The organism is Pseudoalteromonas sp. S3178 (assembly GCF_005886985.1).
Taxonomy (GTDB): Bacteria; Pseudomonadota; Gammaproteobacteria; order Enterobacterales; family Alteromonadaceae; genus Pseudoalteromonas; species Pseudoalteromonas carrageenovora.
Window position 1 is genome coordinate 1 of record NZ_PNCW01000005.1, and the last position, 57,196, is coordinate 57,196.

At 40.4% G+C, this 57,196-nt stretch carries 44 protein-coding genes; 30 read left to right on the plus strand and 14 right to left on the minus strand.

The window, feature by feature from the left end; translation table 11 throughout:
- The first annotated feature begins 662 nt into the window (after window positions 1-662).
- The 6 genes from CWC11_RS01000 to cyoE all read left to right on the plus strand — a co-directional run bounded on the left by CWC11_RS01000 (window position 663) and on the right by cyoE (window position 6,230).
- A complete protein-coding gene (locus CWC11_RS01000; protein WP_138681260.1) occupies window positions 663-1,082 on the plus strand; it encodes a hypothetical protein in 420 nt (139 codons plus the stop codon).
- Between the two features lie 315 nt (window positions 1,083-1,397).
- Complete coding sequence (gene cyoA / locus CWC11_RS01005) at window positions 1,398-2,351, plus strand: ubiquinol oxidase subunit II (RefSeq protein ID WP_138681223.1); 954 nt, start codon at window positions 1,398-1,400, stop codon at window positions 2,349-2,351.
- Window positions 2,352-2,353: 2 nt separating this feature from the next.
- On the plus strand, window positions 2,354-4,342 hold the full coding sequence (cyoB, locus tag CWC11_RS01010) for a cytochrome o ubiquinol oxidase subunit I (RefSeq protein WP_138681224.1): 1,989 nt from the start codon (window positions 2,354-2,356) through the stop codon (window positions 4,340-4,342).
- Entirely contained in the window at window positions 4,339-4,980 is a 642-nt protein-coding gene (gene cyoC / locus CWC11_RS01015; RefSeq protein WP_089346998.1) for a cytochrome o ubiquinol oxidase subunit III, read from the plus strand. Before cyoB ends, cyoC begins: the two co-directional genes overlap by 4 nt.
- A complete protein-coding gene (gene cyoD, locus CWC11_RS01020) occupies window positions 4,980-5,336 on the plus strand; it encodes a cytochrome o ubiquinol oxidase subunit IV (RefSeq protein WP_138681225.1) in 357 nt (118 codons plus the stop codon). The genes cyoC and cyoD overlap by 1 nt, the downstream gene beginning before the upstream one ends.
- Window positions 5,337-5,345: 9 nt before the next feature.
- Complete coding sequence (cyoE, locus tag CWC11_RS01025; protein WP_138681226.1) at window positions 5,346-6,230, plus strand: heme o synthase; 885 nt, start codon at window positions 5,346-5,348, stop codon at window positions 6,228-6,230.
- Window positions 6,231-6,289: 59 nt separating this feature from the next.
- Here cyoE and CWC11_RS01030 read toward each other — a convergent pair whose 3' ends face one another.
- Together CWC11_RS01030 and CWC11_RS01035 are read right to left on the minus strand one after the other, a co-directional pair.
- Window positions 6,290-6,877 carry an FMN-binding negative transcriptional regulator gene (locus CWC11_RS01030; RefSeq protein WP_138681227.1) on the minus strand — a complete coding sequence of 196 codons (588 nt, stop codon included), beginning with the start codon at window positions 6,875-6,877 and terminating at the stop codon, window positions 6,290-6,292.
- Entirely contained in the window at window positions 6,877-7,452 is a 576-nt protein-coding gene (locus tag CWC11_RS01035; protein ID WP_138681228.1) for a GNAT family N-acetyltransferase, read from the minus strand. Before CWC11_RS01035 ends, CWC11_RS01030 begins: the two co-directional genes overlap by 1 nt.
- Before the next feature lie 104 nt (window positions 7,453-7,556).
- Here CWC11_RS01035 and pdxR point away from each other — a divergent pair, with 104 nt between their 5' ends.
- Window positions 7,557-9,017, plus strand: coding sequence for a MocR-like pyridoxine biosynthesis transcription factor PdxR (gene pdxR, locus CWC11_RS01040; RefSeq protein WP_138681229.1), 1,461 nt, complete (start codon window positions 7,557-7,559; stop codon window positions 9,015-9,017).
- Between the two features lies 1 nt (window position 9,018).
- On the opposite strand, the gene CWC11_RS01045 is transcribed toward pdxR, so the two are convergent.
- From CWC11_RS01045 to CWC11_RS01060, 4 genes are all read right to left on the minus strand, one after another.
- Entirely contained in the window at window positions 9,019-9,684 is a 666-nt protein-coding gene (locus CWC11_RS01045) for a hypothetical protein (protein WP_138681230.1), read from the minus strand.
- Window positions 9,685-9,817: 133 nt separating this feature from the next.
- Complete coding sequence (locus tag CWC11_RS01050; protein WP_138681231.1) at window positions 9,818-11,773, minus strand: phytase; 1,956 nt, start codon at window positions 11,771-11,773, stop codon at window positions 9,818-9,820.
- 11 nt (window positions 11,774-11,784) lie between these two features.
- The gene (locus CWC11_RS01055; RefSeq protein WP_138681232.1) at window positions 11,785-12,759 is read right to left on the minus strand and encodes a metallophosphoesterase; all 975 of its coding nucleotides are present in this window, start codon (window positions 12,757-12,759) and stop codon (window positions 11,785-11,787) included.
- A 52-nt stretch (window positions 12,760-12,811) separates the two neighbouring features.
- Window positions 12,812-15,118, minus strand: coding sequence for a TonB-dependent receptor plug domain-containing protein (locus CWC11_RS01060; RefSeq protein WP_138681233.1), 2,307 nt, complete (start codon window positions 15,116-15,118; stop codon window positions 12,812-12,814).
- Between the two features lie 287 nt (window positions 15,119-15,405).
- On the opposite strand from CWC11_RS01060, the gene CWC11_RS01065 reads away from it, so the two are divergent.
- Window positions 15,406-16,314 (plus strand): GGDEF domain-containing protein, encoded by a 909-nt coding sequence (locus CWC11_RS01065; protein ID WP_138681234.1) that lies wholly within the window; start codon window positions 15,406-15,408, stop codon window positions 16,312-16,314.
- On the plus strand, window positions 16,298-17,296 hold the full coding sequence (locus tag CWC11_RS01070; RefSeq protein ID WP_138681235.1) for an AraC family transcriptional regulator: 999 nt from the start codon (window positions 16,298-16,300) through the stop codon (window positions 17,294-17,296). Before CWC11_RS01065 ends, CWC11_RS01070 begins: the two co-directional genes overlap by 17 nt.
- Here CWC11_RS01070 and CWC11_RS01075 read toward each other — a convergent pair whose 3' ends face one another.
- The 3 genes from CWC11_RS01075 to ettA form a co-directional block, all read right to left on the minus strand.
- Window positions 17,297-18,205, minus strand: coding sequence for a histone deacetylase family protein (locus tag CWC11_RS01075; protein WP_138681236.1), 909 nt, complete (start codon window positions 18,203-18,205; stop codon window positions 17,297-17,299).
- Window positions 18,206-18,258: 53 nt separating this feature from the next.
- The gene (locus CWC11_RS01080) at window positions 18,259-18,624 is read right to left on the minus strand and encodes a PilZ domain-containing protein (protein WP_138681237.1); all 366 of its coding nucleotides are present in this window, start codon (window positions 18,622-18,624) and stop codon (window positions 18,259-18,261) included.
- A gap of 119 nt (window positions 18,625-18,743) precedes the next feature.
- On the minus strand, window positions 18,744-20,417 hold the full coding sequence (gene ettA / locus CWC11_RS01085; RefSeq protein WP_104642190.1) for an energy-dependent translational throttle protein EttA: 1,674 nt from the start codon (window positions 20,415-20,417) through the stop codon (window positions 18,744-18,746).
- A 331-nt stretch (window positions 20,418-20,748) separates the two neighbouring features.
- Between ettA and CWC11_RS01090 the strand changes: the two genes are divergently transcribed.
- From CWC11_RS01090 to CWC11_RS01125, 8 genes are all read left to right on the plus strand, one after another.
- The gene (locus CWC11_RS01090) at window positions 20,749-21,396 is read left to right on the plus strand and encodes a porin family protein (RefSeq protein WP_138681238.1); all 648 of its coding nucleotides are present in this window, start codon (window positions 20,749-20,751) and stop codon (window positions 21,394-21,396) included.
- Between the two features lie 214 nt (window positions 21,397-21,610).
- Window positions 21,611-22,558: a homoserine O-succinyltransferase gene (locus CWC11_RS01095; protein WP_138681239.1), complete on the plus strand. Its 948-nt coding sequence runs from the start codon at window positions 21,611-21,613 to the stop codon at window positions 22,556-22,558.
- Window positions 22,548-23,621, plus strand: a complete 1,074-nt coding sequence (locus tag CWC11_RS01100) for a homocysteine S-methyltransferase family protein (RefSeq protein WP_138681240.1) — start codon at window positions 22,548-22,550, stop codon at window positions 23,619-23,621. Before CWC11_RS01095 ends, CWC11_RS01100 begins: the two co-directional genes overlap by 11 nt.
- Before the next feature lie 8 nt (window positions 23,622-23,629).
- Window positions 23,630-26,260, plus strand: coding sequence for a methionine synthase (gene metH, locus CWC11_RS01105; protein WP_138681241.1), 2,631 nt, complete (start codon window positions 23,630-23,632; stop codon window positions 26,258-26,260).
- A gap of 221 nt (window positions 26,261-26,481) precedes the next feature.
- A complete protein-coding gene (locus CWC11_RS01110) occupies window positions 26,482-27,144 on the plus strand; it encodes an AbiV family abortive infection protein (protein WP_089347008.1) in 663 nt (220 codons plus the stop codon).
- A gap of 10 nt (window positions 27,145-27,154) precedes the next feature.
- Entirely contained in the window at window positions 27,155-27,910 is a 756-nt protein-coding gene (locus CWC11_RS01115; protein ID WP_138681242.1) for a hypothetical protein, read from the plus strand.
- A 174-nt stretch (window positions 27,911-28,084) separates the two neighbouring features.
- Entirely contained in the window at window positions 28,085-28,582 is a 498-nt protein-coding gene (locus CWC11_RS01120; RefSeq protein WP_138681243.1) for a (2Fe-2S)-binding protein, read from the plus strand.
- The gene (locus CWC11_RS01125; protein ID WP_138681244.1) at window positions 28,579-30,840 is read left to right on the plus strand and encodes a xanthine dehydrogenase family protein molybdopterin-binding subunit; all 2,262 of its coding nucleotides are present in this window, start codon (window positions 28,579-28,581) and stop codon (window positions 30,838-30,840) included. The genes CWC11_RS01120 and CWC11_RS01125 overlap by 4 nt, the downstream gene beginning before the upstream one ends.
- Window positions 30,841-30,906: 66 nt before the next feature.
- Here the strand turns inward: CWC11_RS01125 and CWC11_RS01130 are convergent, their stop codons facing one another.
- On the minus strand, window positions 30,907-31,104 hold the full coding sequence (locus CWC11_RS01130; protein WP_002958133.1) for a CsbD family protein: 198 nt from the start codon (window positions 31,102-31,104) through the stop codon (window positions 30,907-30,909).
- Between the two features lie 273 nt (window positions 31,105-31,377).
- On the opposite strand from CWC11_RS01130, the gene hrpB reads away from it, so the two are divergent.
- The 3 genes from hrpB (at window position 31,378) to CWC11_RS01145 (ending at window position 34,717) form a co-directional block, all read left to right on the plus strand.
- Window positions 31,378-33,804, plus strand: a complete 2,427-nt coding sequence (hrpB, locus tag CWC11_RS01135; RefSeq protein WP_138681245.1) for an ATP-dependent helicase HrpB — start codon at window positions 31,378-31,380, stop codon at window positions 33,802-33,804.
- Window positions 33,805-33,892: 88 nt separating this feature from the next.
- Window positions 33,893-34,357 carry a nuclear transport factor 2 family protein gene (locus CWC11_RS01140; protein WP_138681246.1) on the plus strand — a complete coding sequence of 155 codons (465 nt, stop codon included), beginning with the start codon at window positions 33,893-33,895 and terminating at the stop codon, window positions 34,355-34,357.
- Between the two features lie 15 nt (window positions 34,358-34,372).
- Window positions 34,373-34,717 carry a hypothetical protein gene (locus tag CWC11_RS01145; RefSeq protein WP_138681247.1) on the plus strand — a complete coding sequence of 115 codons (345 nt, stop codon included), beginning with the start codon at window positions 34,373-34,375 and terminating at the stop codon, window positions 34,715-34,717.
- 72 nt (window positions 34,718-34,789) lie between these two features.
- On the opposite strand, the gene CWC11_RS01150 is transcribed toward CWC11_RS01145, so the two are convergent.
- Window positions 34,790-35,005: a hypothetical protein gene (locus tag CWC11_RS01150; RefSeq protein ID WP_058547298.1), complete on the minus strand. Its 216-nt coding sequence runs from the start codon at window positions 35,003-35,005 to the stop codon at window positions 34,790-34,792.
- Window positions 35,006-35,174: 169 nt separating this feature from the next.
- Here CWC11_RS01150 and CWC11_RS01155 point away from each other — a divergent pair, with 169 nt between their 5' ends.
- The 4 genes from CWC11_RS01155 (at window position 35,175) to CWC11_RS01170 (ending at window position 40,411) form a co-directional block, all read left to right on the plus strand.
- Window positions 35,175-37,082 (plus strand): DUF1800 domain-containing protein, encoded by a 1,908-nt coding sequence (locus CWC11_RS01155; RefSeq protein ID WP_138681248.1) that lies wholly within the window; start codon window positions 35,175-35,177, stop codon window positions 37,080-37,082.
- Window positions 37,083-37,091: 9 nt separating this feature from the next.
- Entirely contained in the window at window positions 37,092-38,432 is a 1,341-nt protein-coding gene (locus CWC11_RS01160) for a DUF1501 domain-containing protein (protein ID WP_138681249.1), read from the plus strand.
- Window positions 38,433-38,529: 97 nt separating this feature from the next.
- Window positions 38,530-39,243 (plus strand): DUF1499 domain-containing protein, encoded by a 714-nt coding sequence (locus CWC11_RS01165; protein WP_138681250.1) that lies wholly within the window; start codon window positions 38,530-38,532, stop codon window positions 39,241-39,243.
- Window positions 39,244-39,364: 121 nt separating this feature from the next.
- The gene (locus tag CWC11_RS01170) at window positions 39,365-40,411 is read left to right on the plus strand and encodes an NAD(P)-dependent alcohol dehydrogenase (RefSeq protein ID WP_138681251.1); all 1,047 of its coding nucleotides are present in this window, start codon (window positions 39,365-39,367) and stop codon (window positions 40,409-40,411) included.
- 71 nt (window positions 40,412-40,482) lie between these two features.
- On the opposite strand, the gene CWC11_RS01175 is transcribed toward CWC11_RS01170, so the two are convergent.
- Window positions 40,483-41,685: an MFS transporter gene (locus CWC11_RS01175; protein WP_138681252.1), complete on the minus strand. Its 1,203-nt coding sequence runs from the start codon at window positions 41,683-41,685 to the stop codon at window positions 40,483-40,485.
- 351 nt (window positions 41,686-42,036) lie between these two features.
- Between CWC11_RS01175 and CWC11_RS23505 the strand changes: the two genes are divergently transcribed.
- Both CWC11_RS23505 and CWC11_RS01185 read left to right on the plus strand, forming a co-directional pair.
- The gene (locus tag CWC11_RS23505) at window positions 42,037-43,335 is read left to right on the plus strand and encodes a methyl-accepting chemotaxis protein (RefSeq protein WP_138681253.1); all 1,299 of its coding nucleotides are present in this window, start codon (window positions 42,037-42,039) and stop codon (window positions 43,333-43,335) included.
- A gap of 101 nt (window positions 43,336-43,436) precedes the next feature.
- Complete coding sequence (locus CWC11_RS01185; RefSeq protein WP_138681254.1) at window positions 43,437-45,572, plus strand: TonB-dependent receptor; 2,136 nt, start codon at window positions 43,437-43,439, stop codon at window positions 45,570-45,572.
- A 60-nt stretch (window positions 45,573-45,632) separates the two neighbouring features.
- Here the strand turns inward: CWC11_RS01185 and CWC11_RS01190 are convergent, their stop codons facing one another.
- Window positions 45,633-45,806, minus strand: a complete 174-nt coding sequence (locus CWC11_RS01190; RefSeq protein WP_138681261.1) for a DUF2986 domain-containing protein — start codon at window positions 45,804-45,806, stop codon at window positions 45,633-45,635.
- Between the two features lie 176 nt (window positions 45,807-45,982).
- On the opposite strand from CWC11_RS01190, the gene CWC11_RS01195 reads away from it, so the two are divergent.
- On the plus strand, window positions 45,983-47,470 hold the full coding sequence (locus CWC11_RS01195; RefSeq protein ID WP_138681255.1) for a dipeptidase: 1,488 nt from the start codon (window positions 45,983-45,985) through the stop codon (window positions 47,468-47,470).
- Between the two features lie 76 nt (window positions 47,471-47,546).
- Here CWC11_RS01195 and CWC11_RS01200 read toward each other — a convergent pair whose 3' ends face one another.
- Entirely contained in the window at window positions 47,547-48,332 is a 786-nt protein-coding gene (locus CWC11_RS01200) for a putative porin (RefSeq protein WP_138681256.1), read from the minus strand.
- Window positions 48,333-48,588: 256 nt separating this feature from the next.
- Here CWC11_RS01200 and CWC11_RS01205 point away from each other — a divergent pair, with 256 nt between their 5' ends.
- From CWC11_RS01205 to CWC11_RS01215, 3 genes are all read left to right on the plus strand, one after another.
- Window positions 48,589-49,209: a DUF1449 domain-containing protein gene (locus tag CWC11_RS01205; RefSeq protein WP_138681257.1), complete on the plus strand. Its 621-nt coding sequence runs from the start codon at window positions 48,589-48,591 to the stop codon at window positions 49,207-49,209.
- Window positions 49,210-49,270: 61 nt separating this feature from the next.
- Entirely contained in the window at window positions 49,271-51,373 is a 2,103-nt protein-coding gene (locus tag CWC11_RS01210) for a flotillin family protein (RefSeq protein ID WP_138681258.1), read from the plus strand.
- Between the two features lie 84 nt (window positions 51,374-51,457).
- On the plus strand, window positions 51,458-56,785 hold the full coding sequence (locus CWC11_RS01215; protein ID WP_138681259.1) for a DNA repair ATPase: 5,328 nt from the start codon (window positions 51,458-51,460) through the stop codon (window positions 56,783-56,785).
- The last annotated feature ends 411 nt before the right edge of the window (window positions 56,786-57,196 follow it).

Consider the following 57,196-nt stretch of genomic DNA (forward strand, 5'->3'; position numbering starts at 1 on the left):
GTGTCCGGGGGAAAGGCAACTCACGGTCGGTGGTGACTTAGATTGAGTTGTTTTTATTCCCTACAATTGCCACGTAGTGTAAACCAAGAATCTTTATATTGTGTGTGAAGATGTTGTCAGTGTAAAAGGCAACTCAAGTTCGGTGGTGACTTAGCTTGAGTTGTTTTTATTCCCTACAATTGCCACGTAGTGTAAACCAAGAATCTTTATATTGTGTGTGAAGATGTTGTCAGTGTGAAAGGCGGCTCAATTTCGGTGGTGACTGATTTTGGGCTGTTTTTATTTATACCACTTTATTTTTAACTCCATTAATTTCTTATCTCTACTCCTAAAACCTCTTAAATATTAAATATCATCAAGTTAAGTCTTTATTTTTATTGTGTTATTTTTTATTAACAAAATAGCTTCTAAAGCTTAACTCAAAAATTATGTTTTTTAGTTGAACAGAATATTCTCTTTGTTATACTCACATTCGAACTTTCAGTAAGTTTTGAAAGTTTGATTGATACGGATCAATTTTCACTAGGTCAATTTGTGCTAGGCGGATTTGATTGTATTTAGCACCCGGTTTTAGGGCTTACAACTGCAATGTCTTTTAAGTTTTTCCATTGCAAACTGTACAACCCTAATTTCGTTATAGTCATTTTAGTAGGTTAATGTCTTTGAACACACTTTCTTTGCAACATACAAATACGGAACTTGCCTCTGGCGAGCCGCAGACGTATGTGCGCTTGAATAAAGCAGGCAAGGGCGTGTGTGTAGCTATAACGTTATTAGTGTTCAATACTGTAATGTTGCTAAGCGGTGCACTAGAGGATGCCTTCAAGCTTGAAGCGCTATTAAGTGATGGGTTTATTGTAGAGCCACTGTTACTTAGTGTTGCGCAATTTTTAGCTCATCCGATCATATTAAGTCAGTTACTAATCGGCCTTTGTTGGTTATTGTTCCATATTTTTCCAGCGCGTCGTGCTGGAATAATCCTCCGTAAAGCAGCCTTTGCTTTTGGCGAGGCTAAAGTTCAGCAACCTGTGATCTCTTCACATGGTTGTCGTGCTCCACCTAGCTTTACAGGTTGTCTGTAAGGCTGCATCTTGTTGCTGGTTTTAATTATTTGTTCTTGCTGTAAATAATTAAAGTTAGCGTATACAAAGTAGCTCTGTGTTTTTAAACACATTCAGCCAACCAACACTCACCCAAGTTAACTTTTATTACGTTATATAAATGCGTTTAGAAAGCTGGGTTTGTTGCTAGGTCATAATTGGCATGAGCTTTAACTTTTGAATAGCCCCCTTATTTTTATAATTTAATTCTAGTTAACTTGGGTTTTTATTGAAAAATCGTTGCTTTGGTTTTCATTTAAGCAGCAAATTAAAACTCTAGGTTTGTAGGATACTCCCTTGTTAATTCGTAACCTTTGTAATATTGCTTTAGCTAGTACAGTGCTGGCGTTGTCAGGCTGTAAAGGCGGGATACTCGATCCAAAAGGGCAAATAGGCATTGATGAGAAAAATTTAATCATCATCGCAACCGTGCTTATGTTGCTTGTAGTCGTTCCCGTTATTGTGATGACTTTGTATTTCGCTTGGAAATACAGAGATACTCAAAACCAAGAAATTTATGCGCCAAAATGGGCTCATTCAAATAAAATTGAAGCCGCAGTTTGGGCTGTTCCTATTGTTATTGTGATTATTTTAGGTGTTATTACCTGGGAATCTACCCAAGAGTTAGACCCTTACAAACCGATTGAAGGTAAAGGTGAGCATCTAACTGTTGAAGTAGTGTCATTAAATTGGAAATGGTTATTTATTTACCCAGAGCAAGGTATTGCTACGGTAAACGAATTGGTATTCCCGGCAAATGTACCTGTTGAATATAAAATCACGTCAGAAAGTACAATGAACTCGTTTTTTATTCCTCAGCTTGGCAGCCAAATATACTCAATGGCGGGCATGGAAACCAAGCTTCACTTAATTGCAAACGAACCGGGCACATTTAAAGGGTTTTCGGCCAATTACAGTGGTGCAGGTTTTACCGGCATGAAATTTAATGCCATTGCTACGCCTACCCAAGCAGACTTTGATAAGTGGGTAACCAGCGTTAAAACTAATGCTAATAAGCTTACTCATGCAAATTATGTAGAGCTTGCAAAAGCAAGCGAAAATAACCCAGTTGCTTATTACGGTAAAGTTGATAACGGCTTATTTCATACCATTGTTATGAAGTATATGCAGGCGCATGGAGATATGAACAAAAAGCACCATGCAATGGGCGAACATGGGCAAATGAGCAAAAAGCATCATGAAATGGCTAAGCACTCAATGCCTTCATCTCACAGCCAAGGCGAGGAATAATAATGTCGTTTTTAGGTAATCTTTCACTCGACGCAATTCCGTTTCATGAGCCAATTCTTGTGTTCACGATGTCGGTTATTGCGATAGCTGGGCTTATTATTGCCGGGCTTATTACAAAGTATAAAAAATGGGGCGTGCTTTGGCGCGACTGGATCACCTCTGTTGATCACAAACGCTTAGGCGTGATGTATATTCTTTTAGCGTTAATAATGCTGTTTCGTGGTTTTTCTGATGCCATAATGATGCGTGCGCAGTTAGCACTTGCTACCAGTGGTGCGCCGGGCTATTTGCCTCCAGAGCATTACGACCAAATATTTACTGCTCATGGCGTAATTATGATCATATTTATGGCAATGCCATTTATGATTGGTTTAATGAACATTGTGTTGCCGCTGCAAATTGGCGCACGTGATGTTGCATTTCCCTTTTTAAATAATTTAAGTTTTTGGTTTACCGCCAGCGGCGCTATTTTAATTAACTTGTCGCTTGTATTTGGTGAGTTTGCAAAAACAGGTTGGGTGGCGTATCCGCCGCTTTCGGAGCTGACCTTTAGCCCTGGGGTGGGGGTCGATTATTATATCTGGGCGCTACAAATATCCGGGCTCGGTACACTTTTAACAGCAGTAAACTTTTTAGTGACTGTATTTAAAATGCGTGCACCAGGTATGACCCTAATGAAAATGCCAATTTTTACATGGGCATGTACGTGGGCAAATATCTTAATTGCAGCTTCTTTCCCAATTTTAACTGCTGTGCTGGCCATGCTTACGCTTGACCGTTACCTTGATTTTCACTTTTTTACCAATGCTGCGGGCGGCAACGCCATGATGTACATCAACCTGTTTTGGGCTTGGGGTCATCCTGAGGTTTATATTTTAGTACTACCTGCTTTTGGTATTTTTTCTGAAATTATTTCAACGTTTGCTGGTAAGCGTTTATTTGGTTACAAGTCGATGGTTTATGCCAGCGGCGCTATCTCAATTTTAGGTTTTATTGTTTGGCTACATCACTTTTTCACCATGGGGTCTAGTGCAAACGTTAATGCGTTCTTTGGGGTAATGACCATGGTTATTGCCGTACCAACTGGGGTTAAGTTATTTAACTGGTTATTTACCATTTACCGAGGCCGTTTACGTATTAGCGTTCCAGTGCTTTGGACGCTTGGTTTTATGATTACCTTTACTGTAGGCGGTATGACCGGCGTACTCCTTGCGATTCCGGGTGCCGATTACGTATTGCATAACAGCTTATTCTTAATTGCGCATTTTCATAACACTATTATTGGTGGCGCAGTATTTGGCTACCTTGCTGGTTTTGTATTTTGGTTCCCTAAAGCAATGGGCTTTAAGCTTAACGAAAAATGGGGTAAAGCATCATTTTGGTGTTGGATTATCGGTTTCTTCGTCGCCTTTATGCCGTTGTATGTACTTGGTTTCTTAGGTATGACACGTCGTTTAAACCACACCAATAACCCAGATTGGAACATGTGGTTATACATTGCCGCAGGCGGTGCTGTAATTATTATGTTTGGTATTATCAGCCAAGCAATTCAACTATTTGTAAGCTTTAGAGACCGTGAAGCACTTGACGATACAACTGGCGATCCATGGAACGGCCATACACTAGAATGGGCAACTAGCTCACCTCCACAAGTGTATAACTTTGCAACTATTCCTCACGTTGATGACATTGATGCATGGACCGAAGCGAAAGAAAAAGGCCAAGCTTATCAAACAAAAGCAAGCTACAGCCCAATTCATATGCCTAAAAATACCTCAGCGGGTGTATTGATGGCAGCCAGCCTAACGGCATTTTGTTTTGCCATGATCTGGCACATTTGGTGGTTAGCTGTAGTAGGGCTAGTGGGCGGAATTGCCATATTTATCAAGCGTTGTTACACCAATGATGTTGATTACTACATACAGCCAGATGAAATTGCACGCACTGAAGCTGCGTATAATTCAAGTGGAAATAAGGAGCTAAACGCGTGAGTACACTTTCTGCAAATCTAGAATCTGCAAATTTAGACTCTGTATCGCACGATGATCATGCCCACGCGCATGATCATCACGACACATCGGGCGATACAATATTTGGCTTTTGGTTATACCTAATGACCGATTGCCTATTATTTGCCTCGTTTTTTGCCACCTACGCAGTGCTGTTTATGAACACTGCCGGTGGTGTATCGGGTAAAGATATTTTTGAACTCGACTTTGTTGCAGTAGAAACCGCTGCGCTACTTATTAGTAGTATTACCTTTGGCTTTGCCATGATCGCTGCTCAAGGGCAAAAAAAGGCACTAACACTTACTTGGTTATTTATTACCTTTTGTTTAGGTGCTGCGTTTATTGGTATGGAAATATACGAGTTTCATCACCTAATTGTGCATGGTAATGGCCCACAACAAAGTGCCTTTTTAACGTCGTTCTTCTCGTTAGTTGGCTTACATGGTTTACATGTAACAGCGGGTTTAATTTGGATGACAATTATGATGATAGAGGTGGCTAAACGTGGTTTAGGTAAACCAACCGTAACGCGTTTAAGCTGCCTAAGCCTATTTTGGCACTTCTTAGACATTGTTTGGATTTGTGTATTTACCGTTGTTTATTTAATGGGAGCAATGTAATGAGCCACAGCGAAAAACATGCGTTAAAGCAAATGCAAAGTGAGCACCATGATGAATCTCATGGCAGCGTTAAAACTTACTTAATAGGCTTTGTGCTATCAATAATTTTAACCGCCATACCGTTTTACATGGTAATGGAAGGCGACTTTTCTAAAGTAACTACGCTATGGAGCATTGTTACTTTAGCTATTGTACAAATTTGGGTGCATTTGAAATACTTTTTACATCTTAATTTTACGACAGAAGATGGCCGTGCAAGTACGTTCTCATTCCTATTCAGTGCCCTGATCATCGTAATGGTTGTTGGGCTATCTGTTTGGATTATTTACGAATCTAACGCAATGATGATGTACTAGGAGTTTAAAATGTTTCGTCGTTATTTATCAGTGACTAAGCCTGGCATTATTATGGGTAATCTTATTAGCGTGGGAGGTGGATTTTTACTTGCCTCACGAGGCGATGTAGATCCTTGGTTAATGATTGCTACTTTAATTGGCTTGTCGCTTGTGGTTGCATCAGGCTGTGCTATCAACAATGTTATTGATAGAGATATAGATGTAGCCATGGCACGTACTCGTACGCGGGTTACAGTAACAGGCGAAATGTCGGCCTTTGCTGCACTGAGTCACGGTGTTTTGTTGGGTGTTGTAGGTTTTGGTTTACTCATTGCTTACACCACTCAAGCCGCAGTATTTTTTGCAGCGTTTGGCTATGTAATTTATGTAGGGGTTTATAGCCTCTACATGAAACGCAACTCTGTTTATGGCACATTTGTAGGCAGCCTTTCTGGCGCTGTACCACCCGTAGTCGGTTACTGCGCTGTAACAGGGCAGTTCGATATGGGCGCATTAATACTGCTGGTTATGTTTAGCTTGTGGCAAATGCCGCACTCATATGCCATTGCTATTTTTCGCTTTAAAGATTACCAAGCAGCAGGTATTCCTGTACTACCCGTTGCACAAGGCATAGATAAAGCCAAGCGCCATATTGTACTTTATATTGCTGTGTACGCTTTAGTCGTCATGCTATTACCAATAAGTGGCTACACGGGTGCAGCGTTTATGGCAGTGGCGTGTATTACCAGCTTTTGGTGGCTGTTAATGGCACTTCGTGGTTACCGTCGTAATATTGATTTAACAGGCTGGGCTCGCCAAGTGTTTGCCTTTTCAATTGTTAATATTACAGCACTCAGTATTGCCATGGCAGTTGACTACCACAGTGCCGCGCCACAGCTATTTGCACTTATATAGCCTAATTAATTTACCTTTCCAAAGTTAATCCAAAGGCTCGAAAGAGCCTTTTTTTATGCCTAAAATAACTGTGCAATAGAGTATTTATTGGCAAGTTCTAGGCTTTGTTTTATAAGGGCTCTTACATCAGGTGATTTATTTTGGCTTAGCTTAAAGTTTCCACTCCAATGAGTGGGCGTAAACTCTATAAAGCTTAATTGTTGATACATTACTTGGCGACTGCATATGGGCACGTCATTAATATTCCACATGGGCTTAAAGGTTTGCTCAAAATGGGTTGTTAATTGACTCATTATTTTTTCTTTCTCGCTGCCGCTTTTAATAATCACTACCGTTGCAGTGACTTGTACAGATGAGTAAAGCCAGCTTGGCAATGTTTTATTATTACTATACGAGGGAGATAGGTAACAGTTGTCGCCATTAAAATGTAATTTTACAGAGCGTTTATCACATTGCGTTAACGGATTGTTTTTTGCTACGTGTGCAATAAATACATTACGTGAGGGCTCATATAATACAGGTACTTGGCATATATTATTTAAGTCACTTTGCAAGCAAGGCGTTAAAATACTCGCAAGAGGGAACTGCTCAACTAAAGCCTGCAAACGTTCACTATTATGCTCTCGAAAATGCATCGGTGGGTACATTAAAGTCTCCCCTCTAGTTGTGACTTTATATCCGGCCACTGCTCATCGACTATGCTAAATTTTGCTGTGCTTCTAAAGCTACCATCACTTAGTAATCTATCTTTATGGGCCACACCCTCAAAAAGAGCGCCTAGACGCGTTATTGCATTACGTGATTTTTTATTATTTTCGTGAGTATTAAATGAAATACGCACTAAACCTAGCTTTTCAAATGCGTAATTAAGTAATAAGTATTTAGCATGTGAATTTATGTAAGTACGCTGCCAATCATTACTAATAAATGTATGACCAATTTCAGCGCTTAAATTATGTGTATCTAAGTTAAATAACCGTGTTGTGCCCACTACTTGCTGTGTATTTTTATCAATAATGGCAAAAACAACTTGCTCGTTTTTATTAAATTGCGCCTGAGTTAAAAACCATTCGTTTAGTATTTCAGGGCTTTTAGTGTAATTGCTTAATACCCACTGCCATACATTAGGGTGCTGGCCCGCCTTATATAATCCATTTAGGTGCTTATGGTTTAATGGCTCTAAAATGACCTTGTTTGTTTTATGTGTTTGCAGATTAAACATTAATGGCTCCATTTTTGCTATTTGTGAGTAACAAATGTACGCTTATTTGGGTTGGTAAAAACAACCAGAATGCAACTTTTACCTATACCAGATTAAGGAAACATATGCAGCCGCTTAATATTGAGTTTAATGAGCAACGCAAAGCAAAGTATTTGCAGCTAGCGCAAGCACTTCGTAGCGCAATTATTAAAGGCGATATTGCGGTAGGCACTAAGCTCAGCTCAGCTAGAGAAATGGCGCAAACTTACCAGTTAAACCGTCATACAATAATGAATGCTTTACAACTATTAGTAGCTGAAGGCTGGGTTGAGTCTCATGAGCGCTCAGGATATAAGGTAACTCAAACCCTACCAATTCAAAGCAGTGCTAATACTAAGCAAGTACCTGTTGTAATGCCTAAACCCTATAAATTTGCCATGGAGTTAGCAGTGCCTGCGCCTGCTATGAACCTAAATGATTTCAAATATAACTTTGCAGGTGGACTTCCTGATCTTAATTGCTTCCCATATAAACAATTTAAACGTTCTTTAAGTTATGTCTTTAATCATGTAGATACCAGTAAGTTTCACTATGGTGATATAAGCGGAGTCAGTGAGTTAAAGCAGCAAGTAAGCAGCTATTTACACAAAGCACGTAACCTTAAAGTAACTGATTTACTAATATGCAATGGCTCTCAGGAAGCATTATTTTTAATTTCAAAAGCTTTTATAAATAAAGGTGATTTTGTCGCGGTTGAGACGTTAGGTTATCCGCCAGCTCGTAAAGCTTTTGCGGCATGCGGTGCACAATTAGTAGATATAAAACAAGATGAGCATGGTCTTTGTGTTGACGATTTAAAAGCACAACTTAGTCGCTACTCAATTAAAATGCTGTACTTAACTCCACTGCATCAATACCCGACAACCGTAACTTTATCGCCTACACGGCGTATGCAAATTTATCAGCTGTGTTATAAATATGGCGTGATGATCATAGAAGATGATTACGATCACGAGTTTCACTATAAGTGCCAGCCACTTCAGCCTATGGCAGCAGATGACCCAGCCGGTATCGTAATTTACCTTTCTACTTTCTCTAAAATTATGTTTTCTGCAGCCCGCATAGGCTACATATGTGCACCGCCAGAGGTTATTGCTCAGCTAAGTGCCTGGAAACAGTTAATGAATCATAAAAACGATGTGGTTATGCAATTAGCTGTAGCGCACTTTATGAAGGAAGGGAGTTTTGAGACGCACTTAAAACGAATGACCAAGCTCTACAAGCAAAGGTTTGAGGCAATGGACAACGAGTTAAACCTTATGCAATCAAAGGGCTTACCAATAGAATATATAAAGCCTGATGGTGGCATGGCTATGTGGGTTAATTTAAATACAAATACAGCAGGCCTAAAACCAATATTGCAAAATAAAAGTATTTATCTACAAGTAGAGCATGAATTTTATTTTTCAGGTTCAGTACGAAGTTTAAAACCTAAACGTTTTAGTTATTTACGGTTAGGTTTTGCAGGGCAATCTATAGAGACAATGCAAGCAGGGCTCTCATTAATTGCTAAACATGTTTATTAGGTTACTTTTTAAAGCTCTCAGCATCATAAAATAATGGCTTTAATGTACCGCAGTTTATAAATTTATAAGTAAGCTCATTTTGTGTAGGAATAAGCTTAAACGATCTAAATTTTTGCATGCACGCATTCACTAAATCAACAAAAATTAAGTGATTATAACTAGGGGCTTGCTCAATTTTATGAATATAAATACGTTCAGTGCTGCCTAAATCAATCATGTCGTATTCTTGCCATTGAGTTGGCTTTGGTAAGTCTTTTAATTGTCGTGCATAAAGCTGTTTACTCATTTCTATTGCAATATTAGAATAAATTAAAGAGCCATCTTTTCTGTAATCGCCTTCAAATACATCTGCGGTAATTGTTATTTCATCACCGCGCATTAAACGTTGGATATTAAAAGGTTGAGGCTTTAAGGTTATAAGCTCAGCGTTGCGCACAAACTCTAAAAAAGCAACGTTTGGATTTTTGATTCTATAAACCACTTGCACATCATGTGGCAGTTTATAGCTTGGTAAATTAAGCGCATAAATCCCCGAACCTTTGTTAACTAAAGCCATAGCGTGCTCAGCATTGTATTTCGGGTCAAGTGGTGGCAATTCTGCTGGCCCTTCCTCAGCAAAAGCGCATCCGCTTATAGTAATGATCAACAAAGTAAGTAATAAACGCATAATAACCTCAATTAATTTATAAGCTTAAATTGTAGTATATGGCTTTAATAACTCTAAATTTAATAGGTTTATTTTAAATACACATAGTAAAAAGGCTCGAAAGAGCCTTATTGCGTTTAAATGCGGTAGGTTTTTACCTAATCGCTTTTTTAACTTCACGCCAGTCAATAATCTTAAAGTTTTGTGGTTGTAGTGGCATACGGTTGTAGCCGTCTTGCACTATAAGTATGCCTTCAGGATAGCCTGGTAAAGCTTTTGCTGTAACGGTTAAGCCGTCCGTTTCACCTGCGCCGTCAATGCCTTTATCTAGGTTAGCAACTACATTAAACTTACCTGCAAAGCTGAGACTAGGCTGTGTATTATCTGATATTTTATAAAGCACGTAGCTATTGTCACCTTGGCTTGATACTACTAAATAACGAGCATCATCAGCATGATAAATTTCCATGCCCTCAACATCTGCCACAAGTTGCTCATTTATACCTTGTAGCATGACCGCTTTGTTACCAGAGGTTGGCTCTGCACCGATATACCAAATACCAGCATCTTCTTCACCTACAAATAATTGGCCTAGTTTATCATCAGCGCTACAGCCTTCAGGCTGGCTTGGTAGGGTAAACTCTCTAACCAGTACACCGCTTAGGTTATCTTGCTCACCGGTGAGTTTATATTGCTGGAATAAACCTGATTTATCATTAATAAACACGTATTGACCAGAATCAGATGAATACATACACATACCGTAAATTTCGGCTAGGTTTGTTGCTACTTCTGTTACATGGTTTACTTTGTTCTCGCTATCGACAGTAAACACGCTAATACTGTTAAGTGTGCGATTACTGGCAGTGATCCAAGTATGGGTTTGGTTGTTTATACTTTGATGCTGGCGTACATCAACATTATTTAAACGCCCTACATTAAGCGACTGTACTTTGTTACCCTCAAGGTCATAGACCATTAACCCACGGCGTTTATCTGTGCCCAATATTAAGCTGTTTTTAGCGTCTTGCTCGTTGACCCAAATAGCCGGATCATCAGCTGCATCACCAAATGCTGCAACGGGTGTTGTTTGTGCATTGGCATGAATATGCGTCATGGCAACTTTATTTATTGAAGGCGCAGGCTGTGCACTGTAGTTAACGTTTGCTTCGATATATGCGCCCGTTTCATCATCTATTAAAACAAGCTGTGCTTGATTATCATTAATCAAATTCGCTGCAACTGATTCAATAGCTAATTCGCCACTTAATGACCATTTGCTTAGTTTTTCTGTTTGGGTATTGTAGGCATAAACCATATTGCCATCAGTGGCACTGAGCCATAAAGTACCGTCTTGTGATACTGATAAAGCCCCGATTTCAGTTTTTAATTCACCGTACGGCTCAACTAATGCAACAGGCTGTTTATTGGCATTTGATTCTGCATCAGCATTAATGGCCCACACGCCGAGCTCTGCTTCACCAACATACAGAGTTTTAGTTTCATCATTTACGGCGCAGCCTGAAGCTTCCGTGACTGCTGAGAACTCACGTACTGCGATATTTTTAGCTTGGTTAGTGGCTAAATCATAAATAACAGTTTCGCTGATCAGGCCTCGAACATCCGGTACAAACGCTGATACAGTCTCGGTATTACTGTTTTTAAATAAACAGACGGCATCAGGTTGGGCTTGAGGTGGGCTAATGCGAGTGAGCTCTTCTAGCTGCCAAGATGATGCATTGTTGACTAGATTAAAAATAACGACATTGTCTTGATTGTTATCAATACTTGCGAGTATGAAATGCTGTGCCGATAGTTTTTTCAGTGAAATTGACTCGAAGTTACCAGCCAACAACACACTGCTTTGTTTTATATCGCTAAGTAATAAACCTTGGCTTTCACTTGCTACTACCCATTGATTATTACCAAGAGCAGCCGCTTGTGACCCTTGCATATTTTGTTGTGGGCCAAACGGCGTTACCTTGATAGAACCTGTTGCTAAAAGCGCTTCGTTTTGAACGGCTTCTTTATGGTTACTACACCCGTTGAGTACAGTTAAAAGAAGTGCGCTTGATAGCACTGTTGAGATTGTATTTAGTTTAAATTTCATTTTTTTATCCTTTACTTTCCAATATGCTTTTCAGTGCTAAAACGTACTTCACCCAAATGGTTGATAGCGCTAACTTTGAGTGTTTCACCATTGATTGATACACTTAAAAAGCCTGGGGTTGCTTCTGCATAGCGGGTAAACTCACGCTGTTTCACAAAGCGTGCTTCACTGCCTCCACCAGAGACAAAGTGAGCAATATTGCTATTTTCAGGTTGGTTGTATTGCAAGTCGTGCTCGTGCCCAGCGATATAAGCGTGCACGTTATGACGCTCCATTATGGGTTCTAAAATATCGCGAAGACCTTGGTTACGACCAAAGCGTTTACCACTTGAATAAAGCGGGTGATGGCCGACCACAATCTTCCATTTTGCGTCACTACCCGCAAGTTGGGTTTCAAGCCAGTTAAGCTGGGTTTTATAACCTTGCCCTTGAGTTGAACGGTATTTGTCGCGGGTTTTATATTCAGGTTGAATTGGGTTGGTATCTAAAAATACCATCAACACTTGCTCGTTGTTCTCAAGCACAAACGTTTTGCTGTAATACCTTGCTGGTAATTGCCAGCGCTGACTTTTATTTGTGTAGTCAATTTGGGCTTGAGCATTACCTAGGTAATCGTGATTACCCAAAACAACGTACCAATCTTCAAAAGTGTGCGGGCCGTGGTAAATATCTTCATAGGCTGATTGCCATAGTGGATCGTTTACACTTGCCACTCCGTTTGGGTAAAAGTTATCACCCGTTGAGATAATAAAATCTGCATCGGTTTGATACATGGCTATTTCTAGCTGGTGGGCCACTTCTTTTTGATAAAAATGGCCGTTGTGTCCCCAGTCACCAATGACCATAAAGTTAAGGCTATCGGGTAGTGTATCTAACTTGGCAATTTTTTGCTGTTGATAAAGCGCATCTTTATATATAACCGTCTCAGCTGCGAACGTGCTAGATGTGACTAGCAAGGCGGCTGTAATTAAAGATAACTTAAACATGGTGTGCTCCAAAATAAGCACGTAATGCATACCACTACGTGCTTAGCTGATTTTAGAATGCGTAACGCAACATGACTTGAATAACTGGACCTGCTTCTTCAGATTCCAGTTCGTACTCATCAAAGTCACGATTGTTTTGGTCATCAAGTGAGTCAAACTTGTTAAATACCTCATCTTTACTGGCATCAAGTAAGTTTGAACCTACTAGGCGAAGGGTTACGTCATCCCAGCGCTTTTCAACGAATAGCTCTAAGTCAGCACCATAAGAAGTCGTTACTTCTTCACCCACAAAACGTCCGTATGCATCGCCTTGGTTACGGTACGTTGCACCAAATGATGCACGCAATGTTGGTAAATCGTGGATAAAGCCTACGTTGTAAACATAATCTGATTGGTCGTTAAATTTACGTTTGCCAAAACTGTCTTCAACTTCACTGTCAAGCCAAGAGTAATTCAAGAAGATACCAGTATTAGGCATGTCCAAGGCGCTAAGTGGGGTTGATAAATCAAACTCAATACCTTGAACTGACCCATCGCCAGTATTTTGTGGTTGCAGTACAAATGTGCCTTCACCTTCTGAGCCTTCATCACCGGTACTGGCAATTTCGATTAAATCGCTTACGTCACGGTAAAATACGTTCACACCGACAACACCACTTTTCCCTAAACGGTATTCGTAGCCTAAATCGATACCCCAAGATGATTCTGGTTTAAGGTTTGGGTTACCTAAAAAATCATTATCGGCAAGCTCTTCTTCAAGCAGGGCAGGTGTCATGTAGTCAAAGTCAGGGCGACGTAAGCTACGTGCAACAGAGGCACTCACCCGACCATTATCACTTACACTGTAACGAAAGTGAGCTGATGGTAAGAAAAAGTCATAGTCGTTCTGTGCAGTTACGCCTTCATTGGTATCGGTAATACTAGAATCTGTTGACTCCCAACGTACGCCCATCTCCCATGAGAACACATCAGCTTCGTGTTTAATTAATGCAAATAAGTCAAAGCGGTCTTCTTCAAGCGTATTAACGCCTCCGTCTACTGCTTCAAATTCGTTGTTAAATTGTGCTAATGACATTGGCGTCTGGTTAAATTGATCCCAGCCAGTAAGTGTTTGCTCACTTTCATCTTCAGCTTCAAAAATTGCTGTGTCGCGCTCTTTTCCTTGAACAAAAGCACCAAACTGAACTTCTTTTGAGTCACCTAGCAGTAAGCTATGTTGCCATTGTAATGACCATTCTTTATCGTCAATATCAACAGTTTCTTCTGCTTCCTCAAAGACCATTGGGAGCTCAGATGTATCGAGCTCAACTTCTTGCTCGTAAACTGATTCTTTAAAGCTGGCATAGCCTATTTTAAATTTGCTGGTACCGCCGAGTAGTGATAATTCATAGCCAGAATTTATGTTGTAGTTGGTTTGATCAATAATCGAAACGTTTGCGTTATCCGAGAGTAAATTACCGCCTTCAACAATAGAGCCTGAGTTTGCAGTAGGATCGTCGTATTCAAAAGAGCGTTCGTCTTCGGTACGGTCTGTATCAACCCACATAGCGCTAATATCAAACTTACCACCGTTATCAAATACTTTTTCAAAGCTGGCATTTAATGATGTGTCATCGCCATCACGGGTATCAGATTGATCTTCACGGTTATCAAAATCATCAGTTGCGTAATTAGGATTATTTTCAGGGCTATCACCATAACGTATGCTTGATTTTTGTTTTGGGTTATAACGACCTTGAAAATTAGCGCCTAATAGTAAACGTCCACCTGCAAACTCAGTACCGTAAACGCCCGCAAAGCTTTCTTTTAGTTCACCATCGTCATAGCGTAAGCCTCCTGCGCGAATGTAACCGCCGTCTAAGCTGTAGCCATCGCGAAGTACAATGTTAAGTGTACCGGCAATTGCATCGGCAGAGCGGTTGGCACTTGATGAACGAATTATTTCTACACGCTCGATTAATTCTGCTGGAATACGGTCAACAAAAAATGAGCGATCAGCACCGGCGCCTGGAACTTCTTCGCCATTGATCAGTACTTTTGTGTAAGCAGGGCTCAAACCGCGCATACGTGCGCCGTCAGATTCAAGTACGTCTGATAAAAATGTAACACTAGGGACACGCTTTAGTGCATCACCTGCGGTGAGTGGCTCAAAGCGTTGAAAATATTCTTGAGAGTATTCAAGTGTTGGGGCTAGTTCTTGTGAGCGGTTGCGATAGCCAATCTCACCATATACAACAAGCTCTTCAGAGACTTTGACTTCAGGCTCTCTTGGTGATGTTTGTTCTTGTGCATTCACGCTAACGCTAAATTGGCTCAGTGCTAATGCCGCTACAACAGCATTTAATTTAAATTGTTTCATTGATTTGCTCCGATTGTCCTTGGTTTGGTGAGCAAACTAAAAAAAGTTAATGACGCTAATGTGACAGTTTTAAAGTTAATCCGCGATAAATCCTTAATTTATCGGCTTTAGACTCTTCATTTGAGCTTTTAAAACAGCACTACGAGTCACTGATAATGGCTGTTGCGAGATAATTTTTTTATAAATTTTAATCTGAATGTCATATCAATGAGCCAAAATGACCCTGACGTATAAAATGATCCCGCGCTAGCATATGGGTTAAACCCAACTTAAGAAGATTCAATATCATGCGATATAATCCATTTACCAGTCATGTAAAATTAACCAATACGATTATTTTGTTCTTGGTCATTGCCGTTACAATATGCGCTTACTTTGGCGAACTTAAGCAATGGCAAGAAATTGCGTGGCTCGATATTGTTGGTGAAGGCGGTATTGTACTGATGACCCTGAGCTGGATAATCGCTTTACTTATCTCACGCCCGCCAGGCAAAGTAACCACTTTACTAGTGCTAGGTTTAGGTTTGTTTATGTTCTCAGCCACGCTCGATTTACTCGATGAATGGTTAAAACAACCTTCACAATTATGGCTCTCCTGGTTTGAATCACTGCCAGCGCCGTTTGGTATGTCGCTTACAAGCGCTGGGCTTTATTATTGGCATCAAGAGCAGTTTGTTTTAAATCGTCAATTGCGTCGTCGTGAAGCACATTTAAGAGAGCATGAAAAAGTCTGCCCTGTAACAGGGTTATACCGGATTAATTACTTCCACTCGCTAATACAGCAACGCCAAAGTGAACAACAAGCAGCCATCTTAGGCATTATTGACATTCGAGACTTTGCAAAGTTTAACGAGCAGTTTGGCTTTAGTGAAGGCGATAGGTTACTAAGAGAAATTAGTGATTTATTAGTAATGAACTGCCGTTTGAATGATGTGTTATGCCGCTATGCAGGTGACTGCTTTATTGTGCTTATGCCGAGCACCAGCCGAAGCCAAGCAAAAGAATTATTAGCGCAAATGAAAGCGGCGCTTAATCATTGTGCGTTTAAAGTCGCAAAAAGCAAAGGTGCACAATTTCAGCATATTCTAACCGCCACAATGGCTATGGATTTAGCGCAAGATCCAGTGCAGCAAACCAGCCAATTACATCAACAACTACAACAACAAAAGGCGCTTGTAGGTGCAGCAGTATATTAGCTTAGATGATAAATACCTAAGCGCCGAGGGCATTATCACTGCGATGGTGGAGCTTGCTCAAGGGCGAGGGATCCCCTTGCATAAGTTACTGCGTGGTACGGGTATTTTTGAGCAAGACTTATATGATTTATCACAGCGTTTTAGTTTGTCGCAGCTATTAGCATTAATTTGTCAGTTTAAAACCTTAATGAAAAGTAACGACAGTGGTTTTTTACTTGGTCATCAATTTGTTAATGATGTTAGCCCTACAATGCAAAGTGTTCGCTTAAGCCCGACGCTTGGTGCTGCGTTAAAACAGTTGCAACAGATTCGCGCCACGTTAGCCCCATTATTTTTTACTCGTGGGCATATTTTCCAAAATGATTTCTATCTGTATTTGCAGCCAAGTCTTGGTATGGACGAATCGTTAAATAATTATTGTTTAGAAATATACAGCGCTGCGTTTATGAGTTTACTAAAAAGAGTCAGTAATCACTATCCGCATTGTTATTATGACTTTACCTGTAAACGCCCACGGCATATTCAAGAGTATGAACAGCATTTAGGTTTGCGGGTACGGTTTGAGCAACCCTATACTCGTTGGCATTTTGATAAACAATTGCTTAAGTGTGTAAATCCAGAGTCGAGTCCATTGCGGTGGCAGCAATGTATTGCACAAAGTGAGTTACATAAGAATGTATCGCAGTCTTTTGTTAAAGCTGTTTGCCAACGTATTTATCGGGATAAAAATAATAGCCTTGCTAATAGCGCAGAGTATTTTGCAATGAGCCCAGCTACATTTAAACGTAAATTAAAACAACATGGTGTGAGTTATTCGCAATTACAAGATGAGCAAAATAAACTTAAAGCACTGCATTTACTCGGTGTACGCCAGCAAGGCAATGAACAAGTCGCGATGCGTTTAGCATTTTATGATATTCCTAATTTTCGCCGCGCTTTTAAGCGCTGGACCGGCATTACACCGAGTCAGTTAAAAATATAACTAAAAACGGGCTGCTTGCTCAATAACAATACCGTGGCGCTGCGCTAAACGCTTATGGTTTCTGTCGTAACCACCGCCAATAACACTGGCTACGGGGGTGTTGTGTTCAAGGCAGCGCTTGAATACTAAATGATCACGCTTTTTAATACCCTCCCACGTTATATCTAGTTTACCTAAGCCGTCGTCTTGCCAAATATCTACACCTGCATCGTAAAGTACTAAATCGGGGTTTAACTCTTTTAATAAAAACTGCAGGGTGTCGTCAACAATGCCTAAGTATTCAGCGTCTTGCATATTATTAGCAAGGCCAATATCTAAATCACTGGGGGATTTTCTAAACGGGAAGTTTTTTTCGCAGTGTATAGAGCAGGTATACGCATAGGGCTGGTGCGCAAGCATTGCAGCTGTGCCATCGCCTTGGTGTACGTCTAAATCAAAAATGAGCACGTTGGTCACTTCACCGCTTTGTATTAACGTTTGTGCGGTAAAGGCTAAGTCGTTAACCATACAAAAACCTGAGCCAAAATCGCTATGAGCATGGTGAGTACCGCCTGCTAAATGGCACGCCAAACCATGCTCTAATGCTAAGCGAGCAGTACGTAAAGTACCTTGGGGGGCAGTGAATGTACGGTTCATTAGCGGTTGCGACCAAGGTAGGCCAATGCGGCGCATGGCTTTTTCATCTAGGCGGTTATGCCATAAATCGTGAATGTAGTTTTCGCAGTGTACAAGCTCTAGTGGCTCTGGGGTGCCAAGTGCAGGCGCAATTAGGTTAGGGCCAATTAAGCCTAGCTCTGCTACGTGTTTGTATAATTGCGCAAATTTACTCATAACAAAACGATGTTTAGGATCAAAGTTAAATGAGTAATTAGAATGATATACCAAAGGTAAATGTGGATTTAAGCGCATAACTACACAGTTTATAAAGTTTGCGCTATGGTAATCAACTTATGTATTTGAGTCTATTGTGGCTCATGAATAAGTAATGCAAGTTCACGATGTAGTAGTTCGTCATCAGCTAAATTTAGCTCTACTAAGCGCTTTAAATAAGTGATGCTATCTATATCAATATGGTGACACTTTAAGCCAATATGATCCTCTTCTATATGGCACATTACTACGTCCATTTTTATTTCTATATCGCTTTGTTCAAGGGTGAAACGTAGCGTTGCTTCACTATTTTTATTGTCGTTAAAGGCATCGCACTTTGTAATTAGTGCACCATGAAGCGAAACATCAAGCAACTTACACGGGTATTTATGGTTATCAAACTCAAGTAGTGCAGTGGTTGAAAACAACACACGAGAAAACTGACGACGATTTTGCATATCTTAATTTATCCTTATAGTTATTATATAAATCAAGCATAGCGGGAAATAAGCCAAACAGATAAAAAATGACATAAAAAAGCCCCGTATAAATGCAGGGCTTGTAATATCGTTATCGATTAACCAATTTTTTTGTACTTAATACGCTTAGGTTGTGCAGCTTCTGCGCCTAAGGTCTTTTTAAGCCACTCTTCGTATTCAGTGTAGTTACCATCGAAGAAGTTAATTTGGCCTTCGTCGCGGTAATCTAAAATATGCGTTGCAATACGGTCAAGGAACCAACGGTCATGCGATATACACATTACACAGCCAGGGAACTCTAAAATAGCGTTCTCAAGCGCGCGTAGTGTTTCAACGTCTAGGTCATTGGTTGGCTCATCCAGTAGCACCACGTTACCACCTGCTTTTAAAAGTTTAGCAAGGTGTAAACGGTTACGCTCACCACCCGATAAGTCTTTTACAAACTTTTGCTGGTCGTTACCTTTAAAGTTAAAACGGCTAACGTATGCACGGCTTGGGAACTCAAAATTACCAATTTTTAGTACGTCTTGACCATCAGATATCTCTTCAAATACTGTTTTGCTTTCGTCCATGTTGCCACGGAACTGATCAACCGTAGCTAATTCTACTGTTTCACCAATGCTAATATTACCGCTGTCTGGCTGCTCCTCACCGCTTAGCATTTTAAACAGTGTAGATTTACCTGCACCATTGGCACCAATAATGCCCACAATAGCGCCTTTTGGCATACTAAAGCTTAAATCGTCAATGAGTACGCGATCGCCAAAGCTCTTACGAATATTGCTAACTTCAAGCACTTGGTCGCCTAAACGCGGGCCCGGTGGAATAAACAACTCGTTAGTTTCGTTACGTTTTTGGTAATCAGATTGTTGTAGCTCACTAAATTGTGCCATACGTGCTTTAGACTTAGCTTGGCGACCTTTAGGGTTTGAACGCACCCACTCAAGCTCTTGAGCAATTGATTTTTGGCGTGCTTTTTCAGATTTTTGCTCTTGCTGTAAACGTGCATCTTTTTGTTCAAGCCAAGAAGAGTAGTTACCTTCCCACGGAATACCTTCACCACGGTCAAGCTCTAATATCCAGCCAGCTACATTATCAAGGAAGTAACGGTCATGCGTTACTGCCACAACAGTGCCTTCGTAATCATGTAAGAAACGCTCAAGCCATGCAACCGACTCAGCATCTAAGTGGTTAGTAGGCTCATCGAGAATAAGCATATCTGGCTTTTCAAGTAATAAACGACAAATAGCAACACGACGACGCTCACCACCTGAAAGGTGCTCAATTTTAGCATCCCATTCTGGTAGGCGAAGTGCATCTGCTGCGCGTTCTAAAACGTTGTCGATGTTGTGGCCATCGTGCGCTTGAATGATTGCTTCAAGCTCACCTTGCTCTTTAGCAAGTGCGTCAAAGTCAGCGTCTTCCATTGCGTACTCGTTGTACACTTCGTCAAGGCGGTTAAGGGCGTGCTTAACTTCACCAACGGCTTCTTCAACAATTTCGCGAACTGTTTTGCTTTCGTCCAGCACTGGCTCTTGCGGTAAGTAACCAATTTTAGTACCTGGTTGAGGGCGGGCTTCACCTTCAAACTCTTCATCAACACCCGCCATAATACGTAGTAATGACGATTTACCAGAGCCATTTAAACCAAGCACACCAATTTTAGCACCCGGGAAAAAGTGCAACGAAATATCTTTTAAAATTGTGCGCTTAGGTGGCACAACTTTAGATACTCGACTCATCGAGAATATAAACTTATCAGGTAAAACCATGGAGGAAAGCCTTCAAATAATAATAAAAATTTCAATGTTGTATTGTAGTTGTTGAGGGGTTAAACAGTCAACGAATGCCGTATAGAACAATACGCTAATCTAAAAGGCACTTTATTTTATTGCCCATTTAAAACATTACTATTACAGGGTTTCTATTGTGTAAAATTCTGTAATCTATTGTTTTATATTGTTCAAATACATTTCATTTTTAACAAAAGTGGTACAGTATATTTACAAGTTGTAAAGCATAAGCAAATTTTACAGGCAGAACACTCATAGTCGTTGTAAAACATCGCATAATTAAATATTACAAAGGTTTAAAGGAATGAACATGAAAACAGTTACAAAGTTAGGGGCATTACTTTTGGGTTTATACTCATTTTCGAGCCAAGCAGACATACTCCACGTAAATGGCTATTACCAAGGAGTAGGGATAGGGTCTACGCAAATTGATGTATACGAGAGTGATAGCATACAGTTTACAACGCTCTACGGCCGATTTGGATATCAGTTTTCGCGATACTTTGCATTAGAAGGGCGTGTAGGATTTGGATTAAATGATGAATCAACCCCTTTAAACGGAATTGTTTATACTCAAAACCCGCAGGACGGTTCGCTTACCTCAGAACCCATTCAGAGCCAAATTGATTCAAGCCTTGATTTGCAAACAAGTATATTTGTAAAAGCTAATTACCCAATTTCATCTCGAGCTGACGTGTTTTTATTTGGTGGCTATGGCAGAAATAAATTAAGTTACAATGAAGGTGAAATAAGAAACCTTGCAGAATCAATAACTGGCTCAGATACAAATTCTACGTTAATCACTGAGCAAAATTATGACGAAGGCGGTGTAACGTATGGTACTGGGATTGACTATAGGTTAACTCAACGCTGGCAAGTTAGCGCTGAATACCAATATTTTGATACAGATGAAGGCGATATTTACGCTCTTAATTTATCTGTAAATTATCGTTTTTAATTGAAATAGCGCTACTGGTTTTAGTAGCGCTACCTTAATACACTTAAACAAAGTACTTCAATATAAATGCATTCCCCCCTCATTTTAGTAATTCTTAGAAAATCATGAATAAATTTCATTTAGACATCTATACATCTAGAGGTTGATATTTTTGGCGTTCTGTTCATAATGAGAGCGTATTAATTCTCGGTTTTTATGAGCAGGAGCTTAGAAGATGCCAATTACAGTTAAAGACGAACTACCGGCTATTGCCCGTTTACGCGAAGAAAACGTGTTTGTAATGCCAAAAAGTCGTGCGAAAACGCAAGAAATACGTCCAATGCGTTTGGCTATTTTAAATTTAATGCCTAATAAAGTAGAAACCGAAGTACAGTTTATTCGTTTGCTTGCAAATTCGCCTTTGCAAGTAAATGTAGAGCTATTGCGCTTAGATACGCACCGCAGCAGTAGCAATTCTGAAGAACATCTAGATACTTTTTACCGTTATTTTTCAGAAGTAAAAGATAATAACTACGATGCCTTATTAGTAACTGGCGCGCCACTAGCACACCTAGAATACGACGATGTAGCCTACTGGGACGAACTAAAAGTTATTATTGATTGGGCAGAGCAGCACGTTACCTCTACGTTGTTTTCGTGCTGGGCGGCGCATGCCGCGCTGTATCATCGTTACAATTTAAAGCGTGATTTGAAAGAAGATAAACTATGTGGCGTGTTTACCCACCAGTGTTATTTTGATCACGGTGCATTAACTCGTGGCTTCGACGACACCTTTTTAGTGCCGCACTCACGTTATGGCCACATTGATATAAATAAAATTAATGCCTGCGACGATATAGTGGTATTGGCAGGCTCTGAAAAAGTAGGCGCCTACTTAATGAAAAATAAGTCGGGCAGCCAAGTGTTTATAACCGGCCACCCAGAATACGATGCCGACACATTAAAAGCAGAGTACGAACGCGATTTACAAAAAAGCCCAGACGCACCAAAACCCGAAAACTATTTCCCAAATAACGATGCAAGTAAAAAGCCGTCAAAAACGTGGCAAAGCCATGCCTTTTTGCTTTTTTCGAACTGGTTAAATTACTACGTGTACCAAACTACACCTTATGATATTAATTTAGTTAGCCAAGATGTGAGGACTAACAACTATGCCGAATAACGTGCCAAACAAAAATAAGCAAAGCGAATTAAGCGCTGCGCTAAAACAGCGTATTTTAATTTTAGATGGTGCAATGGGCACCATGATCCAAACTCACAAGCTCGAAGAAGAAGACTACCGAGGTGAGCGCTTTAAAGACTGGCACGTGCTAATAAAAGGCAATAACGATTTATTAAGCCTTACCAAGCCCGAGTTAATTGCCGATATACACCGCAGCTTTTTAGTCGCCGGTGCAGATATTATTGAAACCAATACTTTTAACTCAACCACCATTTCGATGGAAGATTACGACATGGCAAGTATAAGCCGTGAGGTAAACTTAGAGTCGGCAAAACTCGCACGCTCAATATGTGACGAGTTCACCACTAAAAATCCAGAAAAACCACGCTATGTAGCGGGTGTTTTAGGGCCAACATCTAAAACCTGTTCTATCTCGCCAGATGTAAACGACCCAGGTTACCGTAACGTAACGTTTGATAAGCTGGTTACGGCCTATGTTGAGTCTACCCTTGCATTAATGGAAGGCGGCGCTGATTTAATACTTATCGAAACCATATTCGACACCCTCAATGCAAAAGCAGCCTCATTTGCAGTAGAAGAAGCGTTTGAGCAAGCAGGGCGCACATTACCTGTAATGATCTCGGGCACAATTACCGATGCCTCAGGGCGTACGCTTTCGGGGCAAACAACCGAAGCATTTTATAACTCTATTCGCCATATAAAACCTATTTCGATTGGCCTTAACTGCGCCCTAGGGCCAGACTTACTTCGCCAATACGTAGAAGAGCTTTCGCGCGTATGCGAAACCTTTACCTCAGTACATCCAAATGCCGGTTTACCTAACGAATTTGGTGAGTACGACCTAGAAGCACCTGAAATGGCTGCCGAGATTATAGATTGGGGCAAATCGGGCTTTATAAATATTGTGGGTGGCTGCTGCGGTACAACGCCTGAGCATATTCGTGCGTTTGCTAAAGGGCTTGAAGGCGTTAAACCTCGCCCATTACCAGAGCTTGATGTACGCATGCGTTTATCAGGCCTTGAAGCCTGTAACTTAAACTAGGAGCCAACATGACACAGCAAATTGCAGTATTTACCAATGTTGGCGAGCGTACCAACGTAACAGGCTCGGCCATGTTTAAACGCTTAATCATGGAAGAAGACTATGAAGCGGCGCTTACCGTTGCCCGCGAACAAGTAGAAAATGGCGCCCAAGTTATTGATATAAACATGGACGAAGCCATGTTGGACTCAAAAGCGGCCATGGTTAAGTTTTTAAACTTAATTGCCTCAGAGCCTGATATTTCTAAAGTGCCTATTATGGTCGACTCCTCTAAATGGGAAGTAATAGAAGCAGGCTTAAAGTGTATTCAAGGCAAGGCTATTGTTAACTCAATATCGCTTAAAGAGGGCGAAGAGCCGTTTAAACGCCAAGCTAAAATTATTAAACGCTTTGGCGCAGCCGCTGTTGTTATGGCGTTTGATACCGATGGCCAAGCCGACACCGCAGATAGAAAATACGAAATATGTGCGCGCAGCTACAAAATATTAGTAGAAGAGATTGGCTTCCCGCCGGAAGATATTATATTCGACCCTAATATATTTGCCGTAGCCACCGGTATAGAAGAGCACGACAACTACGCAGTAGAATTTATTGAAGGCACACGCCGCATTAAACAAAACTTACCGCACTGTAAAGTGTCGGGCGGGGTGTCTAATGTATCGTTTTCGTTTAGGGGTAATAACCCCGTGCGTGAAGCTATTCACTCAGTGTTTTTATACCACGCGATAAAAGCGGGCATGGACATGGGTATTGTAAACGCAGGCCAGCTTGCTGTTTATGACGACATCCCCGAAGAACTTCGCAAAGCCGTAGAAGACGTAATCCTTAACACCGACCCCGGTGCAGGTGAGCGCCTTGTAGAAATAGCCCCTAAGTTTTCAGGTATGGCACAAGCCGAACGCGTAGAAGATTTAGAATGGCGCACATGGCCTGTTGAAAAACGCCTAGAGCACGCTCTTGTAAAAGGCATTACCACCTTCATAGATGAAGATACCGAAGAGTGCCGCGCAGCTGCCGATAAACCTATTCACGTAATTGAAGGGCCATTAATGGATGGCATGAACGTAGTAGGGGATTTATTTGGCGCAGGTAAAATGTTTTTACCGCAAGTTGTTAAATCAGCCCGTGTAATGAAGCGAGCCGTAGCCTACCTAGACCCATACATAGAAGCTGAAAAAGAAGAAGGCGCCACTAACGGTAAAGTGGTTATGGCCACCGTAAAAGGCGACGTGCACGACATAGGTAAAAACATTGTAGGCGTAGTACTGCAATGTAATAACTACGAAGTAATCGACTTAGGCGTAATGGTACCTGCCGAAAAAATACTGCAAACAGCTATCGACGAAAAAGCCGACATAATCGGCCTTTCGGGTTTAATTACCCCATCGCTTGACGAAATGGTACACGTAGCCAAAGAAATGACCCGCCGAGGCTTTGAGTTACCGCTTATGATTGGCGGCGCAACGACCTCTAAAGCGCATACTGCAGTTAAAATTGAGCCACAGTACGACAAAGGCGTCGTGTACGTAAATAACGCCAGCCGAGCAGTGGGCGTAGTATCGAGCTTGTTATCTAAAGAGCTAAAACCAGCCTTTTTAGAAAAAACAAAAGCCGAGTACGTAAAAGTGCGCGAGCAACAAGCGCGCAAAAAACCACGTTCAAAACCGGTTACCATACAGCGTGCACGCGATAACGCAGCACAACTCGATTGGGATAACTACACGCCACCAGTACCTAAAAAGCTGGGCGTGACTGAGTTTAAAAATGTATCAATCGCCACGCTGCGTAAATATATAGATTGGACCCCATACTTTATGACGTGGTCAATCGCTGGTAAATACCCGCGCATAATGGACGACGAAGTCGTTGGCGAGCAAGCACAAAGCTTATTTAAAGACGCTAACGACATGCTCGACGACCTTGAAAAAGCAGGCAGTTTACAGCCATTGGGTGTAATTGGTTTATTCCCTGCAAACCGCGTGGGCGATGACATAGAAATTTACACCGACGAAACCCGCAAAGAGCTGTTAAACACCTCGTGCCATTTACGCCAGCAAACCGAAAAAACCGACTTTGCTAACTATTGTTTAGCCGACTACATTGCGCCAAAAGGTACACCTGATTACTTTGGCGCGTTTGCAGTAACGGGCGGTTTAGAAGAAGACGACTTAGCCAATGCGTTCGACGCACAGCAAGACGACTACAATAAAATAATGGTAAAAGCGGTTGCCGACAGGCTTGCCGAGGCGTTTGCCGAATACCTGCACGAACAAGTGCGTAAAGACTACTGGGGATATGCACCCGATGAAAACCTCGGTAACGATGAGCTAATTCGCGAAAACTACCAAGGTATTCGCCCAGCGCCAGGTTACCCAGCATGCCCAGAGCACACCGAGAAAAAGAAAATTTGGCAGTTACTCGATACCGAAAAACGCATTGGCATGCAGCTCACCAGCTCATACGCCATGTGGCCAGGAGCTGCTGTTTCGGGCTGGTATTTCTCACATCCAGAGGCAAAATACTACGCCGTAGCCGCTATTCAAAAGGATCAGGTAGAAGATTACGCCAAGCGAACTAATATGACGCTCGAAGAGGCAGAAAGATGGCTATCGCCTAATTTGGGGTATGAGCCGGAATAAAAGAGCAGCGGTCAGTTTTTAGCTGTCAGCTATCAGTAAAAGAAAAACGAGCCTAATTAGGCTCGTTTTTGTTTTCAGATTAGGATTAACTACTAATGGTATTAACGATTAGTAATCGATATATCTACTTTATTTAATATCAAGTAGTTGTTTGCATATAGATAAGTTATTGTGACTATTAAATTTATACTAATTAATTGGATTTTTTGAATGGAGCTTCAGTGAAAAAAGAAGATGGTATATCTAAGTATAAATTAAATAAAATTGCAGTGGAGTCTTTGAGAAACACTATCCGCTTACATTTCGACTCGGTGCTACTTTACAATAACGGATCTTATCCAAGTGCACTACAACTCTCTATATTAGCTTTAGAAGAGTTCTCAAAAGCCCATTGGGTTGATCATTATATATGGTCATCTGAAACGAATGAAGGCTACCCAAATGCTGCTGAAGAGCTAGATTGGTTAAAAGGTTTATACGGTCATCCAAAGAAGCAGTGGAACTTTGTTGCAAGGGAAGTTGAGGATTATTCCCCAAACTTTATTTCAGTTATTCAAAGCCGGGAACTGGAAAGTAAAAAACAAAACTCAGTTTATGTTGGTTTACCTAGAATTAAGGGAAAGATTGATATTGATAGTAAAATCTCTACTCCATGGCAAATTAAACAAAAAGATGCAAAACAGCTCATTTCAATAATTAATGATGAATTAATTCGTATCATTACAAGAATTGAAGACGAGGAGTTTTATTTTGAAGGTGGAAAAGGTATGGATGAAGTTTTTGATTATGAAATATATAAAAAGCTTTTAAAGTGGCCTCATAAAAGTGGATTGAAAAATAAAAGCTGGAGACAAAAAAATAAGAGTGAAAATGATAAAATCTAAAGGTCTATTCATGAAGTATCTAAATTACATCTTCCTTTGCCTATCTCTACTTTTTACATCGAACGCATTTGCGCTTGAGCAAAAGTATCATGAGAGTGTTTTACCTGTTATTGCTGCATTTAAAACGCATGATAAAACTGCGATTGCTGCGCATATTCGCTACCCTCTAAAAAGGCAATACCCATTGCCTGACATTAAAAATGAAGCTGAGTTTATTAACCGCTTTGATGAAGTGTTTGACGACGAGCTTGTTGCCGTTATAGGCAGCTCTAATATTAATACCGATTGGGATAGCGTAGGTTGGCGTGGCATTATGCTAAATAACGGCGTGATGTGGATTGATACTGACGGTAAAATTATCGGTATAAATAGCCACACAGCCAAAGAGCAAGCATTTGCTAAACGCTTAATTGATCAAGACAAGCAATCTCTGCATTCAAGTGTTAATACTTTTAAAAAACCAATACTCAATTGGAAAACAGCTAATTACCATATTCGCGTTGATGATTTAGGCGAGCATAATTTTCGGTATGCAGTGTGGGGTATTGATAAAAAGATTAGCGATAAGCCCGATATGGTTTTACTAAACGGTGATATTACCTTTGAGGGTAGTGGCGGGAATCATCACTATACATTTAAAAATGGACGTTACAGTTATGTGTTACAAGTAACCATTATTGGTTGTGATACATCACCGCCAGGTTGGCTTGAAGTCTACAAAGACGATCAACGGGTTTTATCTGAAGATGTTATAAGCGCTATTTAATTTAGTATTAGCAACTTACTTAATAATGAGTAATGTTTTTTAGTACCAAACGTTCTAGTAATTAGTATTTTAATAAAATAGTTCTAAATGGTAGGCTAAAAAGTAGTAAGTAAATTAAAACCGTCCACGCGCTATAAGGAGCCGTCCTGTAAAGCGCTTTGCAAGGAGTCTAATATGATCACCCTTACCATTAATGGTAATAAGCATGAGTTTTCTGGCGACCCGTCAACACCCGTTTTGTGGTACCTGCGAGATGAATTAAATTTAACGGGGCCTAAGTTTGGCTGTGGTATGGCGCAGTGTGGTGCATGCACCATACATATTGATGGCGTAGCGCAGCGCTCGTGTGTACTACCGGTGTCGGCTGTAGTCGGGCGCAATATTACCTCTATTGAAGGGCTAAGCGAGCAGGGCGATCATCCAGTGCAAAAAGCGTGGGTTGAGCATAAAGTGCCGCAATGTGGGTTTTGTCAGTGCGGGCAAATTATGCAAGCGGCGAGCTTATTAGCAGCTAACCCCAACCCAACTGATGAAGAAATAGTGAGTAATATGTCGGGCAATATTTGTCGTTGTGGTACATACCCACGTATTCATAAAGCGATTAAATCGGCGGCTAAAACCATGGCAGGCGTTGAATATTTTGACCCAAATGATCAAGGGGAAGAGGTATGAAAAACGACAATACGTACTTTGACCTAAACCGTCGCCAATTTTTAAAAACCAGCGCAATAGGTGCATTAGTATTAGGCACTTATTTCGTAGGCAGTGCACCAAAAGCGTTTGCCGGCGTGTTAGAGCAACCGTCTGAGCAAGCAAAGCGAGCTAACTTATTTATAGCACTGCGTCCCGATGGCATGGTTGAAATAACCTGTCACCGCTCTGAAATGGGTCAGCAAATTCGAACGGCCATTGCTCAAATTGTGGCAGACGAAATGGAAGCCGCGTGGGATAAAGTAGTGGTTATTCAAGGTAAGGGCGACCCTAAATACGGGGATCAAAATACCGATGGTTCGCGCAGTATTCGCTACAACATGCAGCGCCTGCGCGAAATGGGCGCAAGCGTACGTTACATGATGCAGCACGCAGCCGCTAAATATTGGAAAGTTGAGCCTCAAACCTGTACAGCTAATCAGCACGTGGTTACCCACAGCTCGGGTAAAACGCTTGCCTATAAAGATTTAATTGACCTAGCGCTTGGTATTACACCGCCAGAGCCTGACAAGTTAACACTTAAAACACGTAAAGAATGGCGTTATATAAATACAGGTATGGCGCACATAGATTTAACCGATTTAGTAACCGGTAAAGCCACATTTGCTGCCGATGTACGCGAACCAAAAGCGCTGGTGGCTATTATTGAGCGCCCGCCGGTAGTAGGTGGTGTGGTTAAATCGTTTGATGCAAGTGCTGCTAAAGCAATTAATGGCGTAGTTGATGTTATTGAAATGCCTGTTCCAAAAGGCGCACCGCAATTTCAGCCAAAAGGCGGCATTGCTATTGTTGCTAAAAATACGTGGGCTGCATGGCAGGCGCGTAAAGCACTAAAAGTGGTGTGGGATGATGGTAAAAACGGCGATTATAATTCAGAGAACTTTAAAAAGTCGTTATTACAAACAGTGAGTGAGCCGCAAGCGCATGTGCGCGAAAAAGGCGATACCACTAGCGTATTAGCTAAATCGAGCAATAAGCTTGTAGCCGATTACTATGCGCCGCACCTAGCCCAAGCACCTATGGAGCCACCTTGCGCCACTGCAATGTACAATAAAGACAGTGTAGATATTTGGGCTGCAACGCAAAACCCGCAAGCAGATATGAAAACTGTAGCCGCACTACTGGGTATGGACGAGAGTAAAATTAACGTACATGTCACCATGTTAGGTGGCGGGTTTGGGCGTAAATCAAAACCTGATTTTTCGGCAGAAGCCGCCTACATTTCAATGAAAGTAGGGCAACCTATACGCGTTCAATGGACGCGAGAAGATGATATTCAGCACAGTTTTTATCATGCGGTATCGGCTCAACATATTGAAGCGTCATTAGATGAAAAAGGCAATATTGAGGCTTACTTACATCGCACGGCGTTTTCGCCAATTTTATCTACGTTTCAAGAAGGGGCAACGTCGCCTGCAGGCTTTGAGCTGCGCTTAGGCTTTACTGATAACCCTATAAACTCACCTAATTTAAAGCTTGAAAATGGCGAAGCACCCGCTAAAACTAGAGTAGGTTGGATGCGCTCGGTATCAAATATTTTTCATGCTTTTGCTATTCAGTCATTTATTGCTGAAGCGGCGCACAAAGCAGGACGCGATCAAAAAGACTATTTACTCGAAACCATAGGCCCTGATCGCATATTAGATGTAACCGAGCAAAATGCGTCGTACGATAATTATGGCGGCGATAAAGATGTTTACCCATTAGATATTGGTAAGTTACGTCATGTTATTGAAAAAGTAGCTGAAATAAGTAAATGGGGCCGAAAGCTTCCAAAAGGTCGCGGGTTAGGTATTGCAGCACACCGTAGCTTTTTAACGTATGTGGCAACGGTGGTTGAGGTAGAAGTATCTGATGTTGGCGACTTAAACGTGATTAAATCGTGGGTGGCTATTGATGCGGGTACGGTTGTAAACACCGATACTGTTAAAAACCAAACGCAAGGTGGCTCTATTTACGGTATTACCACTGCAATTAGCGATGGTATTACTTTTGATAAAGGCCGCGTGCAGCAAAGTAATTTTCATGATTACCGCGTACCACGTATGAGCGATTCACCTTTAGAGGTAGAAGTAGAAATAATACAAAGCGATGCGCCACCAGCAGGCGTAGGCGAGCCCGCAACACCGGTTTATGCTCCTGCATTGTGTAATGCTATTTTTGCCGCTTGTGGTAAGCGCATTAGGCAACTGCCTATAGGTAACCAATTAAAAGCGTAAATAACGTCCTTTTTTAGCCGTTAAACAAAAAAACCGCCAAATGGCGGTTTTTTTAGAAGTTAGCGATTAGTGAGTTTTTTCAAACTCATCTACTTCACGCTCTGCTTCTTCTTTAGATTTACCATACTGCTGCTGGATTTTACCTACTAGCTCTGTACGGCTACCTTCAATTTTGTCTAAATCGTCGTCAGTAAGATCGCCCCATTTTTGTTGCGCCTTACCTTTAAGTTCGTTCCAATTACCTTTCATACGATCGCTGTTCATAAGTTTCTCCTTACTTAGATTTAATTAACGTTCACTATAAAAAGAGCAAGGCGCGTACCAATAAGTTAAATTTAAATTTTGTATTTATAATCATGGTTTTATGTTTTTATTGGCGCAGTAGTAATTAATTTAGCGCGTATGTCCTTAAAAAATGTACAGAGCGGTCTGTAATTATTTCTGATTATGATGTCCTTTATAACCACACAGCTTTTGCGACGCGTTTATTTTTGGTTTTTGTTACAATGCTTACAAAGCAATTTTGGGTAAATAGCAGTGCTGCCGGTTCAAAACATATATCAACAACTTGTAACTACATTACAAAGTAATCCTATAACGTTATTACAAGCACCACCTGGTGCAGGTAAATCAACATGGTTGCCGCTACAGCTTATGCGCGACGGCCATTTTAAACGTATTGTAATGCTAGAGCCTCGTCGCTTAGCCGCACGTAATATTGCCAGTTATTTAGCAAAGTGCCAAAACGAAAATGTGGGGCAAAGTGTGGGCCTGCGAGTACGAGGTGAGAGCAAAGTAAGTAGTAATACGCGCCTTGAAATAGTGACTGAGGGCATGCTTACTCGCATGCTACAAAACGATCCTGAACTTAGCGATATTGACTTACTGATATTTGATGAGTTTCATGAACGCTCAATTGCAGCCGATACCTCATTGGCCTTTGCTTTAGAGACCCAAAGTGCACTGCGTGACGATTTAACCATACTACTTATGTCGGCCACCCTTGATACCGAGCGCTATACGCAATTTTTTGATTGCCCAGTAATTCAATCAAGTGGGCGAAGCTACCCCATAGACGAAGTATACATACCCATAAAAGATGAAAGCCGCTGGCTTGATGCTATTCCCTCTTTAATAAAACAAGCACTTAACGAGCAAAGCGGCAGTGCACTGGTGTTTTTGCCTGGTCAATTTGAAATATTACGCGTACAACAGGCCCTAAATGACTTGCCAAGTAACTGCCTAGTTGCCACGTTATTTGGCGAGCAAGATAAAGCCAACCAGCAGGCGGCGATTGCTCCTGCGCCTGAGGGCATGCGCAAAATAGTGCTTACCACCAATGTAGCCGAAACCAGCTTAACCATTGAAGGCATTCGCATTGTTATTGATAGCGGTAAACGCCGCGCAGCGAGTTATAACTTAAAAACAGGTGTAACGGAGCTTACAACACAAAGTATATCGCGCTCCTCTGCCGTGCAGCGAGCAGGGCGAGCAGGGCGAATAGAACCAGGTGTAGTTTATAGGCTTGGTTCAAAGCAAACCTTTGAGCGACGCAATAGCCACGATAACCCCGAAATACTCACCTCAGACATAAGCCAACTTATGCTTGAAGCAAAGCAGTGGGGCGCAAATATTAGCGAACTCACCTTGCTTGATACGCCAACAACGCAGCAATGCACACAAGCAATGAGCTTACTAACTATGCTTGAAGCCATCGATGGCAAAGGCAAGCTAACCAAGTTGGGCAGCAACATGCTGGGTTTTGGGGCGGATATTCGCTTAGCGCATATGCTTTTAAAAGCGCAGGCGCTTGAGACAGAACTCCCTGGTATTTATCGTTTAGCACTTTATTTAGTGGCGCTGCTTGAGAGCAGAATAAACACCGCCAACGAGCTAAGTTTAGCGCTACATAGCCAGCAGCAAAGACCGCACCCAGTATTCAAGCAGCAGTTAAAATACTGGCAAAGCCGTTTAAAAGTAACCGACAGTAATAGCGAGCTAAACACAGAGTATTTAGGTTTGCTAGTGGCATTAGCTTACCCCGACCGCATTGCAAAAAAACGCGGCAATGGCTATTTACTTGCCAATGGGGCGGGCGCTGATTTAAACACCGATTACTGGCACAACGATGACTACCTTGCCATTGCTACCATGGGCGGTCATAAAGGCGCGCGTATATTTGCAGCGACAGCGCTTAGCCCATTTGAGCTACAAGAGTACCTACCGCATTTATTTACTTCGCTCACCCGCTGTGAATTTGATGAAAAAACCGCACGCTTTATTCATCAAGACGAAGTAAAGCTCGGCGCTATTACGCTTACAAGCCAACCGAGCAAACAAAAGCTAGATAAAAGCGAACGTGCTAGAGCATGGCTTAATTTATTTACTAAGCATGGTTTTGCATTATTTAACGAACAACCCGATGCACAACAGTTATTAATACGCATGAGTTTAGCTAGTCAGTTTATGCCTGATAAATTCCCAACGATTAGCGAGCAACACCTTATAGAAACGGCTGATGATTGGTTAGGCGTGTACTTACAAGATATAAAAACACTCGATCAGCTTAAAAAGTTTAACTACTTTGAAGCGCTGCAAAATTGTTTTGACTGGCCCCAGCAAACAGCGTTAAAAGCGCTATTACCACTTAGATTAACGGTACCAAGTGGCTCAAATATAAAAATTAATTACCAGCTAGATGGCCCCGCAAAGTTAAGCGTGCGCATGCAAGAAGTGTATGGTTTAACCAGTACGCCTATGCTTGCTAATGGAAAGCTGCCACTGCTTATGGAATTACTATCGCCAGGTAAGCGCTCATTACAACTTACTCAAGATCTTGCGCACTTTTGGGCTACCAGTTATCGCGATGTGCAAAAAGAAATGAAAGGTCGCTACCCTAAACATTTTTGGCCAGACGACCCAGCCAACAGCGTTGCAACCAATAGAGTAAAAAGCAAAATGTAGGTGTTGGTTACGTAACGTTATTTGTTTGATTATTGAACTTTCTAATGTAATGTACCTATAAAACACTTTTAGCTACAGGGAATAGTCAATGAGGTTACTTTTAACATTAGGTTTGGTATTGGTTGCTACCTTTTCAGCCCGAGCCGAAGAGCCATTTGATTTAAAAGCATTTGCACAGCATTACTACAACACAATGGTTGCAACACAGGCACCCAACGCAGGTAATAAAGAGCTTGAAGCTTACCTTAGCTTATTAACAGACGATGTTGGCAGTCAGCACATACCGAATCAGCCTGATGACTCTCGCACTGCCGATGGGAAAGAATTAATGCGCAAAGGCATGAGCTTTTACTTAGGCGCGCATACCCTGTATGAAAGTGAGCTACTCAGTACTTTTATATTTAACGATAGCGGTTTTGCGATTCGTTATAAAAACCATGCTAAAGGCATTCACCCACAAAGTAAGCAGCCAATTGAGTATACTTCAGTAATGATGGAGGTGATCGAAATTGAAAACGCTAAAGTGGCGATGATCCGCAAGTATCACGAATAATAAATAAGGATATATATGAAACATTTACTTATCGCATTATCAATATTAATGCTTAGTGCATGCGTTAGCACAAAAAATGATTTTAGATTTGATGGCTCCACACCTGAGTCTACCCAAGCGGGGGTTACTAAAGTATTAAAAAAACTGAAACCTAAAGATTCTATGATTTTTATTGGGTCATTAATTGCTATTCAGTTTTCTGATGTGCAAAGCGCAGAAGATGTTGTTGGCGACCCAACTATGACTAATGAAATAAACTATTTTATTATTGGTAAAAAAATTGATGGCCTCAATTATTACGAAGTACTTGATTTAGCTAAACGCTCACAAAATACATTTAGTATTGTAGAAGCTCAGTAGGCTTAAAACGTGCGCCGATATTGTTATCTCATTGGCGCTATATAGATAATACTTATTAACTCACTTTATTAGTTAAACCTCTTTACCATCGTGTTGCTCGGCTAAATCATCAAGCTCAGCAGAGGTATAATCAAACCCACTTTCATCATACTCATAAGTTACTTTTACACTGTCGCCGCCGTTAAATAAGCGTGTTTTAACATCGCTTATGGGCCAGTCTTTTAGTACATGCACGAATCTGTTAGCAACTTGTGAAGATTCAAAACGGTAGCGAATTTCTGTTTTCATAAATAATAAGGCTCTGGCTATAAACCCCACTAAAACTGCATTGTTAATGGGGCGTTCATGATTCGGTTACAAAAAATAAAGAGTCAAATTGTAAATTTTGTGTTTCAATAATTGCATTAAACTCGGTACAGCTTAACGTACTATAATTAACAAATAACGACGACTTTACATGTATTATAAAATTTCTTTAATCGCAAGCTCAATATTTATACTTAGTGCTTGTGGTGGTTCAGGCTCAGATGATACGCCAACCATTAACGGAAATAAAATCCCAATTTTATCAGTTGCTGATATACCTACTGAAATAGCCAAAGGCCAAACCATTGAACTAAGTGCAACTGCCAGCGATAAAGATGGCACTATTAGCAGTGTTGTGTGGCAGCAAACCTCGGGTACTGTATTACTTAACGAACCCATAGAGGCTACAAGCGCAACAATTACTATTGAACCTGCACTTGGTTATAAGCCAATTAATTATGCATTTAGTGTTACTGCCACCGACAACGAGGGGGCAACCAACACACAGGTAGTCTCTTTTACAGCGCGTAACAGTATGAGTGATTACAGTGCTGCAAGGTTGCTGCACCAAGGAAGCATGGGGCCAACACTTGCTGAAATACAAAGTGCAAAAGGTTTAAGTGAACAGCAATGGCTTGATAAGCAAATTGCATTACCAGTTAATTACCATCGCGATTATTTAGCTAAGTTAGATGGCGAAGACGACTTTAGATACATAAACCGCATTGATGCATGGTGGAAAGGCGTTATGCAAAGCGACGATCAGCTACGTCAACGTGTTGCCTTTGCACTAAGCGAAATATTAGTTGTTTCGGATGAAAATAGTGGTTTGTCCGCTCAGCCTGAGGGGATGATCACCTACTACGATTTATTACTAAAGCATGCCTTTGGTAATTACCGTGACTTACTTGAAGATGTAACGCTTTCACCCATTATGGGCACTTACCTTAGTCACTTAGGTAACGAAAAAGCCGACGAAGCACTTAATATTCGCCCTGATGAAAACTACGCACGCGAAGTAATGCAACTATTTACGATTGGGCTTGAAGAGTTAAACCTAGATGGCAGCGCTAAGCTTGATGGCCAAGGCAATACCATAGCAACGTATGGGCAAACACAAATAGAAGGTTTTGCACGTGTATTTACAGGTTGGACATTTGCAGGAAGCGAAACCTTTAAACGTAAAAGCCGCGATTATATTAATCCTATGCAGGCATTTAGCGAATATCACTCTAGTGAACAAAAAACACTATTAAATAATGAGGTTATCCCACAAGGCTATGGCCCTGAGGAATCGCTAAAAATTGCACTCGATAATTTGTTTAATCACGGTAATGTTGCACCATTTATTTCTAAGCAGCTAATTCAGCGGCTAATTACCTCTAACCCAACGCCACAGTATGTGGAGCGAGTAGCAGCTGTATTTAACGATAACGGTGCAGGTGTACGCGGCGACTTAAGTGCAGTTATAAAAGCAATATACTTAGATGACGAAGCTCGCCATTTTGGCTCAGTGTTAAGTTACCAAGGTAAAATTAAAGAGCCAATATTGAAAACCGTTCAATTTTGGCGAAATCTCGATGCTAAATCGTTAGAGGGGTATTACAAAACATGGAACTTAGTAGATAGCTACGGGCAAGGGCCATTGCAGTCTGCGTCGGTATTTAACTTTTTTAGACCTGATTACCAAACAGCTACTTTACGAAGTGAAAGTTTAGTGGCGCCCGAGTTACAAATAGCAAATGATGCCACGCTTATTGGTACTATGAATGCTATTTTTTCAACCTTAGTGTGGAGCACCGCAGAGGCGCACAGCGATTTAAATTCAAGCCGAATTTATGTGTATATTCAAAACGATATGAATTACTTGCAACAGCAAGGAATAAGTGAATTGTTAGCCCAGTACAACACCTTATATTTTGCAGGTTCCATGAGCGATAACACGCGCCAAGCTTTACTTGACCTAGACGCTTATTTTAATGAAGAGCAATACCGAGAGCGGGTATCGTATTTGTTATACATGATTGCTATTTCACCTGAATTTAACGTGCAGTATTAGGAGCGCATAATGAGCATTAATAGAAGAGATTTTTTGTCGTTATGTTTAAAAGGCAGTGTGTCGGCGGCTGCTTTAACGAGCCTACAATTACAAGCATTAACAGGCGCTACTAATGCTATTGAGTTAGGTGATTACAAGGCGCTCGTGTGTGTGTATTTATATGGTGGGAATGACTCATTAAATATGCTGGTACCGCTTGAGGGAGAGCAACGTAATCTGTACGAGCAAAGCAGGCAAAATCTAGCGGTAGAAAATCCTATTGCGCTGAGTATTAAAAACCAGTTTGCTGGTGGAGTCGGTATTCACCCATCACTTGCACCTATTCAAAGTGTGTTTGAGTCTCAAAATTTAGCATTTATAGGTGGAGTCGGTACTTTACTTGCTCCTACATCATTAAGTGACTACAAAAATAAAACAATAGGTTTGCCTAAGCATTTGTTTTCGCATAACGATCAACAAGCTGCTTGGATGTATGGCCGAGAAAAACAATCTCTTAACAGTGGCTGGGGTGCACGGCTTTTAGAACGCTTAGAATTACAGGATGAATTTGCGGCTAACATATCACTCGACGGTACTAATTTATGGCAAACGGGAAGTGCTACTAATGCATTTGCACTTAACAAAAGCGGCATAAGTAACATTAACGCGTTTGGCGGGTATCAACCACGTAGTGAACATGTAACTTCTATTATGAACCGCTTACTAGGCAATACGAGTCATCCGTTAAGTACTGCTTACGCGAATGGTTTAACAAGTGCGATAAATAACACTCAAGCAATGAACAGCGCGTTAGAAAGCGCGCCTGCACTTATTACCCCATTTAGCGATAATAGCCTCAGTGAGCAATTTGCAGCGGTTGCTAAAACAATTAGTGTACAGGCAAAATTGAGCACTCAGCGCCAGGTGTTTTTTGTTTCTATGGGTGGATTTGATACGCACGACAACCAATTAACAACGCACCCAGCATTATTAAATACACTGGCTAGTGGCTTAAATGAATTTAATAGCGCAATGAATGAGCTTGATATGAGCGATAAGGTAACCACGTTTACTATGTCGGATTTTGGTCGTACGCTCACTTCTAACGGAGATGGCACAGACCACGGCTGGGCTGGTAATCAAATAGTGATGGGCGGGGCTGTAAAAGGGCAAAATATTTACGGCGAGTTACTCACTCAACAACTTGATGGCCCACAAGATACGGGGGGCGGGCGTTTAATACCACAAGTAGCAAACGAGCAATACTTTGCTACGTTAGCGCAGTGGTTTGGCGTTCCAAGCTCAGAGCTTGTTGATATATTTCCTAATTTGAGTAACTTTAATAACACAACGTTGGACTTTTTTGTGTAATTGGTCGCGAATAGTAATCTAAACGCAGTGCTTGGCGGTATAGTGTACTCGTTAGATTATTTAAAATAAAAATTACACACAGTAAAGGAATCTTAAAATGAAAGTTTTAGTGAGTTTAGTAAGCTTAATTGCGTTTTTGTTAGTTATATTGCCAGGGCCTTTATATAAGTTTGGACTTGTTGAGCTTGGCACTGCCTTTACCGGTTTTAGGTTTGGTGTGTACGCGGGTGGTGCGGCATTAGTGTTGCTAATTGTACAAGCTATCTTTATGCGTAAAACGTTAACGCTAAGCAGTGGTTTAATTGCTTTTGTATTTTCTGCCGTCGCCATTGCAATGCCGGTTAATATGATGAATAAAGCTAAAAGTGTACCTGCGATTCATGATATTTCGACAGACCTGGTTAATCCACCAAAGTTTGTAGCGGTTGCTCCACTTAGAGCCGATGCGCCTAACCCTGTAACTTATGCTGGCGAAGAAACGGCTGCGCAACAGCGTAAAGCGTACCCCGAGCTTAAAACTCTAAACTTTGCACAATCAAAAGCTGATTTGCTAGCGGCAAGTGAGCAAGCAGTTAAAAACTTAGGTTTTGCTTTGGTTAATACAAACTCGGCAACGGGTATTGTAGAAGCTACCGACACAACTACTTGGTTTGGGTTTAAAGATGATGTGGTTATTCGTATTACAGATGATGCCGATCAGCGTTTTGTAGATATTCGCAGCAAATCGCGTGTTGGACGTAGTGATTTAGGTAAAAATGCACAGCGCATCCACGCAATCATTGACGAAATAAATACCTTACTCGAAAAGTAAAATAGTAGAGCGTATATAAATTAAAGCCCAACATTGTTGGGCTTTTTTTTGGTCAGTTTAAATTCACGGCTTGTACGTTAATGTGAACTTGACTTAAATTTTTACAAACTATGGAGTTATTATGAAAACAGTAGGATATGCAGCAAAAAGCCAAGGTTCTGAACTGACAGAGTTTGCGTTTGAGCGCCGCGATTTACGCAATAACGATGTAGAAATTGAAATTTTATACTGCGGTGTGTGCCATTCAGATTTACACGCCGTACGAAATGATTGGGGCGGTAGTCGTTACCCACTTGTACCCGGACACGAAATTGTAGGTAAGGTTAAGTCGGTTGGAAGCGACGTTAAAAAATATAAGCAAGGCGACACCGTTGCGGTAGGGTGTATGGTTGATTCATGCCAAAGTTGCGATCAGTGCGATAACAATGAAGAGCAATTTTGCCGAGAAGGTATGGTAGCTACATACGCTGGTAAAGATAAAGAAACTGGCGATATGACCCAAGGCGGCTATTCAAAACATGTGGTTGTACGAGAAGAATTTGTGCTGTCTGTACCAAAAAGCTTAGAGCTTTCGCGCGTCGCACCTCTATTATGTGCAGGTATTACTACGTATTCTCCTCTTCATAAGTGGGGCGTTAAAAAAGGCAGCCGTGTTGCTGTTATAGGCCTTGGTGGTTTAGGGCATATGGCAGTTAAAAATGCAGTAGCTATGGGCGCTACAGTAACTGTAATTGGCCGTAGTGAATCTAAAAAAGAAGATGCGGTAGAGCTAGGTGCACAATATTATTTAGTTTCAACAAACGATGATGAAATGAAAAAGTCGCAGTCTGCATTTGATGTAATTATAGATACAGTGCCAGTTAAGCACGATCTCTCTATTTACACTCCACTACTTGATATAGACGGTGCTCTAATTATTGTTGGCCAAATTGGCCCGGTTGAAGAGTTAAATACCGTACCATTATTAATGGGTCGTCGCCAAGTTGCTGGGTCGCTCATTGGTGGTATAGCAGAAACGCAGCAAATGCTTGATTTTTGTGGTGAGAATAACGTGCTACCAGAGTGCGAAATGATCAACATAGACGAAATTAATACAGCCTACGAACGTATGGAAAAATCAGATGTACGTTATCGGTTTGTCATTGATATGGAATCACTCAGTGCATAATGTGTAACTAAAAAAGAGCCGCTACCTAGCGGCTCTTTTTATGTTTGAGAGTGTCTTATTTTAAAATGTGTTTAGCACGTTTGTGCTACTTGCTGCTTTTTATTTAATTGTATGTAGCTTAATAGCCACATAAAAAACCCACCTATAAACAAAATAGCCGCTACATAACCTGTTTCGTTAGGTGCTGCACCTTGAGCAATAGCCATACCACCAACCCAAGGGCCAATCGCATTGGCAACATTAAAGGCACATTGCACTAAAGCACCAATCATTGCGTGTCCATCAGGTGATACATCCATTAATAAAGATTGAATAAGTGTTGCTAGGCCTACACTACAGCCAATAAAAAATATTACGGCATAAAGTATCCATATATTATGGCTTGCACTAACGTAGGCAAAAGCAAAAACAATAGTGCATATAAGGGCAAAGCCCGTGGTTTTAATTGCTGATTTATCGGCGGCCTTACCTAATACGTAATTACCTAATGTGCAGCCAATACCAAACATTACCATCGCGATAGATATAGTGTAAGGCGCTGTTTTAGTTACATCTAAAATAGTGTCGGCAATGTAAGTGTATATGCAAAAAACACCGCCAAAACCAATAATAACAATACCTAAAATTGACCAAACAAGTTTGTTTTTTAGCACGCCAAATTCGTTTAATAAGTTAGAAGGCTTAGTGTTATCAATATTAGGTACCACTTTATAAACAAAAATAAAGGCGATAAATGCTAAAACAGCAGCACCCGCTAAACAGTAGCGCCAGCTAAGGTTTTGCCCAACTAAAGTAACAATAGGCACACCGACTATTGTAGCTATAGTTAACCCCATAAATACCTTAGACATAAAGCTGGCACGTTTGCCTTGCGGTGCAATATCAGACGCTAGCAATATTGCAGCACCAAAGTAAGCTCCATGAGGTAAGCCACTTAAAAATCTAAAAATAACTAATTGTTCTAAAGAGGTCGCAAGGGCGCTTAAACCGTTAGATATACACATTAAGCTTAAAAATATTAGCAGTGCTTTTCGTTTACGCATATTAGCTGTAGTAAGCATTAAAATTGGAGCACCGATAACAACACCAATAGCGTAGGCACTAATAGCATAACCAGTTTGCGAAGGTGTAGAGCCAAACGTTTCGCTAATTAATGGCAGCATCGGCATCATTGAAAATTCTGATAAGCCTAAAATAAATGTGCCTAATGCTAATACCACTAAAATAGCAGTTCGGTTTAATTGGCTCGGTGGCGACGTGACATCTGCGCTCATGAATGATCCCTTAGGTATAATTTTAAAATAGAACAGCACAGCAAACTTCGAATAGGGAAGTGCCGTGTAAACTTAAATTTTGGTGTGAGAGTAGATGTTCAGTGAGGTAGGTATTTTAATTTAAAAAGAGTATTGAGTCATGCATAAAGTTAATGGTTTTACAGGGTTTTTTAAATGTTAATTAGGATAAATAACTGCCAATAATCTTAAAAGTAAAAAAACTATTTATAAAGCATGAAGCTATAAGAAATTTAAATATTAGGTTATCATTTATTTTTAAGCCTATATTTACAATGAAGTTACATTTACATGTCACTTTATTACTTTTAATTTATTTCTTAAGGTTTTTACATGTTTGGTATTTCTCAAAAGAATACAAAAATTGAAGAGCTGGAGCTTCAATTAATTCAAAAGCAATCGATCTTGTCAGCAATTAACAAGCACGTTGCATATATTGAATTTTCACCTGAAGGAATAATTTTAGACGCTAATAAACTATTTTTAGAGACTATTGGTTATATTAAAGAGCAGATTGTAGGTGAGCATCATAGAATGTTTTGTGAACCTGAATATGCAAACTCAAAAGTATACAGTCAATTTTGGCAGAACCTACAACAAGGTAAATCGACTTCCGGCTCTTTTTTACGTTTTAAAGCCAACGGCGATAAGCTTTGGTTAGAAGCCACATATTTTCCAGTAGAAGAAAATGGTGTTGTCACAAAGGTTATAAAAATAGCTTCAGATATTACTGCAAACTATATACAAAGGCAGGCGCAAGAAGCGATAGCAAAGGCACTTGATAAAGCTTTAGCAACCATAGAATTTACTCCCGAAGGAAATATTATAACCGCCAATCAAAACTTTTTATCAACAATTGGCTACAGCTTAAAGGATATTGTAGGGCAGCATCATAAGATGTTTTGTACCTCACTATTTTATGAGAAAAACCCACGGTTTTGGAACGAGCTAGCACAAGGTCAGTTTAAGTCTGGAAAATTTAAACGCATTACCTCTGATGGTTCAGAAATTTGGCTAGAAGCAACCTATAACCCCATATTAGATAGCAAAGGTAATGTTGTTAAAATTATTAAGTTTGCGTCTGATATAACGGCCCGTATAAACGATAACACTGCAGTAAGTGATGCAGCAGCAATTGCACATGAGTCGGCAGTGGCAACGGTAGAAACGGCTAAACAAGGCTCTGAAATATTACAAAGTGCCATTACTAACTCAGATGCAATTGTAAGCCAAGTGCTTAAGTCGGTAGATTTAATTAAAAACCTAAATGAGCAATCAGCGGTTATTGGCTCGATTGTATCGACCATTAGCAGTATTGCCGATCAAACCAATTTATTAGCACTTAATGCCGCCATTGAAGCGGCTCGCGCAGGTGAGTATGGTAGGGGCTTTGCTGTGGTTGCAGACGAAGTAAGGCAGCTTGCAGCAAGTACAAGTAAATCAACTAACGAAATTGCGACTGTGGTTAAAAACAATCAAGAACTAACAAACGATATTTCTAAGCAAATTACCTCAGTGTCAGACTCGTCTGAACAAGGTAGAGAATTAATTTCTAATGTTTCTGAGGTAATTAAAGAAATTGAGCGCGGTGCAGATGTTGTTTCGCAAACCGTAGCACAGCTTAATAGCTAGTTACACCTGGTTACTTAACAAAGTGCGACATTATGTCGCGCTTTAATAGCGCTTTCACATTATATAATTTATGCCATATATAACAGTGGCATAAATTATAAATGAATCACAAAAAAAGCATTCAACCTACTTATTTACTTTCTCCTTTAGCGCTACTCGTTAGCGGCTTTTTATCGCCTATGGTGCTCGCTGATGATAACGACTTAGAAGTTATTGAAGTGCACGGGCATGCACAAAATAAACATTTATCACTTGGCTCGTCAGAATCATTACTTAGCAATTTAGGTGTTGATTTTTCTGCTGCGGGCGGGGTCTCGAACTTACCTATTTTAAATGGTTTAATGGGCGATAGGGTAAAAGTACTTGTTGATGGCGCAGATGTAACAGCAGCGTGCGCTAATCATATGAACCCGCCTCTTTCTTACATATCTGCAAATCAAATAACGTCTTACAAGGTTGTTGCTGGTGTTTCACCAATAAGCGCAGGTGGCGATAATATTGCCGGTGTAATAAGCGTTAATTCTATTTCACCACAGTACAGCGAAAGTAGCGATTTAGCGTGGCACTCAGGTTATGTATCGGCAAAATACAGTAGTATTGATAACGGCCGAAAGCTAGGCGTGGGAGCACGTTTAGCAAGTGATACGTTTAGTTTTAACTACCAAGGCTCTTTTAGCGATGCAGATAGTTATGAAGATGGTAACGGCGATGTAGTACTTGACACATTGTACCGTGCACAAAACCACAGTTTAACCGCAGCTATGCGCGATGATAAACAGCAATTAGTTATAAAGCTCACACATCAAAAAATTCCTTACCAAGGATTTGCAAATCAGTACATGGATATGACTGATAACACCAGCTACGGTGCTATTGCTCAATACAAACGCTCTTTTGAAAACAGCGAATTTGAAGGGCAGGTTAACTGGCACAGTGTAAAGCACGAAATGGGTTTTTTCAGTAAAGAAAAAACCGGCATGATGCCCATGAAAACAGACTCGCAAGATATAAGCACGCAGCTTAAATGGCGTATTTCGCTTAATGAAAATAGCTCTCTATTGCTTGGTCAAGAATACTATAACTACCGCATTGATGATTGGTGGCCGGCTATTGAAGGTTCAGCCATGATGGGGCCAAATGACTATGTAAATATCAATAATGGTAAGCGTGAACGCATTGCCCTATTTGCAGAATATGAAAGCCAGATTAATAAAAAGCTATGGTTAAACACTGGAGTAAGGGTTGAGCGTGTTAATACGCAAGTTGATGAAGTGCAGGCCTATAACGATGGCATGAGTATGATGGATATGGGCAGTATGAGCTCAATGAGCTCTGCTAATAATGCGATGGCGGCAAATGACTTTAATAATGCAGATAGAAATAAAACCGACACCATTGTTGATGTTAATTTATTAGCTAATTACCAAATTACACTATATGACGAGCTGCAATTAGGTCTTGCTCGCAAAAACCGCGCACCCAATTTATATGAGCGCTACAGCTGGGGGGTAAGTAATATGGCCACCACTATGATTGGCTGGTACGGCGATGCAAATGGTTATATTGGTAACCCAGAGCTTGATGTAGAAACCGCAAATACCATTAGTGCAACGTATTCAAAAACAGCTAAAGATGATAATTGGCGAGTAAGTGCTAATGTGTGGTACACCAATGTAAACGACTACATTGACGCAAATATTGTACGTAGTTTTAATAGTTATGGGTTAGCAAACACATCACGTAATATTTTGCAGTTTAGTAATGTTGACGCCACATTATATGGTGCCAAAATCGATGTAAGTAAGTCGCTTTATCAATCTAAACCATTTGGCGAATGGGTATTAATAGCAAACGTTACAAGTACCCGTGGTAAGCGCGACGATACTAACCAGCCGCTATATCAAATTAAGCCATTGCATACAAAGCTAACATTAAGCCAGCAGATAGGATTATTTGAAAATGCGCTGTCGTGGGAGTGGGTAGATACAAAATCACGCGTTGACTTTAACCGCCTTGAAAACCAAACACACAGCTATAATTTAGTGAATTTAAGCTCTAAAGCGACCTTTAATGCACTAACGCTTAGTGCAGAAGTAACTAACTTATTTGATGAGTTTTACGAGTTGCCATTAGGGGGAGTAAGTATTGCTACACTAAAACAAAACAGTAGCACGGGGTTTACTCAATTAGCTGGGCAGGGGCGCTCATTTAATATTAGTGCAAGTTATGCTTTTTAGGCACATATAATAATTATTGAACAGTTAAGCCATCACTGTGTTGTGGCTTAACGCTAAATATTAATCAGTAGTCGTGTTTTGCTCATCGGCACAAGGAGATTGCTCGGCTTCTAAAGCTAACTTTTCGCGCTGTGCTTTAGATACATAAGCAGGTTTGCCGCTTTTATGTAATTTGGCATTAGCGCGTTTATCTTTCTTTTGAAATTTAGTGACGATTTTTTTACGACGGTTCACAGCTAAAACCTTTAAGCTAAATAAATTTAAGTCGCGCATTATACTGCTATCTACACTAAACCCGCTATATAAATATTTTACGCTTATAAGTTGTGAGTCCATCGCAAAGCACTATTTGAAATGCTGTGTGGGCGCTATAATTAAAGCTCTTAGTTATTAATTAAATGGAATAAGTTTTGAAAAAGTTAGCTTTAGCCAGTGCTCTTTTATTTGCGTTTAGCGCGCACGCACAGTTACATAAAAATATTGATAGTGTTGCCGATTACGCTGTAAACACCTACCAAAATGCTCAAGTACATACGCTAACTAACTTAGTTGCTTTTCCTACAGTAAATAAAGACTCAATACCCGCACCACAAAACCCAGACTTTATTAACTTTAAATCTGTATTAAAAATGAAAGCCGCAGAGCTTGGGTTTGATTACCAAGACCTAGGTTATACCGTGCTTATTGGTATGGGTAAACAAGCAGACAAAGTAACAGTAGTAACACACGGTGATGTTCAGCCAGCTAATGCGAGTAAGTGGAAGCAAAGCCCATTTATTATTGATACCTCAGAGCCTGGCAAATTAGTAGGGCGCGGTACCGAAGACGACAAAGGCGCCATAGCCACTGCGCTTTACGCCATGAAAGCAATTAAAGATAAAGGCATAGAGCTTGATAACCGCATAGAGCTGATGATTTACCTAGCTGAGGAATCTGACTGGGGCCCACTTACTGAATTTATGAAAACTTACGATCAACCAAAGTATGCCGTAACCATTGATGCATCATACCCAGTAGTTGTTGCCGAAAAAGGCTGGAGCTTAATTGCACCTACATTTAGCGCTACTTCAAAACAAACTGGCGTATATGTAAGCGATGTTGCTGGTGGGGCGTTTAAAAGCCAAATACCAGAAGATGCAAGCTTAGTACTGCACAATGCAAGCGAGAGCTTAATTGGCTCATTAAAAGCTAAAGCTAAAACACTTAGTGACGTTGAGTTTAGTTTTAAAGAGCAAGGTGAAGGCTCAAAAATAACTGTAAAAGGAATGTCTGCGCATTCATCAGAGCCAGAGTCGGGCGTTAATGCTATTGCACACCTAAGCGAGTTATTTAAAGACGTCGCGCTTGAGAATAATAGCGATGGCCAGCTTATAAAATTTGTAAACCAGTTAATTGGCTTAGATATTCATGGTAAGCAATTTGGTAATATTGCCTACAAGCATAAATTTATGGGCCCAATGACAGTAGCACCTACTTTGATCGAACGTGATGGTAACGCATTAACATTAGCTATTAACGCCCGCCGCCCAGTAGGTAAAGATGAAAGTGTACTTAAACAACAAATTAATAGCGCTATCAATGAATGGGAAACTGCAAATAACGTAATGCTTAGTAAAGTAGATACGGTTATTGGTACACCTATGCTATTAGATAATGCACCGCACGCACAAAAGCTGCTCGATATATTTAAGCATTTTACTGGCGACAAAAAAGCTGACTTTGTATCAATTGGCGGAGGCACTAACGCAAAACTATTTGATAATGCAGTATCGTTTGGCCCTTCAATGCCGGGTAAACGTTATACAGGCCACTCAGAGCATGAATTTATTACGCTTGAGCAATTGGAGCTTAATTTACGCATGTATACCGCGATGATGATTGAGCTAGGTAATATGTAAGCTATAGATTTTTTTAATATAAAAGCCGCCTTGTTTAACTGAAGTGACTTCAGCAAGGCGGCTTTTTTTGTGTTTATTAAAACTGGGCTACAAAACTAAGGTTGTATATGTCATAGTTATTTTTATCAGTGTAATTAGCGCTAAAATAGTAGCTATCGTTAATAAAGTATTTACCCTCAACAACTAAATCTGAGTCGCTTAAGCCAACACCCACTGCTACATGCTTATTAAAGTAGTAATTTGCCAGCACATTTAAAAAAGGGTCATCACCAGCATCTAGGTAGTCAATATTTATAGTAAAGTAGCTTTCATCGTAAAGGTGAGCAAAGTAACGTGAAGATAAGTCCCACGAGTCTATTTCATCATCAGTCTCAACAGTAAAACCAATGTAGTCGGTGTCATTAATTTGATGATTATATTGCGCTTTAAATAGATAAACCGTATCACCATATTCGTAATCTAGCATACGTGCAGATACTTTTAACGAATCAGCAAATAAGTAACCTAAACCAAGTGAGTAGGTATCAGTATCGCCAACATTAGGCAGCTCTAAGGTTGCAAAAGCGTTACCGTAAAAGCCTTCTCCAAAAATCCCTTTTTGGCTATAACCATCTGAATTAAAGTAATTTAAGCCTATATTACTATCTGTGTCTAGGTAGCCATAATCATCCCACACGCCAGAGCTTTGTTGCTCTTCAAAATAATAATGAGTAGATAATCCGTACACATTATCGCTGTAATAGCGTGAATCAATTTTTGCGTAGTTAATTGTATTAAACCATTGCTTTGATGCTGATTGTGCAGCGTTTACTGATGCTGTACAGCTAAGTGCAAGCAAAGAGAGTGGCATTAAAAATCGCATAAGTATCCTTTCTTATAAAGTTAATTAGTTGTATCCAGAAAGGGTATTATAGTGAGGGGACTTAACATGGCAATTAAACGATTGTAAGAAAGTGTTGATGCTTAATCACTTAATATAAGTAGTAAAGTGGGAGATAGTTTGTTTACAATTGTTTATAAAAACAGACATTAATTGTTATAAAAAACTTAACAAACCCTCTTCAAAGTGGTAAAAATCTTATTGTATATATGTATTAATACAAATGGATAGCTGTAATATGGAATTTTTAAATTTAGCGCTTACGTTCCCTACCATTATATTCACGGCCTTGCTTTTAGTTGTTGTCTTGTTTTGGGCGATCACCTTACTGGGTTTTGCTGATATCGACATGTTTGAGTCTGATTTAGATATAGAAGCTAATTCATCAAACACAAATAGCACTGGGTTATTTTCAAGTTTTGGCTTTGGCAGTATTCCTATCACAGTATCAATTAGCTTAGTAGTTATGCTGAGCTGGTTAGTTAATATTTATGCACACAAGTTTTTTGCTTACCTACTTGGCGATGGCATTTTATTTTATATTTTTGGCTTCGTGATGCTGGTAGTAAGCGCGATTATTGCTCTACCTATTGCCATTATTATTTCAAAGCCATTACAAGGCTTTTTTTCAAGTGTAGAAACCTCCCGCAGTAGCGATTTACTAGGTCTCGAGTGCACGGTTGTTACTGGCAAAGTGACATCTACATTTGGCCAAGGGAGAATTAATTTTCAAGGTACTGAGCAATTAATTCAAATAAGATCACACGACGAACACCCTTATAGCACAGGTGATACGGTTGTATTGCTTGAGCACTTAAAAGAGCAGCATTGTTATATTGTTACTGCTAAACCTTGGTAACTAAACGCCGTTTTTGCTGTAAATAACACATAATAAATCGATAATTACGTTAGGACATAACATGGAATTTTTAGATAACTTACTACCTATATTAACGTTTGTAGGTATAGCGATCGCGGTCATTTTTGCTATTTTGTTAATTATTGGCAAGTTCTATCGCAAAGTTGAACAGGGCCAAGCGCTCATTATAAATAAGATGAAAAACGAACCTGATGTAACCACAACAGGCGGCATTGTTTACCCTGTTATCCATAAAATGGAAGTCATGGATATTTCAACTAAACGCATGGTACTTGAGCGTAAAGATAAAGGCGGCTTGATTTGTAAAGATAATATACGCGCCGATATTGCCATTACGTTTTATATTCGTGTTAATGAAAATAAAGACGATATTTTGCGTGTCGCTAAACATGTGGGCTGTGCACGTGCGTCAGAGCATGAAACGCTGCAAGAGTTATTTGAAGCTAAGTTTTCAGAAGCACTTAAAACGGTTGGTAAACGAATGGATTTCGTTGAGTTGTTTACTCACCGAAACGAATTTAGAGACAATATTAAAGAAGTTATAGGCCAAGATTTATCTGGCTACACGCTTGAAGATGTTGCTATTGATTACCTAGAACAAACGTCGATCGAAAAGCTTGATTCACAAAACATTCTTGATGCCGAGGGGATCCGTCGTATTACCGAAATGACGGCAGCGCAAAATGTATTAACCAATCAATTAAAATGCGATGAGCGCGCAAAAGTAGAAATTCAAAACCAAGAAGCCACAGAAAAATCACTCGAAATTGAACGCCAAAAACAAGATGCAATGTCGCGTCAGGTTCGTGAAATTGAAACCGTTAAAGCGCGTGAACACGCAGAAGCTGAAAAAGTACGCCACGAAGAGCGTTTAAAATCAGAACAGGCTCGAATTCAATCTGAAGAGTCAATTGGAATTAGCGAGCAAAACAAGCAGCGTGAGCTTGATATTGCAGAGCAAAATCGACTGCGTGTACTGGGTATTGAGGAAGAGAAAGTTTTACGTTCTCGTGAAATAGAAGTGATTGAACGAGAAAGAGAAACTGAAATTTTACGTATTAATAAAGAAAAAGCACTTGAAGTAGAGCGTAAAGAAATTGCTGATGTAGTGCGTGATCGCGTAATAGTAGAAAAATCGGTAGCAGAAGAGCAAGAACGTATTAAAGATGTGCAGGTTTTAGCCGGTGCAGAACGTGAAAAAGATGCCATCATTATCCGAGCTAAAGCAGAAGCAGAAGAAGCATTGGTTAAAGATATTGAAGCTGCTAAAGCGCAAGATCAAGCTGCTGAATTTAAAGCTCGTGAACTTGAAACAATGGCCAATGCAGAGCTGCGCATTGCTAATCAGCAAGCAGAGTCTAAAAAGATACTGGCTCAAGCACAACAAGTTGAAACAGCAGCACAGGGCTTAGCTGAGGCAGACGTAATTACGGCTAAAGCACAAGCAAACGCAATGCAAGGTGAAGTGGATGCGAAGGTACTTCGCCAAAAATTAGAAGCAGAAGCGCAGGGTAACCGTGAAATTGGCTTGTCTGAAGCGCAAGTGCAAACAGCAATGGCTGATGCTAATGAGAAACAAGGTGAAGTCGAAGCCATTAATCTAGAGCGTAAAATGCTTGCTGAGGCCAAAGGCCTTGAAGAAAAACTACAGGCGCTTAATGCGATGGACCAAGATGCCCGTGATTACGAAAGCTTTACACTTCAACTAAACCAGCAAAAAGAATTAGTGCTGGCTAAAATTGAAGCGGGTAAAGATATAGCAGAGCATCAAGCACAAGTGATGAGCAAAGCTCTTGGCGATGCCGATATTAATATTATGGGCGGTGATGGTCAGTTCTTTAACCAGTTTATGAGTGCTATTAGCTTAGGTAAATCAATAGATGGTTTAGTAGATGAAAGCAAAACAGTACAAACTGTATTCAAAGATCACTTAAATGGGGATCGCAATTTAATTGAGGATTTGAAAGGAGTATTAGCGGGCGCTAACGGCTCAGCTGAAACCATGAAAAACCTTAATATGAGTAAACTATTAAAGCAATTGAGTAACACCACAGCGGCTGAAAAAAGCCAGTTACTAAGTATGCTAGGGGGCAATATGGGCAGCGGGCTTGACGAAAAAATTAAACTCAACCCGCAAGACTAACTCCCTCTCAATCTATAGCCGTAATAGTAAAAATTACGGCTTTTTTGATCACACATACAAAAGTAATACTGTAGGAAAGGTTTAATGACGGACTCAACACAACATGCTTTAGAGCAGGGATCGTACGATTTAATTAAGCGTCGCTTAAATAACTTTGGCGCAACACTCAAAACGCAAACAGATAACGTTAATACGCAGCGTATTAGCGAGTTTGGTAGTACAGAGCTTCAAGTAAAAGGGCGGGTGCGTGCGCGAACCGAGCAAAACTGTACGCCTCGCGATATTGTGATTGTAGGCGACAAGGTTATTTTTGCTTACAACGTGTTTTTGGGTCTGAAAAAAGAAACCTCAATTGATGATGTATTTAGTGTGCACAAATTGGTTCAGCAAGAGGACCACTTTGAGATTGAACACTACCCAGAAAAAACCTTATTTTTAACCGATACCCGTTTTATTCGCGATTTTGAAGAGCTTTATACTTACTACAAGCAAACTAAGTTGCAGCACCTATATCAGCAAAACGGCAAGTTATTTGCGTTGTTTCAGATTGGTGAAAAGCTCTCTGACGTGCGAGTGTTTAGATGGGAGATACACCCAGATAACACTATTCATTATATTGATAATCGCGGTGAACGCGATATAAAGCACGCACACGATTATGATTTTGAATGGCAACAAACAGACCGCAGTGATCATGTTGAAGGGCGTCACGGTCATATAAATATTGCCGACACCGTATTTGTAGAAACCATTGGTGGCACGCTCACCATAAAAATAGAAAACAGCACCGAAACCGGCGAAGGCATTCATCAAGAACCCGTTGAAGATAAAAACCAATCACTTGCTGATAGCGAGGTTGAATACGCGCAAGTGGGGGACTTGATTTTACTTAAAATTTTGCCGTATCGTGAAAAACAGTGGCGCTATTTTATTTTTAACAGCCGTACTTTGCAGGTTACGCGTCAAGATGCCATTGGTAGCGCATGTGTTACCTTACCCGAAGACCACGGTATTATTTTCCCCGGTGGTTACTATTTGCAGTCGGGACAGGCTCGCTCATTTGAAGAGCAAATTGATGATTTAGAATTTCATCGCCAAGTTAAATCGCCCAATGGCGAAGATGTATTGTATGTATTTTATGAGCCAAGCGAAGGACGCTATGCTTTATTTGCCTACAATATTATTGATAAAAACTTACAAAACCCAATTTACTGTCACGGTTATGGTATTTACAACGATGGCATCGCGTTAACCTTCAAAGCCGATAACGAACAGGCTGAGCGCGTACACCCAATTCAAATATGGCAAAGCCCATTTGTATCTGCTGAGTTTGCCGCCAATGCACCTGCTTTAACGAGTTTTTTTGGAAAAATTGGTAACCCCGATTTAGTACGCGGTATTTCAGATTTATATAGCGTATGCAAAGCTATTAACGAACAAAGCCCAAGTTTGTTTCACTACGAAGATATGATTTCGCTGAGTCGAAATATTTTTGATCGCTATCATTGGCTCAACGAAAATGAGTTTGCTGACATAGCGCAAAGCTTGCACAGTATTTTTGAGACAGCAGAACAAGTACTAGATGAATTTGAAAAAGTAACTGAAATACAGAATAAAGCTAAGCAAGCACTTGCAGATATAACTAAACAGTACACAGAAGTAACACGAGAGGTTCGCCCCGATAGCTTTAAAGCAGTGTCTGAATTTGTTACGTCAATAGACGTGTTAAAAGTACTAAAAGGGCAAATAATCAGCCTTGAAGATATTAAGTACATAGACACAGATGCACTTAACCAGCTACAAGCTGATGTAGATGAGCATTTGAGCGGTGTAAGCCAAGCTACTGCTGCTTTTTTACAGCAATCATCAGCACTTGAACCGTATCATAAAAAATTAAAAGAACTTGAAGAGCTAAGTACTAAGAGTGAAAGCGTAACCGAACTTAAAACCTATATTGCCGAGCTTGATAAACAAAGTGTGGAACTTGATTTACTTAACCACACTATGCTTGATTTAGACATAGACGATAGCCGTATTCGCACCCAAATTTTAGAAGATATTAGCGGTGTGTATGCGTTAGTTAATAGGGCAAAAGCAGGCATAGAAATACGCCAAAAAAGCTTGGGCAGCGTTGAGGCTAAAGCTGAGTTTGCCGCCCGTTTTAAGTTGTTTTCGCAAAGTATTACTAATGCATTAAATAATGCAAAAACCCCAGAAGCGTGTGACGATCAGTTATCGCGTTTGTTAATACAGCTAGAAGAGCTAGAGTCGCAGTTTAGTGATTTTGATGAATACCTTAGTGAAATAATAGCCAAGCGCGACGACGTTTACGAAAGCTTTGAAGCGCATAAGCAAAGTTTAATAGATGCGCGTCAGCGACGTGCGCTTAATTTAGCTAATGCCGCAGAGCGTATTTTACAGGGCGTTAATCGACGATCGCAAAGTTTCACTGAGTTAGATGCGCTAAACACCTACTTTGCAGCTGATCCGATGATCAGTAAATTACGTGCACTTACGCAAGAGTTAAAAGATATTGGCGACGAAATACGTGCCGATGATATTCAGTCAAAACTAAAAGCAAGTAAAGATCAGGGCATTCGCTCATTACGTGACAAACAAGATATATTTACCGATGGCGGTAATACGGTAAGTATAGGTAAGCACGCATTTAGTGTTAATAAGCAATTACTTGATTTGACGTTACTGCCTCGCGATGAGCAGCTAATGCTGCATTTAACAGGGACCGATTACTTTGAGCCGATTACCGACGCAAAAAGTGTTGAAACATTAGCGCAAAGCCGTCACTTGTGGCAGCAAGCGCTAGTGTCTGAAAACAGTATTATCTATCGTGGTGAATATTTAGCTGCGCAAATTTTATTAGCGTGCGAAAATAGTGAGCATGCACTTACATTTACACAATTGCAGCAAGCTAAAGATGACAGTACGCTTTTAAATATAGTGCAAAAATTTGCAGAGCCTCGTTACCAAGAAGGTTACGAAAAGGGCATACACGATCATGACGCTAGCGCAATAATAGAGTCTTTACTTAATCAAAAAAGCACCCTTGATTTACTCATTTACCCAGTGAGTTGTAGGGTAGTTGCGCAGCTTTACAGCGCGCAATTGTCAGCAGAGCAGTTGGCTACTTTTTATCACCAAGCAAAAAATGCATTGTTGATGGAAACGCACTTTGGCGCAATTAACTTTATTAGCGCTTTAACATCTCAACTGAGTGAATATATCAGCGAGTTTTTAAATACGATACCTCGTATGCTTGTGCACTTTAGTGATTTATCAAGTGAGCTCAGCGCAGCATATTTAATTAAGCAATTGGCGCAGCAAAAAAGTGCAGATGAACCTCTGTTTATAGTATCTCAGCAAGCTAAAAACCTCGCCGAGCAGTTTAATAGTGATGCAAATAGTAAGGGGTTTAGCAAAGAGCTGACCCAAGCTAATACCACTCTAAACAGCACAGATGAGCGCGGTCTACTTTATTTAAGTTGGCTAAATGCCTATTGTTTACAACACAGTAATATTAGCGCTGAAGTTCAAGCTGAAGCTGCGAATTACCTTCATTTAACAGCTTCTACTTCTTTCAAATACAGCGTTTTAGATGTAAATACCGATAACACTGTTAGTGGATTAATGGGGCAGCATAAGCAAATAAGTGAGCAAACACTTCAAGTTGATTATGCGTCGTTTTATGCACGCACGCGAGAGTATATTACTGAACAAGCTCCCGCCTTTGAGCAATACCATTCTCTACGTAGTGAAATTTTAGCTGAGCAAAAAGAGCGCTTACAATTAGATGAATTTAAAGCGCGGCCTTTAAGCTCATTTGTACGAAACCAACTTATTAATAAAGTGTACTTTCCAATTATTGGCGATAACTTAGCAAAACAAATTGGCTCAGCGGGTAAAAATAAACGTACCGATTTAATGGGTATGCTATTGCTTATATCACCGCCAGGGTATGGTAAAACAACACTTGTAGAATATGTAGCTAACCGCCTAGGATTAACATTTGTAAAAGTAAATTGCCCATCAATAGGGCACGACCAAGTATCGCTAGACCCATCTCAAGCCATTAACGCTACTGCCGAAAAAGAGATTGCTAAAATCAATCAAAGCTTTGAAATGGGCAATAACGTAATGCTTTATTTAGATGATATTCAGCATACTAACCCTGAGTTTTTACAAAAGTTTATTTCGTTATGTGATGGCTCGCGCCGAATTGATGGTGTGTGGAATGGCAAAAGTAAAACGTATGACTTGCGCGGTAAAAAGTTTGCTGTGGTTATGGCGGGTAACCCCTATACCGAATCGGGAGAGAGCTTTAAAATACCGGATATGCTTGCTAACAGGGCCGATATTTATAACTTAGGTGATACGTTAGCAGGGTGCGAGCAAGAGTTTGCAATGAGCTTTATAGAAAACGCCCTTACGTCTAACTCAGTGCTTGCACCGCTGGCAAACAGAAATATGGACGACTTATACAAATTTGTGCGTATTTGCCAAGGTGAAGATATACCGTTAAACGAGCTTGAATATGGCTACTCACAGGCTGAGGCCAACGAAATTAAAGCAGTAATTAATAAGCTGATCACTATTAGAGACACCGTATTAAAAGTCAATGCGCAATATATTGCTTCTGCTGCACAAGACAACAACTACCGCACGGAACCGCCATTTAAGCTGCAAGGTAGTTACCGTAATATGAATAAAATGGCTGAAAAAGTCGTTGCAGCTATGAATGACGAAGAACTCGAGAATTTAATTTGTGATCATTACCGAGGTGAGGCTCAAACACTCAGTAAAGGTTCTGAAGAGAACCTACTTAAATTAGCTCAACTGCGAGGCACTTCTACAGAGCATGAGCAAGCGCGCTATGAGCAAATTAAAGGTGACTTTGTTAGATTAAATAAGCTCGATGGTGCCGGCAGCCCGGTAATGATGGCTGTTGAGCAAATGGGGTATTTGCATGAATCGTTAGAAGGTATTGCAGATAAGCTCAGTAAAAGTAACCTGAGTTACGATTATAGCGAGACACTTAGTACTGTGGGTGAAAATCTAACCAATTTAGACAGCCGTCATGGGTTTAATACCCTCAATGAGACGCTAAACTCTGCTTTAAGTCAGGCGCCAAATCAAAACAGTGTTGCGCAGTTAGTTACTGCAATTGAGAAAAATAGCAATCAAGCGCAACTAAGCGAGCTTAATAAAACACTTGAGGCCAATAGTGTTAACCACACTCTTGCTATGCTTGCTCAACAGCTAGGGGAGATAATTGCGCAAAATGATAATAAGGATGAAATTAAAGTCCTAACACAATCTTTAACTCAGGCAATTGCGAGCAATAACGTAAAGCAGCAACTAACACAGCTAGTGCAAGCATGGTCTGGTAAGCAATAAGTTAAACTTAAATAATGTCACTTTAAAAAGTGGCATTTAACTGTTTTGCTTAATATTGTAATGGTGTTGACGTTAGTTTTTTGCGCTTACAGCGATGAGATTGACTAATTATAAAAGTAGAAACTAAAGATAAAACAGGCAGGTAAAAATAAGTGACAAGTGTCATATTAACTGATGACAAATAACACCTCCAAAGCTTAAAAATTAAGGCAATAATGACCTTACATTTTTAGAGGAGAGTAAACATGAATACATCAACATTTTTCGAAAACCTAAAACGCTATTTAGCTGTATAAGGGCGTGTTGATCTTTGCGGATTGAAATTTGTTCAAACTAGGGGCGATTAAATCGCGGCGCGAGGTTTGTAACCTAGTGGGCTAAGTAAAAACCGAGTAACAAAGAGTTTATCGC

What these genes read in the sequence shown, in the direction of transcription:
- cyoB (WP_138681224.1), top strand. Translation starts at nt 2,354, where the DNA reads ATGTCGTTTTTAGGTAATCTTTCACTCGACGCAATTCCGTTTCATGAG.
- cyoD (WP_138681225.1), top strand. Translation starts at nt 4,980, where the DNA reads ATGAGCCACAGCGAAAAACATGCGTTAAAGCAAATGCAAAGTGAGCAC.
- cyoE (WP_138681226.1), top strand. Translation starts at nt 5,346, where the DNA reads ATGTTTCGTCGTTATTTATCAGTGACTAAGCCTGGCATTATTATGGGT.
- CWC11_RS01030 (WP_138681227.1), bottom strand. Translation starts at nt 6,877, where the DNA reads ATGTACCCACCGATGCATTTTCGAGAGCATAATAGTGAACGTTTGCAG.
- CWC11_RS01035 (WP_138681228.1), bottom strand. Translation starts at nt 7,452, where the DNA reads ATGTTTAATCTGCAAACACATAAAACAAACAAGGTCATTTTAGAGCCA.
- pdxR (WP_138681229.1), top strand. Translation starts at nt 7,557, where the DNA reads ATGCAGCCGCTTAATATTGAGTTTAATGAGCAACGCAAAGCAAAGTAT.
- CWC11_RS01045 (WP_138681230.1), bottom strand. Translation starts at nt 9,684, where the DNA reads ATGCGTTTATTACTTACTTTGTTGATCATTACTATAAGCGGATGCGCT.
- CWC11_RS01050 (WP_138681231.1), bottom strand. Translation starts at nt 11,773, where the DNA reads ATGAAATTTAAACTAAATACAATCTCAACAGTGCTATCAAGCGCACTT.
- CWC11_RS01055 (WP_138681232.1), bottom strand. Translation starts at nt 12,759, where the DNA reads ATGTTTAAGTTATCTTTAATTACAGCCGCCTTGCTAGTCACATCTAGC.
- CWC11_RS01060 (WP_138681233.1), bottom strand. Translation starts at nt 15,118, where the DNA reads ATGAAACAATTTAAATTAAATGCTGTTGTAGCGGCATTAGCACTGAGC.
- CWC11_RS01065 (WP_138681234.1), top strand. Translation starts at nt 15,406, where the DNA reads ATGCGATATAATCCATTTACCAGTCATGTAAAATTAACCAATACGATT.
- CWC11_RS01075 (WP_138681236.1), bottom strand. Translation starts at nt 18,205, where the DNA reads ATGCGCTTAAATCCACATTTACCTTTGGTATATCATTCTAATTACTCA.
- CWC11_RS01080 (WP_138681237.1), bottom strand. Translation starts at nt 18,624, where the DNA reads ATGCAAAATCGTCGTCAGTTTTCTCGTGTGTTGTTTTCAACCACTGCA.
- ettA (WP_104642190.1), bottom strand. Translation starts at nt 20,417, where the DNA reads ATGGTTTTACCTGATAAGTTTATATTCTCGATGAGTCGAGTATCTAAA.
- CWC11_RS01090 (WP_138681238.1), top strand. Translation starts at nt 20,749, where the DNA reads ATGAAAACAGTTACAAAGTTAGGGGCATTACTTTTGGGTTTATACTCA.
- CWC11_RS01095 (WP_138681239.1), top strand. Translation starts at nt 21,611, where the DNA reads ATGCCAATTACAGTTAAAGACGAACTACCGGCTATTGCCCGTTTACGC.
- CWC11_RS01100 (WP_138681240.1), top strand. Translation starts at nt 22,548, where the DNA reads ATGCCGAATAACGTGCCAAACAAAAATAAGCAAAGCGAATTAAGCGCT.
- metH (WP_138681241.1), top strand. Translation starts at nt 23,630, where the DNA reads ATGACACAGCAAATTGCAGTATTTACCAATGTTGGCGAGCGTACCAAC.
- CWC11_RS01115 (WP_138681242.1), top strand. Translation starts at nt 27,155, where the DNA reads ATGAAGTATCTAAATTACATCTTCCTTTGCCTATCTCTACTTTTTACA.
- CWC11_RS01120 (WP_138681243.1), top strand. Translation starts at nt 28,085, where the DNA reads ATGATCACCCTTACCATTAATGGTAATAAGCATGAGTTTTCTGGCGAC.
- CWC11_RS01125 (WP_138681244.1), top strand. Translation starts at nt 28,579, where the DNA reads ATGAAAAACGACAATACGTACTTTGACCTAAACCGTCGCCAATTTTTA.
- CWC11_RS01130 (WP_002958133.1), bottom strand. Translation starts at nt 31,104, where the DNA reads ATGAACAGCGATCGTATGAAAGGTAATTGGAACGAACTTAAAGGTAAG.
- CWC11_RS01140 (WP_138681246.1), top strand. Translation starts at nt 33,893, where the DNA reads ATGAGGTTACTTTTAACATTAGGTTTGGTATTGGTTGCTACCTTTTCA.
- CWC11_RS01145 (WP_138681247.1), top strand. Translation starts at nt 34,373, where the DNA reads ATGAAACATTTACTTATCGCATTATCAATATTAATGCTTAGTGCATGC.
- CWC11_RS01150 (WP_058547298.1), bottom strand. Translation starts at nt 35,005, where the DNA reads ATGAAAACAGAAATTCGCTACCGTTTTGAATCTTCACAAGTTGCTAAC.
- CWC11_RS01155 (WP_138681248.1), top strand. Translation starts at nt 35,175, where the DNA reads ATGTATTATAAAATTTCTTTAATCGCAAGCTCAATATTTATACTTAGT.
- CWC11_RS01160 (WP_138681249.1), top strand. Translation starts at nt 37,092, where the DNA reads ATGAGCATTAATAGAAGAGATTTTTTGTCGTTATGTTTAAAAGGCAGT.
- CWC11_RS01165 (WP_138681250.1), top strand. Translation starts at nt 38,530, where the DNA reads ATGAAAGTTTTAGTGAGTTTAGTAAGCTTAATTGCGTTTTTGTTAGTT.
- CWC11_RS01170 (WP_138681251.1), top strand. Translation starts at nt 39,365, where the DNA reads ATGAAAACAGTAGGATATGCAGCAAAAAGCCAAGGTTCTGAACTGACA.
- CWC11_RS01175 (WP_138681252.1), bottom strand. Translation starts at nt 41,685, where the DNA reads ATGAGCGCAGATGTCACGTCGCCACCGAGCCAATTAAACCGAACTGCT.
- CWC11_RS23505 (WP_138681253.1), top strand. Translation starts at nt 42,037, where the DNA reads ATGTTTGGTATTTCTCAAAAGAATACAAAAATTGAAGAGCTGGAGCTT.
- CWC11_RS01185 (WP_138681254.1), top strand. Translation starts at nt 43,437, where the DNA reads ATGAATCACAAAAAAAGCATTCAACCTACTTATTTACTTTCTCCTTTA.
- CWC11_RS01200 (WP_138681256.1), bottom strand. Translation starts at nt 48,332, where the DNA reads ATGCGATTTTTAATGCCACTCTCTTTGCTTGCACTTAGCTGTACAGCA.
- CWC11_RS01205 (WP_138681257.1), top strand. Translation starts at nt 48,589, where the DNA reads ATGGAATTTTTAAATTTAGCGCTTACGTTCCCTACCATTATATTCACG.
- CWC11_RS01210 (WP_138681258.1), top strand. Translation starts at nt 49,271, where the DNA reads ATGGAATTTTTAGATAACTTACTACCTATATTAACGTTTGTAGGTATA.
- CWC11_RS01215 (WP_138681259.1), top strand. Translation starts at nt 51,458, where the DNA reads ATGACGGACTCAACACAACATGCTTTAGAGCAGGGATCGTACGATTTA.